The organism is Streptomyces sp. A18 (assembly GCF_059026065.1).
Genome location: NZ_JBWLKL010000013.1, coordinates 168,399 through 211,370 on the forward strand (window position 1 = coordinate 168,399; position 42,972 = coordinate 211,370).

General features: G+C 70.3%; 41 protein-coding genes and 2 pseudogenes (1 of these 43 cut by a window edge). 15 read left to right on the forward strand and 28 right to left on the reverse strand.

Annotation, left to right across the window (positions count from 1 at the left end; all coding sequences use genetic code 11):
* From AC5P1C_RS22180 to AC5P1C_RS22190, 3 genes are all read left to right on the forward strand, one after another.
* Positions 1-333: the 3' portion of an FdhF/YdeP family oxidoreductase gene (locus AC5P1C_RS22180; RefSeq protein ID WP_493867635.1), read on the forward strand. Its footprint begins 1,965 nt before the window's first position; the window shows 333 of its 2,298 coding nt (coding positions 1,966-2,298); its start codon lies off the left edge, out of view; its stop codon occupies positions 331-333.
* A gap of 199 nt (positions 334-532) precedes the next feature.
* A complete protein-coding gene (fdhD, locus tag AC5P1C_RS22185) occupies positions 533-1,369 on the forward strand; it encodes a formate dehydrogenase accessory sulfurtransferase FdhD (protein ID WP_493867636.1) in 837 nt (278 codons plus the stop codon).
* Positions 1,370-1,371: 2 nt separating this feature from the next.
* Positions 1,372-2,286, forward strand: a complete 915-nt coding sequence (locus AC5P1C_RS22190) for a LysR family transcriptional regulator (RefSeq protein ID WP_493867637.1) — start codon at positions 1,372-1,374, stop codon at positions 2,284-2,286.
* 12 nt (positions 2,287-2,298) lie between these two features.
* On the opposite strand, the gene AC5P1C_RS22195 is transcribed toward AC5P1C_RS22190, so the two are convergent.
* The 6 genes from AC5P1C_RS22195 to AC5P1C_RS22220 all read right to left on the reverse strand — a co-directional run bounded on the left by AC5P1C_RS22195 (position 2,299) and on the right by AC5P1C_RS22220 (position 8,530).
* Complete coding sequence (locus AC5P1C_RS22195) at positions 2,299-4,593, reverse strand: FdhF/YdeP family oxidoreductase (RefSeq protein ID WP_493867680.1); 2,295 nt, start codon at positions 4,591-4,593, stop codon at positions 2,299-2,301.
* 172 nt (positions 4,594-4,765) lie between these two features.
* On the reverse strand, positions 4,766-5,188 hold the full coding sequence (locus tag AC5P1C_RS22200) for an ATP-binding protein (RefSeq protein WP_493867638.1): 423 nt from the start codon (positions 5,186-5,188) through the stop codon (positions 4,766-4,768).
* On the reverse strand, positions 5,188-6,066 hold the full coding sequence (locus tag AC5P1C_RS22205; protein WP_493867639.1) for an MEDS domain-containing protein: 879 nt from the start codon (positions 6,064-6,066) through the stop codon (positions 5,188-5,190). Before AC5P1C_RS22205 ends, AC5P1C_RS22200 begins: the two co-directional genes overlap by 1 nt.
* Before the next feature lie 197 nt (positions 6,067-6,263).
* Entirely contained in the window at positions 6,264-6,824 is a 561-nt protein-coding gene (locus AC5P1C_RS22210; protein ID WP_493867640.1) for a TetR/AcrR family transcriptional regulator, read from the reverse strand.
* An 82-nt stretch (positions 6,825-6,906) separates the two neighbouring features.
* Positions 6,907-8,334: an amidase gene (locus tag AC5P1C_RS22215; protein ID WP_493867641.1), complete on the reverse strand. Its 1,428-nt coding sequence runs from the start codon at positions 8,332-8,334 to the stop codon at positions 6,907-6,909.
* Positions 8,321-8,530: a hypothetical protein gene (locus AC5P1C_RS22220; protein ID WP_493867642.1), complete on the reverse strand. Its 210-nt coding sequence runs from the start codon at positions 8,528-8,530 to the stop codon at positions 8,321-8,323. Before AC5P1C_RS22220 ends, AC5P1C_RS22215 begins: the two co-directional genes overlap by 14 nt.
* A gap of 189 nt (positions 8,531-8,719) precedes the next feature.
* Between AC5P1C_RS22220 and AC5P1C_RS22225 the strand changes: the two genes are divergently transcribed.
* Positions 8,720-9,625, forward strand: coding sequence for an MBL fold metallo-hydrolase (locus tag AC5P1C_RS22225; RefSeq protein ID WP_493867643.1), 906 nt, complete (start codon positions 8,720-8,722; stop codon positions 9,623-9,625).
* Here the strand turns inward: AC5P1C_RS22225 and AC5P1C_RS22230 are convergent.
* Positions 9,604-10,038, reverse strand: coding sequence for a VOC family protein (locus AC5P1C_RS22230; protein ID WP_493867644.1), 435 nt, complete (start codon positions 10,036-10,038; stop codon positions 9,604-9,606). The two genes, AC5P1C_RS22225 and AC5P1C_RS22230, sit on opposite strands and share 22 nt — an antisense overlap.
* A gap of 116 nt (positions 10,039-10,154) precedes the next feature.
* Here AC5P1C_RS22230 and AC5P1C_RS22235 point away from each other — a divergent pair, with 116 nt between their 5' ends.
* Positions 10,155-11,123, forward strand: a complete 969-nt coding sequence (locus AC5P1C_RS22235; RefSeq protein WP_493867645.1) for a helix-turn-helix transcriptional regulator — start codon at positions 10,155-10,157, stop codon at positions 11,121-11,123.
* A 50-nt stretch (positions 11,124-11,173) separates the two neighbouring features.
* Here AC5P1C_RS22235 and pulA read toward each other — a convergent pair whose 3' ends face one another.
* From pulA to AC5P1C_RS22270, 7 genes and pseudogenes are all read right to left on the reverse strand, one after another.
* Complete coding sequence (gene pulA, locus AC5P1C_RS22240; RefSeq protein WP_493867646.1) at positions 11,174-13,879, reverse strand: pullulanase-type alpha-1,6-glucosidase; 2,706 nt, start codon at positions 13,877-13,879, stop codon at positions 11,174-11,176.
* A gap of 142 nt (positions 13,880-14,021) precedes the next feature.
* Positions 14,022-15,431 (reverse strand): annotated as a pseudogene (locus tag AC5P1C_RS22245) (alpha-amylase); the annotation flags it as partial.
* A gap of 368 nt (positions 15,432-15,799) precedes the next feature.
* On the reverse strand, positions 15,800-16,888 hold the full coding sequence (locus AC5P1C_RS22250; protein ID WP_493867681.1) for a LacI family DNA-binding transcriptional regulator: 1,089 nt from the start codon (positions 16,886-16,888) through the stop codon (positions 15,800-15,802).
* The gene (locus AC5P1C_RS22255; protein ID WP_493867647.1) at positions 16,873-18,522 is read right to left on the reverse strand and encodes a glycoside hydrolase family 13 protein; all 1,650 of its coding nucleotides are present in this window, start codon (positions 18,520-18,522) and stop codon (positions 16,873-16,875) included. The genes AC5P1C_RS22250 and AC5P1C_RS22255 overlap by 16 nt, the downstream gene beginning before the upstream one ends.
* Positions 18,523-18,596: 74 nt before the next feature.
* Positions 18,597-19,403, reverse strand: a complete 807-nt coding sequence (locus tag AC5P1C_RS22260) for a sugar ABC transporter permease (protein WP_493867682.1) — start codon at positions 19,401-19,403, stop codon at positions 18,597-18,599.
* 98 nt (positions 19,404-19,501) lie between these two features.
* The gene (locus AC5P1C_RS22265; RefSeq protein WP_493867648.1) at positions 19,502-20,512 is read right to left on the reverse strand and encodes a carbohydrate ABC transporter permease; all 1,011 of its coding nucleotides are present in this window, start codon (positions 20,510-20,512) and stop codon (positions 19,502-19,504) included.
* Positions 20,513-21,784, reverse strand: coding sequence for an extracellular solute-binding protein (locus tag AC5P1C_RS22270; protein WP_493867649.1), 1,272 nt, complete (start codon positions 21,782-21,784; stop codon positions 20,513-20,515). It abuts the gene before it with no gap.
* Positions 21,785-22,118: 334 nt separating this feature from the next.
* On the opposite strand from AC5P1C_RS22270, the gene AC5P1C_RS22275 reads away from it, so the two are divergent.
* The 4 genes from AC5P1C_RS22275 to AC5P1C_RS22290 all read left to right on the forward strand — a co-directional run bounded on the left by AC5P1C_RS22275 (position 22,119) and on the right by AC5P1C_RS22290 (position 25,612).
* Entirely contained in the window at positions 22,119-23,153 is a 1,035-nt protein-coding gene (locus AC5P1C_RS22275; RefSeq protein WP_493867650.1) for a LacI family DNA-binding transcriptional regulator, read from the forward strand.
* Between the two features lie 169 nt (positions 23,154-23,322).
* Positions 23,323-24,267 carry an aldo/keto reductase gene (locus tag AC5P1C_RS22280; protein WP_493867651.1) on the forward strand — a complete coding sequence of 315 codons (945 nt, stop codon included), beginning with the start codon at positions 23,323-23,325 and terminating at the stop codon, positions 24,265-24,267.
* Between the two features lie 8 nt (positions 24,268-24,275).
* Entirely contained in the window at positions 24,276-25,223 is a 948-nt protein-coding gene (locus AC5P1C_RS22285; RefSeq protein WP_493867652.1) for an aminoglycoside phosphotransferase family protein, read from the forward strand.
* A 134-nt stretch (positions 25,224-25,357) separates the two neighbouring features.
* Positions 25,358-25,612, forward strand: a complete 255-nt coding sequence (locus AC5P1C_RS22290) for a hypothetical protein (RefSeq protein ID WP_493867653.1) — start codon at positions 25,358-25,360, stop codon at positions 25,610-25,612.
* A 7-nt stretch (positions 25,613-25,619) separates the two neighbouring features.
* Here the strand turns inward: AC5P1C_RS22290 and AC5P1C_RS22295 are convergent, their stop codons facing one another.
* On the reverse strand, positions 25,620-26,912 hold the full coding sequence (locus AC5P1C_RS22295; protein ID WP_493867654.1) for an MFS transporter: 1,293 nt from the start codon (positions 26,910-26,912) through the stop codon (positions 25,620-25,622).
* 114 nt (positions 26,913-27,026) lie between these two features.
* On the opposite strand from AC5P1C_RS22295, the gene AC5P1C_RS22300 reads away from it, so the two are divergent.
* A complete protein-coding gene (locus AC5P1C_RS22300) occupies positions 27,027-28,346 on the forward strand; it encodes an aminotransferase class I/II-fold pyridoxal phosphate-dependent enzyme (protein WP_493867655.1) in 1,320 nt (439 codons plus the stop codon).
* Between the two features lie 136 nt (positions 28,347-28,482).
* Here the strand turns inward: AC5P1C_RS22300 and AC5P1C_RS22305 are convergent, their stop codons facing one another.
* The gene (locus tag AC5P1C_RS22305; protein ID WP_493867656.1) at positions 28,483-28,854 is read right to left on the reverse strand and encodes a hypothetical protein; all 372 of its coding nucleotides are present in this window, start codon (positions 28,852-28,854) and stop codon (positions 28,483-28,485) included.
* A 251-nt stretch (positions 28,855-29,105) separates the two neighbouring features.
* On the opposite strand from AC5P1C_RS22305, the gene AC5P1C_RS22310 reads away from it, so the two are divergent.
* The gene (locus AC5P1C_RS22310; RefSeq protein WP_493867657.1) at positions 29,106-29,645 is read left to right on the forward strand and encodes a GNAT family N-acetyltransferase; all 540 of its coding nucleotides are present in this window, start codon (positions 29,106-29,108) and stop codon (positions 29,643-29,645) included.
* Positions 29,646-29,662: 17 nt separating this feature from the next.
* On the opposite strand, the gene AC5P1C_RS22315 is transcribed toward AC5P1C_RS22310, so the two are convergent.
* Both AC5P1C_RS22315 and AC5P1C_RS22320 read right to left on the reverse strand, forming a co-directional pair.
* Positions 29,663-30,508 (reverse strand): aldo/keto reductase, encoded by an 846-nt coding sequence (locus tag AC5P1C_RS22315; protein ID WP_493867658.1) that lies wholly within the window; start codon positions 30,506-30,508, stop codon positions 29,663-29,665.
* A 34-nt stretch (positions 30,509-30,542) separates the two neighbouring features.
* Positions 30,543-30,902 carry a winged helix-turn-helix transcriptional regulator gene (locus AC5P1C_RS22320; protein WP_493867659.1) on the reverse strand — a complete coding sequence of 120 codons (360 nt, stop codon included), beginning with the start codon at positions 30,900-30,902 and terminating at the stop codon, positions 30,543-30,545.
* 198 nt (positions 30,903-31,100) lie between these two features.
* On the opposite strand from AC5P1C_RS22320, the gene AC5P1C_RS22325 reads away from it, so the two are divergent.
* Positions 31,101-32,228: an NHL repeat-containing protein gene (locus tag AC5P1C_RS22325; protein ID WP_493867660.1), complete on the forward strand. Its 1,128-nt coding sequence runs from the start codon at positions 31,101-31,103 to the stop codon at positions 32,226-32,228.
* Positions 32,229-32,252: 24 nt separating this feature from the next.
* Here the strand turns inward: AC5P1C_RS22325 and AC5P1C_RS22330 are convergent.
* A pseudogene (locus tag AC5P1C_RS22330) lies at positions 32,253-32,723 on the reverse strand (SDR family oxidoreductase); the annotation flags it as partial.
* A gap of 76 nt (positions 32,724-32,799) precedes the next feature.
* Positions 32,800-34,287 carry an esterase gene (locus AC5P1C_RS22335; protein ID WP_493867661.1) on the reverse strand — a complete coding sequence of 496 codons (1,488 nt, stop codon included), beginning with the start codon at positions 34,285-34,287 and terminating at the stop codon, positions 32,800-32,802.
* Positions 34,288-34,550: 263 nt separating this feature from the next.
* Between AC5P1C_RS22335 and AC5P1C_RS22340 the strand changes: the two genes are divergently transcribed.
* A complete protein-coding gene (locus tag AC5P1C_RS22340; RefSeq protein ID WP_493867662.1) occupies positions 34,551-34,844 on the forward strand; it encodes a hypothetical protein in 294 nt (97 codons plus the stop codon).
* A gap of 29 nt (positions 34,845-34,873) precedes the next feature.
* On the opposite strand, the gene AC5P1C_RS22345 is transcribed toward AC5P1C_RS22340, so the two are convergent.
* The 6 genes from AC5P1C_RS22345 to AC5P1C_RS22370 form a co-directional block, all read right to left on the reverse strand.
* Positions 34,874-35,080, reverse strand: a complete 207-nt coding sequence (locus tag AC5P1C_RS22345; RefSeq protein WP_493867663.1) for a hypothetical protein — start codon at positions 35,078-35,080, stop codon at positions 34,874-34,876.
* A gap of 95 nt (positions 35,081-35,175) precedes the next feature.
* Positions 35,176-37,572 (reverse strand): ATP-binding cassette domain-containing protein, encoded by a 2,397-nt coding sequence (locus AC5P1C_RS22350; RefSeq protein WP_493867664.1) that lies wholly within the window; start codon positions 37,570-37,572, stop codon positions 35,176-35,178.
* 132 nt (positions 37,573-37,704) lie between these two features.
* On the reverse strand, positions 37,705-38,115 hold the full coding sequence (locus AC5P1C_RS22355) for a VOC family protein (RefSeq protein ID WP_493867665.1): 411 nt from the start codon (positions 38,113-38,115) through the stop codon (positions 37,705-37,707).
* A gap of 147 nt (positions 38,116-38,262) precedes the next feature.
* Positions 38,263-38,340, reverse strand: coding sequence for a 50S ribosomal protein bL37 (locus AC5P1C_RS22360; protein ID WP_370443954.1), 78 nt, complete (start codon positions 38,338-38,340; stop codon positions 38,263-38,265).
* A gap of 144 nt (positions 38,341-38,484) precedes the next feature.
* On the reverse strand, positions 38,485-39,114 hold the full coding sequence (locus AC5P1C_RS22365; protein ID WP_493867666.1) for an isochorismatase family protein: 630 nt from the start codon (positions 39,112-39,114) through the stop codon (positions 38,485-38,487).
* A gap of 109 nt (positions 39,115-39,223) precedes the next feature.
* Positions 39,224-40,228, reverse strand: a complete 1,005-nt coding sequence (locus AC5P1C_RS22370; RefSeq protein WP_493867667.1) for a GlxA family transcriptional regulator — start codon at positions 40,226-40,228, stop codon at positions 39,224-39,226.
* 178 nt (positions 40,229-40,406) lie between these two features.
* Here AC5P1C_RS22370 and AC5P1C_RS22375 point away from each other — a divergent pair, with 178 nt between their 5' ends.
* Positions 40,407-41,486, forward strand: coding sequence for a methyltransferase (locus AC5P1C_RS22375; protein WP_493867668.1), 1,080 nt, complete (start codon positions 40,407-40,409; stop codon positions 41,484-41,486).
* A 203-nt stretch (positions 41,487-41,689) separates the two neighbouring features.
* The gene (locus AC5P1C_RS22380; RefSeq protein WP_493867669.1) at positions 41,690-41,932 is read left to right on the forward strand and encodes a DUF6411 family protein; all 243 of its coding nucleotides are present in this window, start codon (positions 41,690-41,692) and stop codon (positions 41,930-41,932) included.
* Positions 41,933-41,973: 41 nt separating this feature from the next.
* Here the strand turns inward: AC5P1C_RS22380 and AC5P1C_RS22385 are convergent, their stop codons facing one another.
* Entirely contained in the window at positions 41,974-42,591 is a 618-nt protein-coding gene (locus AC5P1C_RS22385) for a TOPRIM nucleotidyl transferase/hydrolase domain-containing protein (RefSeq protein ID WP_493867670.1), read from the reverse strand.
* 190 nt (positions 42,592-42,781) lie between these two features.
* Positions 42,782-42,972 (reverse strand): dihydrofolate reductase family protein (locus tag AC5P1C_RS22390; RefSeq protein WP_493867671.1); only part of this gene is annotated, 191 nt, incomplete at its 5' end.

The window sequence follows — 42,972 nt, forward strand, 5'->3', positions numbered from 1 at the left end:
TGGAACACCGTTCCGTACGCGATGAACGACCGCTACCGCGGCATCCACAACGCCCGTCGCGTCGTCCTGGTCAACCCCGACGACCTGACCGCCACCGGCTTCGCCGACCGTGACGAGGTGGACCTCGTGAGCGTGTGGCGCGACGGCGTGGAGCGTCGTGCGGAGCGGTTCGTGGCGGTCGCCTACCCCACCACACGCGGCTCGGCCGCCGCCTATTACCCGGAGACCAACGTCCTGGTGCCCCTCGACAGCGTGGCCGACATCAGCAACACCCCCACCTCCAAGGCCGTGTTGATCCGGCTTGAACGCGCGAGCTCCGCCTCCTGCTCCTGACACAGTCGCAGCCCTTCGCCCCTCCGTCACGAGCAGAGAGATACGTCCAGGCATGCCCACGTGCCGCACCACCCGAGCGCCATGTTCTCCACGTATACGCTCGGGCTGGTGCCCGGCCTCCCATCTCGGCCCCGCACAGCCGCCGCCATCTGCCCTCGCACGGAACGACCGCACTGAACACCGGGACAAGGAGCGCACCATGGGGCGAGTGACCGTACGGCGGCGAGTGCTGCGCTTTCGGGACGGAGCGTCGTCCGAACGCCCCGACACCCTGGCCGCCGAGGAACCGATGGAGATCCGGGTGGGCGGACGGGCCCTGACCGTGACCATGCGCACGCCCGGCAACGACTTCGACCTGGCCACCGGCTTCCTGGTCAGCGAGGGCGTGGTGCACGCCCGCGACGACGTGGCCGGGGTCCGCTACTGCGCCGGCGCCACCTCCGACGGCGGCAACACGTACAACGTGGTGGACGTCGCGCTCGCCCCTGGTGTGGCCGCCCCCGATGCCTCGCTGGAGCGCAACTTCTACACCACCTCCTCGTGCGGGCTGTGCGGCAAGGCAAGCCTGGACGCGGTGCGCACCACGGCGGCCTGGTCCGTCGCCGATGACCCGCTGAGCGTCTCGCCCCGGACGCTGACCGCCCTTCCCGACCGATTGCGGGCGGCCCAGCGGGTGTTCGATGCCACGGGAGGTCTGCACGCGGCCGGACTGTTCGACGCCCAGGGCGAGTTGCTGTGTCTGCGGGAGGACGTGGGCCGGCACAACGCGGTGGACAAGGTGGTCGGCCACGCCCTGCGCACGGGGCTTCTTCCGCTGCGCGAGACGATGCTGATGGTGAGCGGCCGGGCCTCGTTCGAGCTCGTCCAGAAGGCGGTGATGGCCGGGATCCCGCTCCTCGCGGCCGTCTCCGCCCCGTCCTCCCTCGCCGCGGATCTCGCCGAGGAGAGCGGCGTGACGCTGGTCGGGTTTCTGCGCGGCACGTCGATGAACGTCTACACCGGCCCCCACCGCCTGCACGCGACCCCCGAGGGATAGAGATGCTCTTCCGCCAGCTCGAGTACCTGGTGGCGCTCGCCCGCGAACGCCACTTCGCCCGCGCCGCCCAGTCCTGCTACGTCTCCCAGCCCGCGCTGTCCGAGGCCATCCGCAAGCTGGAGGAAGAGCTGGACGTGCCGCTGGTCAGGCGCGGGCGGGCCTACGAGGGGCTGACGCCCGAGGGCGAGCGCATCGTGCTGTGGGCCCAGCGGATCCTGGCGGACCGGGACGCCCTGAAGGACGAGGTCGGGGCGCTGCGCCGAGGGCTGAGCGGACGGATCCGGATCGGCTCGGTCCCCACCGCGTCCGGCGCCGTCTCGCTGTTCACGGGACCGTTCTGCGCGGCGCACCCGCTGGTCACCGTGGAGCTGATGACGGATCTGCGCTCGGAGGACGTCCTGCGGCAGCTGCAGAACTTCGAGCTGGACGCAGGCATCACCTATCTGAACAGGGACCTCGCGGAGAGCTTCCAGGCCTTTCCCCTGTACGAGGAGCGCTATGTGCTCCTGACCGGCATCGCCGACGACCCCGGCCGGCGGTCGACGGCTACCTGGGCCGACGCGTCCCGCTTGCCGCTGTGCCTGCTCAACCCTTCCATGCAAGGGCGGCGCGTCCTGGACGAGGTCTTCGCGGCGGCCGGGCTCCGGCCGGTGCCCAAGGTCGAGACCGACTCGGTGGCCTCGCTGTTCGCGCACGTCAGGACGGGCCAGTGGGCCAGCGTCGTGCCGTACGCCTGGTTGCACGTCTTCGGGATTCCGCACGGCATGCAGGCGGTCCCGCTGGTGGAGCCCGTCCATACGGTGCCCATCGGCCTGGTGACATCCGCCCGGGAGCCGCGCTCGGTCATGGCCAGGGCGCTGCTCGAGACGGTACGGCGCGCGGACGCCGCGGCGGTCCTCGAGCACCTCCCGAGATGACCCGCGCCGTGATCAACGGGTAGCGGTGATCGTGACCTTGACGTGTTTCATGATCGGCTGGTCGCTCTGTGTGCTGAAGTCGCCGAGCGCGCACAGCACGTTCATCTCGGGCATGTAGCCGGCCGCGCACCCCCGGGGGATGTCGTACGGGATGGCGAGGAAGCCGTCGAGGTGGCGTCGGCTGCCGTCCTTGGCGGTGCTGGTGATGTCGACGGGAGCGGATGCGGCGATGCCGCGCTCGCGCATGTCGTCCCGGTTCATGAAGACGAGCGTGCGCAGGTTCTTGATGCCTCGGTAGCGGTCGTTGTCCGAGTAGATGGTGGTGTTCCACTGGTCGTGCGACCGCATGGTGCCCAGGGCGAGCGTGCCGGGGGCGGGAACGACGTCCGGCAGGGCCGCGGCGGAGAACTCGGCGCGCCCGGAGGGGGTGAGGAAGACCAGTTCGCGGGCGGGCTGCTTGATGCGGAAGCCGAGGGGCAGCCGGACCCGGCGGTTGAAGTCCTCGAAGCCGTCGAGAGCCTGGGCCATGGTGTCGCGGATGCGGTCGTAGTCCTCGATGTACCACTCCCAGGGGGTGGCGCTGTCGGGCAGGGCCGCCCTGGCCATGCCGGCGACGATCGCGGGTTCGGACAGCAGGTGGGGTGAGGCGGGGCGCTTCATGCCGATGGACAGGTGCACCATGCTCATCGAGTCCTCGACGGACGTGCTCTGGACGCCCTTGCGCTGATGGTCCTTCTCGGTGCGGCCCAGGCACGGCAGGATCAGGGCCAGGCTGCCGTGGACGAGATGGCTGCGGTTCAGCTTGGTGCTCACCTGGACGGTCAGGTCGCAGGTGCGCAACGCCTCGTGGGTGTACGGGGTGTCGGGCGCCGCGAGCGCGAAGTTGCCGCCCATGCCGACGAACACCTTCACCTCGCCCCGGTGCATCGCCTTGATGGTGGCAACGGTGTCGAGGCCGTGCTCGCGGGGCGGGGCGATGTCGCAGACCTCGGCCAGGCGGCTCAGGAACTCCTCGGTGGGGCGGTGGTCGATGCCACAGGTGCGGTTGCCCTGGACGTTGCTGTGCCCGCGTACCGGGGAGGGCCCGGCGCCTTCCCGCCCCAGGTTTCCGCGCAGAAGCAGCAGGTTGACGATCTCGCGGACCGTATCGACGCCGTGCTCGTGCTGGGTGACGCCCAGGCACCAGCTGACGATGCTGCGGTCGGCGTCGCGGTACACGCGGGCCGCTTGGAGGACCTCGGTGCGGCCGACCCCGGACTGGCTCTCGATCTCGTCCCATGGCGAGGCCTCGCACAGGGCGCGGTACTCGTCGAAGCCGGTGGTGTGCCGGTCGATGAACTCCCGGTCCAGCGCCTTCGGGTCGGTCGGGGCCTGCTCCAGGATCGCCTTCGCGATGCCGCGCAGGAGCGCCATGTCGCCGCCGATGCGCGGCTGCAGGTTCAGGGTGCTGGTCCGCGTGGCCTTGTTGAGCGCCATGTCCGTGAAGTCGTGCGGGACGATGGTGCGGGTGGCGGCGGCCTCGACCAGCGGGTTGATGTGGACGATCCGAGCGCCGCGGTCGTGGGCCTCGGCGAGGGCCGTGAGCATTCGGGGCGCGTTGGAGGCCGCGTTGACGCCCAGGATGAACAGGGCGTCGGTGGCTTCCCAGTCCTTGAGGTCGACGGTTCCCTTGCCGGTGCCCAGTGACGCCGTGAGCGCACGGCCGCTGGCCTCGTGGCACATGTTGGAGCAGTCCGGCAGGTTGTTCGTGCCCAGTTCGCGGGCCATCAGCTGATAGAGGAACGTGGCTTCGTTGCCGAGGCGGCCCGAGGTGTAGAACGCTGCCTGGTCCGGGCCGTCGAGACCGCGCAGCGCGTCGCCGACCACGTCGAAGGCTTCCTTCCAGCTGATCGGTACGTAGTGGTCCGACCCGGGGTCGTAGACCATCGGTTCCGTCAACCGGCCCTGGTTCTCCAGGTCGTAGTCGCTCCAGCCGGACAGCTCGGTCACCGAGTGCGCGGCGAAGAACTCCCGCCCGACGCGCTTGCGGGTCAATTCCCAGGTGACGTGCTTGATCCCGTTCTCGCAGATGTCGAGGTGCAGTCCCTTGGTGTCGTCAGGCCAGGCGCATCCCGGGCAGTCGAAGCCCCGCTTCTCGTGGTTCATACGCATGATCGCCCGGGGCCCGTCGACCAATGCTCCCTCACGTACGAGGAATTGGGTCACGCTCTTGGCGGCGCCCCAGCCTGCGGCCGGATGGTGGTACGGACGGAACTCCGGATCGCCGATGGGGACGGGCCCCACGCTGGGCTCCTCGCCGCGCCCCACAGCAGGCCCGGCTCCGGGCTTCAGCCGCTCCTGCTCCTCGTTGGACGCGCTCAAGACTGTCAACCTTCCGGCGCACGGAAATGGGCCCATAACGGGACCTTCCGTCCAGGCTAGGTCGACCGTGCCGCCCCCGCCACGGCTGGTGAGCCGGGTGACCCGCCGGGGCGCCCCGCTACTGGGGCAGCCGTACGGTGAGGGTCACCTTCGTTCCGTCGGGGCCCGGGGAGATCGTGAGCTCGTCGGTGAGCAGGCCGGCGAGCCACAGTCCCCGCCCGCCGTCGTGGCCGTCGAGACCGGGGGCGAACTCGGGGATGACGTCGGCGCTGAAGCCGGGCCCCAAGTCGTGGATGTGGCAGGCCAGATGGCCGTTGCTGCGCTGCAGGACCAGCGTGCCACCACCGCCCGCGTGCTCTACCGCGTTGACCGCCACGGCGTCCATGGCCACGATGAACTCGCTGCGCCGTGGCTCGGTCAGGCCTTGGTGGCCCGCGTACTGTTCGACGAGCATCCGCAGCCGGGGCAGGTCGTCCTGGGTGAAGCGGGATTCCAGCAGGGTGACGGGAGGGACCTCGCGGGGCCCTGGCGTGGTCGACATCAGCGACCCACCTCACTGATCACGAGGTGGGGCACCTGGCCGGCGCCTACCCGGCGCAGTACGCGGGCCGGTGTCGGTGGGCAGTGGACCCGGACCGGGCCGTGCGGATGCTCCAGAACAAGCCGTAGCAGGTCCACCGCACAGGCGACGCCGAGAAAGACGAGGCCGGACAGGTCCACGGTCAGCGTCCGGGAACTCCCCCTGCGCCGAAGTGCCTCGCGCACGGCGCCGATGAATTGCTCCCGAGTGGCGATGTCGGCCTCACCGGTCAACTGCACGACGTCATCCGCCTGTTCCACGTGCAGGTCTCCCAGCCGGGGCAGCAGTCGGCAGGGATGCGCCTCGTGCATGGCCGACAGGACGCCAGGGTTGAACCAGCGGCCGTCATAGGCACAGATCTCGGTGTAGGGGCGGTCGCTGAACAGATGCTGGGCGTGGGACTCGCGGTGCATCATCACCTCGACATCGGCGCCCAGATCCCCCACCCAGTGCATGTCGATGTACGTACGCAACCCGCTGTAGCCCTCGGCCAGGGCCTTGTCGGTCTCCTCCGTGATGCGCTCCCACTGCCGGTCAGGGGTGAACGCGCGCTGGGGGTGGATGAGGGCACGCATACTGCCGAGCACCAGCTGTCCCCGCTCCCGAGCGGCTCCCAGCAGGGCGCCCGGCGCGTCAAGACGGCCCCACACCATGTCTTCGTCCATCTGCGGAGCGGCGAAGACCATCACCTTCTCGCGCTTCACGAGCCCCGCCCACGCAAAAGCGGATACCACGTCGCGGCCCGCGTCGTCGTCGGCGTAACTGACGAAAGCGTGGTCCCCCGCCCTGAGGTGCTGGACCGGGATCGTACCGACCGACGCCGAGCCGGCATCTGCCATCTCTCACCTCCGGGGCCGAGGGCCCGACGGGAACGACTTCGGGCCACACGCTAGCGGTCCGTACCACACGACCAGGCTTCGCAGCAGAAAGCGACAGTTAACTGACACAGTCGTCTCTCGTGGCGATCGAGAGTGCGCGAAGACGATCCGTTCCGGACTGTTCCTGTCGCCGGATCTGCGTTTCCGGTGCCGTCGGATCAGGACTTCGTCAGGGCGTGCCGCACGAGTGCGCGCGCGTAGGCGGCGTCCAGCCGGCCGGGGCGGAAGAGGATGCGGTACATCATCGGGGCCACGACCTCGTCGATGATCCGCTCGGTGTCCGGGGCGGCCTCGCCCCGCTCCGACGCACGGGCCAGGACGATGTCGATCTGGTCCGCGGCATAGGCGGAGCACTGGCCGGCGTTGCTGCCCTCCGGGTCTCCGAGGAGGGCGTCCCTGATGTACGCGCGACCGGGCGGGGATGCCATCTCGTCGAGGAACTGCTTGGCCCACGCGCCGAGGTCCGCACGCAGGGTGCCGAGGTCGGCCGGCGGCGTTTCGGGGCGCAGGTGTTCGACCGCGACGTCGGACAAGAGCTCCTGCAGGTCCCCCCACCGCCGGTAGACGGTCGACGGCGTCACTCCCGCGCGAGCGGCGATGAGCGGGACGGTCAGCGCCTCGCGTCCCAGCTCGGCCTGCAGCTCACGGACTGCCGCGTGGACTGACTCCTGGACGCGGGCGCTGCGCCCTCCGGGCCGAACCATGGGCTTGGGACTCATGGCTCCACCCTAACGCCTTAACGCAAAGTCGTTGCTTCTAGGAGGTTCCACGGCCACGGCCGGCCGCGCCCGCCGCACCCGCTCAGGCCGTGACCGGAGCGAGCCGCCCCGCTCCGGGACCGACACCGGCTCCGGCTCCGGCTCCGGCTCCGGCAACCTCGTAGGCACGCCCGACCCCCAGCACGGTCGCTTCGTCGCGAGGGCGCCCCATCAGTTGCATGCCGATCGGCAGGCCCGCGCGGTCCCGGCCGACGGGCATCGTCAGCGCCGGCACCCCCGTGATGTTGGCCGGTGCGGAGAGCCGGACATAACTGTCGGACACGGCCTCCACCGTGCCGTCCGCCCACCGCACGCTGTCCTGACCGGACTCGGCTGCCGTCATAGGAACCGCCGGGGCCGCGATCACATCGACCTGGCCTAGCATCTGCCGCCAGGCCTCGCGCATCAGCGCCCTCGCGCGCTGGGCCCGGAGGTAGTCACCGGCGGACACCAACTCACCCGCCTCCAACAGGATGCGGACGTCCGGCGAGTACAGGTCGGGCGCCGAGCGGAGCGTCCGCTCGTGGTACGAGGACGCCTCGGGGACCATCAGCCCCCACTGGACGGCCTGGATGTAGCGGGCCAGCGGGATCTCGACCTCGACGAGTTCGGCGCCCAGCTCCTGGAGCCGGGCGATGGCCCGCCGCACACTCTCTTCGACATCGGGGCTGATCCGCTCGAAGTAGTAGTTGCGCGGCACGCCCACCCGCAGCCCGGACAGGTCACCGGCCTCCAGGGAGACCCGGTCGACCGGATCGGCGGCGCCGGCAGCCGAGTCGCGCCGGTCCGGCGCCGCCAGCGCGGCGAGGACCAGCTCGGCGTCCTGGACCGTGCGGGTCAGGGGGCCCACGTGGTCCAGGGACCAGGACAGGGACGTCACACCGCTGCGAGGTATCAGGCCGTACGTCGGCTTGAGGCCGACCACGCCGTTGAGCGCCGCAGGCACGCGGATCGATCCGCCGGTGTCCGTGCCCAACGCGAAGGTGGCCTCTCCCGCCGCGACGGCGACGGCCGAGCCTCCGCTCGACCCACCGGCCACGCGGCCCTGGTCCCACGCGTTGCGTGTCTGCGGGGTGGTCAGTCCGTAGGCGAACTCGTGGGTGTGGGTCTTTCCGAGCAGCACCGCACCGGCCGCGGCCAGGCGGGCCGCGACGGCGCTGTCGCCTTCGGCGACATGGTCCGCCCGTACGCGGGAGCTCGCCGTGGTGGGCATGCCCTTGACGTCGATCAGGTCCTTCAGGCCCATGGGGATTCCGTGCAGCGGTCCGCGCGACCGGCCCCCGGCGATCTCGCGCTCGGCCGTGGCCGCGGCCCTCCGGGCGGAGTCCGCGGCCACGGTGACGTAGGCCTGAAGACGTGCTTCGACTGCTCCGATGCGGTCAAGGACCGAATCGGTCAGCTCGACCGGTGACAGTTCCCGCGCGGCCACGGCGCGGGCGGCGTCGGCCAGGGACAGCTCAAACGGCTGCATCGACGTCCTCCGGTCCGGCCGTGTACGAGATCGCGGGCGGCGTGTCCCCGAAGTCCAGTTCGCGCAGCGTGGCGATGACGGAGTGGATGTGGTCGGCGGTCGACGCCACCCGCTGGTGGCGGTCGCTCGCCAGCGGAAGGCCCGCACGGAGCGCCCCTCGGGCGGCCTCCTGCGGGGTGAGTTCGGCGGTGTCCATGCGGGGCCCTCTCGGCTCGGCTCGTCGCGCTGCGCCGGGCGGTGGATCGCCACGGCCGCACTCAAAAGCAAACGGTTTGCGTTAGTGGGACGATAGGCCCTACGGTGGCTTAACGCAAACAGATTGCTTTTAGCCGCTAGCCGCGCGAAGCACCCACCGCAAGCCGCGTCGAACAAGGGAGCCTCACCCATGCCCACCACCGCGCACGGCGCCGCCCACTACCCCGACACCCCGGCCTGGACCGTGGGAGACTTCACCGTCCGCCGGATCGACGAGGTGCACCTACCGCCAGAGACAGGGCCGTGGCTGCTACCCGGGGCCACCCCGGCGGTGGTGACCCAAGTCCCTTGGCTGCGACCGGACTTCGTGGACGAAAACCGCGTCCTACGACTGGCGAGCCACAGTTTCGCGATCGACGTCAACGGGCTGCGCGTGCTCGTCGACACCGGCATCGGCAATGGGAAACAGCGGGCCAACCCGGCATGGGACAACCTGAACACCGACTACCTGAGGCGGCTGACTGAGGCCGACTTCGCGCCCGAGACGGTGGACCTGGTCGTCCTCACCCACCTGCACACCGACCACGTCGGCTGGAACACCCGCGCGGACGGGGACAGTTGGGTGCCCACCTTCCCCAACGCCCGCTACCTCACGAGCCGCGCGGAATGGGACTACTGGGCCGACGCCGACATGGACGAGGCCCGCCGCCAGATGTTCCGGGACTCCGTGCACCCCATCAACGACGCCGGGCTCCTCGACCTCGTCGACGTACCTCTGCAGGGCGCCGACATTGCGCCGGGTGTCCGCCTGCGCCCCACCCCGGGCCACACGCCGGGCCAGGTGGCGGTGGAACTGAGCGGCCACGGCGAGAGCGCGCTCATCACCGGTGACTGCATCCACCACCCCGTCCAGCTGGTCCACCCCGACCTGGGCAGCTGCGTGGACATCGACCCGGCAGCCGCGGCCAGGACCCGCCGGGAGCTTCTCGGTTCGCTCTCCGGCACCCGGACGCTGCTGATGGGCAGCCACTTCCCGCCGCCCACCGCCGGCCACGTGATCGCCGATGGCGGCTCCTACCGCCTCGTCCCCGCATGAAGACCGACCCCGCCTACGCCGCGAACTTCTCCCCTGGCGGCCGGAGTGACCGGGGTGAAGAAGTTGACGAGGTTGCCGTCGGGGTCCCGGAAGAGCAGGGACCGATTGCCCCAGGGCATGGTGGTGGGTTCGTTGACGAAGTCGGTGATGAAGCCGGTCAGGTTCTGGTGCACGCGGTCCACGTCGTCCACCAGGAACTCGAGGATCACGGAGTGGTTGTCGGCCGGACGGGATGATCCCGGCGCGAACAGCGGGACGGTGCGGGTGCTGCCGATGGCGAGCGTGGAGCCGCCCGTCCGCAGCTCGGCGAAGTCCTCCGTGTACCGGGTCGCCCGGGTCCCGGTGACCTTCTCGTAGAACGAGGCGAGGCGCTCGACGTCGCCGGTGATGATGCGGATCGAGACGAAGTCCATGGTGTGCTCCCTGGAGGTGCGGTTGCGGTGCTGCTTGCCGATGCGCTCCTCAGCGTAGAGACAATAGTGGACAGAAACCGTCCACTATCAACCCTCATCAGCCGTAGACTCCTGACGTGTCCCGACCCACCAGCCGCGTGCTGACTCTCCTGGAGCTGCTGCAGTCCGGCGGCATCCGCACCCTCGCCGAACTCGCCGACCGGCTCGGCGTCGACCGACGCACCGTGCGGCGGTACGTGGAGCACCTGAACGACCTCGATGTGCCCGTGGAAGCAGTGCGCGGCCGATACGGCGGCTACCGCCTCGCTCCCAGCTACCGCCTGCCTCCCCTCATGCTCAGCGACGACGAGGCACTCGCCGTGCTCCTCGGCCTGATCGCAGGCCGCCGGGCGGGTCTTGCGACCGCGGCGGACACGGCGAGCGAGACGGCAGCAGCCAAGGTCCGCCGCGCGCTTCCCCCGCACGTCGCCCGCAGGCTCGACGCGGTCACGGAGTCACTCGCCTTCACCCAGGCGTCCACAGAGTTCGCCGCTCCCGGCGGGGAGGTCCTGCTCGCGGTCGCCGACGCCATCCGACACCACCGTCCGGTGTCGATCAGCTACACCGACCGCGACGGGCGAAGCAGCAGGCGCACGGTGCACCCGCACGGGATCGTCACGCACTCCGGCCGCTGGTATCTCATCGGCTCGGATCCCGGGATCGGCGAGGACCGGACCTTCCGGCTGGATCGTGTGACGGACGTGAGGACCGAGCCCGGCACGTTCGAACCCCCCGAAGACCCAGACCCGGCCCAACGCCTCCTGTCAGGACTGGCCGCGGCGCCGTACCGACATGAGGTGACGCTACGGATCAACGGAACAGCCGAGCAGATCCGCACCCGCCTCCCGGCCGGCGTCGCAAGCATTGCGGAACCGAGGGCTCCGGAGACCTGGCTACGGGTCGAACTCCGGGCGGAACACCTCGACTGGCTCCCCCCGGTCCTCGCCTCACTCGACCTGCCGTTCAGAATCGAGCGCCCGGACGAACTACGCGACATGGTCGTGGCGTTCGCCGAGCGCCTGGCTTCCAACGCCCGCCGAGACTGAACAACTGGGTGTTGCGTCGTCCGGGTCCGGTGGCCGGTCAGGCCCCTCGTTCAGCCTCGCTCGAAGACGGCGACGCTCCGTGCGGGGACGTTGAAGGTGCCAGAACTCCTCTCGTAGGAGGACGACTTGACGACCTGGTCGGCACCCTTCGCCTGAATCGGGTGCAGCCTGTACGCGGTGTCCTCCAGGGCCGTCACGCGCTGCTTCTGTGCCTCGGGGGTCGCGTTGAAGACGACCACGAGATTTCCGAGTTCCATGGTGATGACGCCCGGGGTCTCGGCGGAGGTGCCCGAGAGGGGGAAGGAGAGTCGGGACTGGACCTGGCCTGCCGTGGTCAGGGAGAACGCCGGTTCGGTCGCGCGGAGTTCCACCAGGTCCTGGTAGGCCGTCGAGGCTCCGTTGATCTCCGCGCAGCCCGGGGTCAGGGAAGCGGACGTCAACAGGGGCTTTCCGTAGGACCACTTGTCCTTGTTGTCCGCGGCCGGGGGCAGGCCGCGCCCGAAGCCGTTGCCGTCCCGGCAGTTCCAGTGCAGGGCGTTGAACCAGTCGCCGCTGTCGTAGGAGTTGCGGTCCAGGGACTTCGAGCGCAGCAGGTCGCTGCCGGCCTGGGACAGGGACGGGCCCTGGGACAGGGTCGCGGTCGCCATCGCGAGGACCTGCATGCGGGCGCGGTCGGCGGCCGTGGTGTCGGCGGGCAGCTTGAAGGCGAGGGCGTCGTAGAGGGATTCGTTGTCGTGGGCGTCGGCGTAGGAGAGGGCGTCGCCGGGGGCCGCCGCGTATCCGGCCGGGGCGCCGTTGTAGTCGACCTGCGAGCCCTTGACCCTGCGGCCCGCGGAGTCGGTGAACGTGTACGCGGCGAGGTTGCCGGTGAGGGCCACCTTCAGGAGGTCCTGGTAGTGCAGGAGCCTGGCCTTCTGCTCGGCCGGGGAGCCGTTCGCCTTCGAGGCGTTGGGGTCGGTGAACAGGCCGCTGGCGAAGCCCTGGACGCCGGGGTCCTCGTCGAAGGGGCCGCCGCCGCGCACCGCGTCACGGCCGCGGTCGGAGAACGTGGCGATGCCCGTGCCCGCCATGTTCTTCTGGGTGGCCTGGACGAAGCGGGCGTCGTCGGCGATCTCTCCGAAGTTCCAGCCCTCTCCGTAGAGGACGATCTTCTTCCCGTCGACGCCGTCCTTCTTGAGGGTCAGCGCGTCAAGGGCCTTGCGGACAGCCAGGATGTTGGCCTTGGGGTGGTGTCCCATCAGGTCGAAACGGAAGCCGTCGACCTTGTACTCCTTGGCCCAGGTGACCAGTGAGTCGACCACGAGTCTGCCCATCATGGCGTTCTCGGGCGCGGTGTTGGCGCAGCAGGTGGAGGTGGCCACCGTGCCGTCCTCCAGCAGCCGCTGGTAGTAGCCGGGCACGATCTTGTCGAGGACGGACTTGTCGGCCTGTCCGGCCGCGACCGTGTGGTTGTAGACGACATCCATCACGGTGCGCAGTCCGGAGCCGTTGAGCCCCTGGACCATCTGCCGGAACTCGACCGTGCGGCGGGTCCCGGACGGGTCACTCGCGTAGCTGCCCTCCGGCACCGTGTAGTGCAGCGGGTCATAGCCCCAGTTGTACGCGTCCTTGGCGGCGGTCTTGGTGACGCAGGCCTGCTGCTCCTCGGAGTCCGGGGCGGGTGCCTTCAGGTCGCAGTCGGGCTCGGCCTGGTCGGCGGCGCGCTCGGGGATCGTGCCGATGTCGAACGCGGGCAGCAGATGGACGTACGACGTTCCTGCCTCGGCCAGCTTGCGCAGGTGCTTCATGCCGTCGGACTTCGTGTCGGTGAAGGCGAGGTACTTGCCGGGGTGGCGTGCCGTGCGGTCCTCGACGGAGAAGTCGCGGATGTGCAGTTCCTGGATCTGGGCGTCGCGCAGCGGCGTAGCCTTCGGCTTCCTCAGCTGTTCCCAGCCTTTGGGAGCGAGCTTCGGGTCGGCCAGGTCGACGGCGATGCTGCGCTTCGAGTCGGCGGTGAGCGCCGTGGAGTAGGGGTCGGTGACCTTGTTGGTGACGACCTTCTGGACGCTGGGCGCCCACACCTTCACGACGTACCGGTACTGCTTGCCCGACCAGCTCCTCGCTCCGGCGACGGACCACACGCCGCTGGCGTCGTCGCGCCGCATCGCCACCCGCTTGCCGTCGAGTTCGAGGCTGACGGACTGTGCGGTGGGAGCCCACAGGGCGAGCGTGGGGCGGCCGTCGCGGAACCGTGGGCCGAGGGCGGCCTTCGTGGCGGTGGCGCCGTAGAGGTCGTCGAGGATGCCCTGGGTCTGGACGCCGGTGGCGGTGAGCAGGGTGCCGTCGGCGCTGCTGCGGGTGGCGACGAGCTGGCCGGTGAGCGCGTGGCGGACCCGGTCGCGATCACGCGGGTCGACGGTGAACGCGGCGTAGTTCTTCAGGTGCGGGTACTTCTTGCGCTGGGCTTCGGTGAGGCCGCCATCGGACGGGGCGAGGCGGATCCGCTGCCCCTCGCCGACGAGTTCGCCGTCCTGGACGGTCAGCTGCCCGTCGCGGGCGTACACCAACTCCTGTGAGGCGGCAGCGCCTTGGACGTCCCAGGCGAGGGTGTTCTTGGCGATCCACTGCGCGCGGGACTTGGAGAGGTCGAGCGCGGCGGGCGCGTCGGCGGCGGCCGGCGCTTGGGGCGCGGCGGTCGCCGAGGGCGTCAGGGGCGCGACCGCGGCGAGCAGGGCGAGGGCCGTGGTCACCAGGGTGCGGCGGGGGGAGCCGGTCAAGGGTGCTTCTCCTTGCGGGTGGTGGGGTGTGGACGAGCCGATACGGGTGTGCGGGTACGGGAGCGCGGCCGCCCGGCGGCGGGGAAGCGGAGGCCGGGCGGCCGGGTCATGTGGGGCGATCAGCGGTGGCCGGCGGCCATCAACAGCTCCTGGCCCCGGTATGCAGGGCAAGGGCGGTGTTCGGCGCCACGGTGGCCGTGAACTGGCCCGAGCCGTTGACGGTGACGCTCCTGCCGCCCTGGATGTCGCAGTAGCTGCCGCCGGCGAGGGACGTCTGGAAAGTCCGGTCGACCGATGAGCCCTCGTGGTTGATGACGACGTACGCCTTGTCGCCGCGGCCGAACGCGATGGCGTCGTTGCCGTTGTCCCACCAGTTGGTCATGCCGGTCCCGCGGGCTGTGTTGCGGAACTTGACCATGCTCCTGATCTCGGGCCAGGCGTGCTGGCACTTCCAGCCGTCGCTGTAACAGGCGTTCATCTGGCCGCCGTTGGGTGACCCGGCGTCATTGCTGCTGAACTCGTAGCCGGAGTGCACGTCCGGGGAGCCGTAGGGCAGAGCCAGCATGAAGACGTGCGCCAGGGTGTAGTTCGCGCCGTCCTTGTAGTTGAGGGTCTGGCCGTGCCGCTCGGTGTCGTGGTTGGCGACGAAGACGGCGGACGAGTTGCTCGGCATGTAGCCCCAGCCCTCGCCGAAGTTCTTCAGGTAGGCGAGCTTCTCGTTGTTGAAGACGCGCTTGAGGTCCCAGCCGTAGCGGAACTCCTGGGCGTCGCCGGTGGCGGTGTACTCGCTCGGAGAGACCGCCTCGCCCGCCCCGTAGATCGTCTCCTGCTTCAAGTAGACGCCGGGGTTGCTGAGCCGGGACTTGATGTTCTTCAGGTCGTCCAGGGGGATGTGCTTGGCCGCGTCGACGCGGAAGCCGTCGACGCCCAGGGACAGCAGATCGTTCAGGTAGGCGGCGACTCGCCCCCGCACGTACTCCTCACCGGTGTCGAGGTCGGCGAGTCCGCCCAGTTCACAGTTCTGGACGTGCCAGCGGTCCTGGTAGTTGCTGATGTCGGAGCGGCAGTTGTCCATGTCGGCGCCCGAGTACGTGCCCGGGTAGTCGTACTTGGTGAAGGCGGAGCCTGCCGAGCCGGTGCCGGAGGCGTTCGTCATGTGGTTGATCACCGCGTCGGCGACGACCTTCACCCCGGCGGCGTGGCAGGTGTCGACCATGTTCTTGAACGCGTTCCGGTCGCCGAGCCGGGAGCCGATCTTGTAGCTCACGGGCTGGTAGGCGGCCCACCACGCCTCGCCCTGGATGCGCTCCTGGGGCGGGGAGACCTGTACGGCGCCGTAGCCGTCGGGGCCCAGTTGCCGCGTGCACGCCTTGGCCACCGAGTCGAATTTCCACTCGAAGAGCACGGCGGTGACGTCCTTGCCGCCGGGCGGTGCGGCCTGCGCCTGCGGGGCTCCGGCGACGATGCTGCCCGCGGCGCCCGCCACCAGGGCGAGGGAGGCGGCGACGGTCCTGCGGACGGGTCTGCGGACTCTGGACTTTCGGCCGGCCATGAGGGCCTCCTGCATGAGTGAGGTGTGACTGCATGAGTGAGGTGTGACCTTGTCCGGCAACGCGCCGTGCCCGTAAGGCCGTTGAAGGATGTTGCAGAAACATTTCAACGCCGTTTTCGGTCGAGACCGTACGACCCTCAAGAACCCCGGTCAACCCTCCGCGCACACTCTCGCGTCAGATGCGGAATCCCGGGAGTTCACGCGCCGCAAAAGCTTTCGCAAGACATTGCGGCGATGCTACGTTCAACCACAACTCCGGTCCGGACGGCCGGGGGTCCCGCACAACGGGCCCCACGCGCCCGGCCGTTCGGGCCGAAGCCTCCCCCTCCGGGCCAGAGTCTCCCCCCCTCAGGGCCGGAGTCTCCCCCTCAGCGCCGCGCCTGCGCCGTGGAGCCGCGCACCACCAGCTCCGGCTGGAAGACGAACTCCGTGTGCTGCACCGGGTTTCCGTGCAGCTCCTCCACCAGGGCGCCCACCGCGGCGCTCGCCATCGCCTGCACCGGCTGGCGCACCGTGGTGAGCGGCGGGTCCGTGAAGGCGATCAGGGGCGAGTCGTCGAAGCCGACCACGGAGACGTCGCCGGGCACCGAGAGGCCGCGCTCGCGCACCGCCCGGACGGCGCCGAGGGCCATCATGTCGCTGCCGCAGACCATCGCCGTGCACCCCTGGTCGAGCAGGGTGCTGGCCGCCGCGTGTCCGCCCTCGACCGTGAACAGCGTGCGCTGCACGAGCTGTTCGGCCTCCCCCTGTTCCAGGCCGAGCAGTGCGTGCAGCGCCGCCGTGAACCCCTCCGCCTTGCGCAGCGAGGGGACGTAGCGGGTCGGGCCGATGGCCAGGCCGATCCGCTGGTGGCCGAGGTCGACGAGGTGACGTACCGCCATCCGCGCTGCCGCACGGTCGTCGGGCGAGACGAAGGACACCGGGATGTGTTCGTTGTAGCCGTTGATCAGGACGAACGGCACGCCACGGGCCGCCAGTTCGAGATAGCGGGTGGGATCGGCGGTGGTGTCGGCGTGCAGTCCGGAGAGGAAGACGATGCCGCTGACCCGCCGCTCCTCCAACTGCTCGACCAGCTCGTCCTCGCTCGCCCCGTCCGGCATCTGGGTGCACAGCATCGGCGTGTAGCCGTGCCCGGACAGGACCTGTTCGACGACCTGTGCGAAGGCGGGGAAGATCGGGTTGCTGAGCTCGGGGATGACCAGGCCGACCAGGCCGGCGCTGCGCGGCTTGAGCCGCGTCGGCCGCTCGTAGCCAAGGACGTCCAGGGCGGCGAGCACCCGGCGCCGGGTGCCCGCGGCCACCCCCGGCTTGCCGTTGAGCACCCGGCTCGCGGTGGCCTCGCTGACCCCGGACTGGGCCGCGATGTCCGCGAGCCGCGGGGTGCCCCGGTCTCCCCGGTCTCCCCCGTCTCCCCGGTCGGCGGACCGCGGCGGGGAGAGGGTCACACCGCCCACCAGACTGTGGTGTCGGCGGGCAGTTCGACCTTGCCGTCCACCGTCTCCACCTCGGCGTTGGCGAGCAGGATCCGGCCGGGGGCCGGGATCCGCACCGCCGAGCCCGTGGTGTTCGCCGTGCATACGAAGCCCTCGCGGCGGAAGGCGAGCACTCCCTCGGGAGCGTCGAGCCACTCCAGCGAGTCGCCCGCGCCGAGCCCCGGCTGCTCCCGGCGCACGGCGAGCGCGCGGCGGTACAGCTCCAGGGTGGAGGTGGGATCGCCGGTCTGCGCCTCGACACTGAGCTCGCCCCAGCCGGAGGGCTGCGGGAGCCAGCTGCCGCCCGCGCCGAATCCGTGACTGGAGCCTTCGGTGGTCCACGGGATCGGCACCCGGCAGCCGTCACGGAACCCGTCCTGGCCGCTCGCGCGGACGAACGACGGATCCTGGCGCACCTCGTCGGGCAGCTCGGTGACGTCCGGCAGGCCCAGCTCCTCGCCCTGGTAGACGTACGCGGAGCCGGGCAGTGCCAGCATCAGGAGCGACGCCGCGCGGGCGCGCCGCAGGCCGAGCTCGCGGTCGCCGGCGGTGCGCAACTGGGTGCCGAGCCCCGGCGGGTTGGCGAACCGCGTGGCGTGCCGGGTGACGTCGTGGTTGGAGAGCACCCAGGTGGCCGGGGCGCCGACGGGCCGCATCGCGGCCAGCGACACGTCGATGACCTCGCGCAGCTCCACGGAATCCCAATGGGTGCCCAGGTACTGGAAGTTGAAGGCCTGATGCATCTCGTCCGGACGAACGTAGGCCGCTGCCCGCTCGACGGTGGGGGTCCACGCCTCGGCGACCAGGATCCGCTCACCCGCGTACTCGGTGAGGACCTTCCGCCAGCTGCGGTAGATCTCGTGCACGCCGTCCTGGTCGAAGAAGGGCATGGCGTCGTTGCCGAGCAGCTTGAGCTGGTCGCTGCGGCCGATGTCGGGCAGTCCCTCTGCCTTCACCAGGCCATGGGCGACGTCGACGCGGAAGCCGTCGACGCCCATGTCGAGCCAGAAGCGCAGGATCGAGCGGAACTCGTCGTGGACGGCCGGGTGTTCCCAGTTGAAGTCGGGCTGCTCGGGGGCGAAGAGGTGGAGGTACCACTCGCCGTCCGGCGTCCGGGTCCAGGCCGGGCCGCCGAAGACGGACTCCCAGTCGTTGGGCGGGAGTTCGCCGTTCTCGCCTTTGCCGGGCCGGAAGTGGTAGCGCTCGCGCAGGGGCGATCCGGCGCCCTCGCGCAGCGCGCGCCGGAACCAGTCGTGCCGGTCGGACGAGTGGTTGGGCACCAGGTCGACGATGATGCGCAGGCCCAGGTCGTGGGCGTCCCGCAGCAGGGCGTCGGCGTCGAGGAGGCTGCCGAACATCGGGTCGATGGCGCGGTAGTCGGCCACGTCGTATCCGGCGTCGGCCTGCGGCGACGAGTAGAAGGGGCTGAGCCAGACGGCGTCGACGCCCAGGTCCCTGAGGTAGGGCAGGCGGGCACGGATGCCGTCCAGGTCACCCATTCCGTCACCGTTGCCGTCGGCGAAGCTGCGCGGATAGACCTGGTAGATCACCGCGCCGCGCCACCAGTCCGTGTGGGTGCCGGAGGCGGGGGCTGCAGGGGCAGCGAGATGCTGGGTCATGTCTTCCCTGAGATCGAGAGGTCGAGTGCGAGGGGGGTGTGCCGTTTCAGGGCTTCGTTGTCCAGGACTCCGAGTCAGGACTTCGTCGCCCCGGCCGTGAGGCCGGATACGAGGTGGCGCTGCACGAAGCCGAAGATCACCGCCGCGGGCACCGCGACGATCACCGCGGCGGCCGTCAGCGAGCCCCAGTCGCTGGTGTACTGATTGACGAAGGTCTGCAGGCCGCCCGCCAGGGTGAGGTTCTCCTCGCCGGTCATGAAGGCGGAGGCGTAGGCGACTTCGGCCCAGCCGGTGATGAAGCTGTAGAAGCCGGTGACGGCGAGACCGGGCTTGGCCAGCGGCACGATGAGCCGCCAGAAGGTGCCGAACGGATTGAGTCCGTCCACGCGCCCGGCTTCGTCGATCTCCACCGGGATGGTGTCGAAGTACCCCTTCATCATCCAGGCGCAGAACGGCACGGCGATCGTCAGGTACGTGACGACCAGGCCGATGGGCTGGTTGAGCAGGCCCAGGCCGGCGAGGAGGTTGTAGAGCGGCACGATGAGCACCGCGACGGGGAACATCTGGGTGATCAGCAGGAGCCACATCAGCGGCCGCATGCCGGGGAACTTGAAGCGGCTCACCGCGTAGCCGGTGGTCGCGGAGATGAAGACGCCGATCACCGTGGTCAGGCCGACGACGAGCAGGGAGTTGCCGAGCCAGCTCAGGAACTCGGTGTCGTTGACGACGTGGTCGTAATTGCGGAACGTGAAGTCCTTGACCAGGTCGGTGGAGAACGCCTCGCTCGTCGGCTTGAACGAGGTGATGAGCAGCCACAGCGGTGGAAGGACCGCGGTGGCGGAGGCGATGAGCAGGCCCACGTGGAGCGCGACCGAGGCCAGCGGCCCGCGCTCGCCGCGCTCCCTGACCTTCTTGGACCGGCTCGCGGACGGGGTCTTGGACCGGGTCTTGGACTGGGTGCCGGGGTTGGTCACGGTGGTCACCACACTTCTCCCTGCTTGCGGAGCGCGCGGCGGTAGACGACCGCGAAGAGCGAAAGGAGCAGCAGAATGATGACGCCCCAGGCCGCGGATCCCGCGAAGTCGCGCGGGCTCACGACGAACGAGAGCCGGTAGGCGTACGTCACCAGGATCTCGGTGGCGTCTCCCGGACCGCCCCGGGTGAGCAGGAAGATCACCGGGAACATGTTGAAGGTCCAGATGCCGCTGATGAGGATCACGGTGCTGCTGACGGTCCGCAGACCCGGCAGGGTGATGTGCCTGAAGCGCTGCCAGGCGTTCGCGCCGTCCATCTCCGCTGCTTCGTAGAGCTCACCGGGGATGGACTGGAGTCCGCCGAGCATGGCGACCAGCATGAACGGGACGCCGAGCCAGATGTTGACCGTGATCACCGAGAGCTTGGCCCAGGTGGGGTCGTTGAGCCACGGGATGGCGTCGATGCCGCCGCCGGCGAGGATCTTGTTGAGGATGCCGTTCTTCTCGTTGAAGAGCAGGCGCCAGGTGAACACGGAGACGAAGGCGGGCACCGCCCACGGCAGGATCAGCGCCATGCGGTAGAAGGAGCGGCCCGCCAGCTTGCGGTTGAGCATGTTCGCCAGGACGAGGCCGAGCGTGAAGGAGATCGCGACGCAGGAGACGGTCCAGATGATCGTCCAGGTCAGCCGGTCCCAGAAGACACCGTCCTGGAGTACCGCGGTGTAGTTGTCCAGGCCCACGGACGTATAGGTCGCCGGGATGTGGTTGACGCCGATGGTGCGCTCGACGTTCGCCTCGTTGGCGTCGGTCGTCGACAGGTACAGGCCCCGCACCAGCGGGTATCCGATGATCACGCCGATCACGGCCACCACGGGGGCGACCATGCTCCAGGCGTACCAGTGGGTGGACAGCGACCTGCGCAGCCGTCCTGGGGTCTTGCCGGTCCGCGGGCCGCGGCCGCGGACGCCGTGGGCGTCCGCGGCCTTGGCCAGTGACTGGCTGCTGTCAACAGCCATTTACTTGTAGTCCTTCAGCAGCTTGCGGTAGGCGTCGCCGACACTCTTCGCCCCGTTCTCGGGGGAGGTCTTGCCGCTGAGCACCTTCTCCATCTGCAGCCGGATCGGCTCGAACAGGGCGTTGGCCTGCGGGATCCACGGCCGCTCCACGGACTTGTCCACGGCCGGCTTGAAGAACTGCACCATCTGGTTGTCCTTGACGGACTTCACGTCGTACACCGAGGTGCGGGTGGGCAGCAGGCTCAGCTTCTCGGTGGTCTGCTGCTGCACCTTGGCCGAGCTCATGTACTTGATGAACTCGTAGCTCGCGTCGAGGTTCTTGGAACCCGCGTAGGCCGCGAGGTTCCAGCCGCCCTGCGGGGAGGCCTGGCGGTGGCTGCCGCCGGGGACCGGGGCGATGCCGAGGTTGTCCTTGTCGCCCTTGAACTCCTTGCCCTGCAGGGCGCCCTCGATGGACCAGGGGCCGTCGAGCGCCATCGCGACGTCGCCGTCCTTGAAGGCGTTCAGCTGGTTGTTGTAGCCGTCGCTCGCGTCGGTGGTGGCCGCCTTGGAGTCGACCAGGTCCTTCATGACCTCGAAGGCCGCGGCGCCCTGGGGGTCGTCGACGGTGACCTTCTTGTTCTTGGTGTCGAGGAGGTCGCCGCCCTCTCCGTAGAGGTACGGGAGGTAGTAGTACGGGTCGTCGCCGCGGAGGTAGAGGCCGGTCTTGCCGGACTTCGACTTGATCTTCTTCGCGGCGGACTTCACCTCGTCGAAGGTCTTGGGCGCCTCGACACCGGCGTCCTTGAGCATCTTCTTGTTGTAGAAGAGCGCCAGGGTGTCGATGGTCTGCGGGGCGGCGTAGGTCTTGCCCTTGAACTTGGTGCTCGCCGCGGCCTGCGGGAGGTAGTCGTCCGCCTTGTCGAGGGCGGGGGTGCCCTCGAGCGGGGCCAGGTAGCCCAGGTTGGCGAAGTCCGCGACCCAGGCGACCTCGGTGCGCATCACGTCGGGGGCGCCGGAGTTGCCGCCCGCGGCGTTCTTGAACTTGGCGTTGGCCTCGCCGAACGCGACGCTCACGTAGTTGACCTTGACGTCGGGGTGGAGCTTCTCGAAGCCCTTGGCGAGCTTCTCGTAGGTCCCCTTCTCCGCGTCGTTCGAGGTGTCCCAGAAAGTGACGGTTCCGGCGAACTTGCCCGAACTCTTCTTGCCGCTGTCACCGTCATCGTCACCGCACGCCGCCGCTGTCAAAGCCAGGGTCGCGACCAGTGCGGTGGCCGCTATGCCACGCCGCATGTGAACTCCTTCAACTGATCCCGGAACAAGGGGGAGGCGAACCCCGAGGGGGCTGCCTCCTGCGAGCCGCACTCGACGCGGCGCCGGGTTGCCAGGGAACGTAACAGGATTGAAAAGCGCTCGAAAGACCTTGCGGGAAATTTCTGCAAGGTCTGCTGATCGTTACCCCTGTGTGTCCTTACGGTTGCGCTTGCTGCGCTTGACGATCCCCTGAAGTGGCAGGTGTACCCGCTCTCCGCCCTGGGGATGCCCGCAAGTACCTTGCAGAACCGGCACTTTCTGCAAGCTTGCGCAACTGGTGGGCAATCCGACCGATCACCGGTACAGTCCCTGCATGACCGCACGGCTCGTCGACATCGCAGCGCAGGCGGGGGTGAGCGAAGCCACCGTCAGCCGTGTGCTCAACGGCAAGCCCGGAGTGGCGGCAGGCACCCGCGAATCCGTCCTCGCCGCCCTGGACATGCTCGGCTTCGAGCGTCCCACCCGGCTGCGGCAGCGCAGCAGCGCCGGCCTGGTCGGCCTGATCACGCCCGAGCTGGACAACCCGATCTTCCCCGCGCTCGCCCAGGTCATCGCCCAGGCCCTGACCCGCCAGGGCTACACGCCGGTCCTCGCCACCCAGACGCCCGGCGGCTCCACCGAGGACGAACTCACCGACATGCTGGTGGACCGCGGTGTCTCCGGGATCATCTTCGTCTCCGGCCTGCACGCCGACACCACCGCCGACATGGAGCGTTACGAAGTCCTGCGCGGCAAGGGAGTGCCCTTCGTCCTCGTCAACGGATTCTCCCCCAAGGTGCAGGCCCCCTTCGTCTCCACGGACGACCGGGCAGCGGCCCGGCTCGCCGTCACGCACCTCACGTCGCTGGGCCACACGCGCATCGGTCTCGCGGTGGGCCCCAAGCGCTTCGTGCCCGTCCTGCGCAAGATCGAGGGCTTCCAGACCGGCATGCGTGAGCGCCTCGGAATGTCGCCCAAGGACTCCGAGCAGCTCATCGAGCACTCCCTCTACACCCTGGAGGGCGGCCAGGCCGCAGCGGGCACACTGATCGGCCGAGGCTGCACCGCGATCGTGTGCGCCAGCGACATGATGGCGCTCGGTGCCGTCCGGGCCGCCCGGGAACGGGACTTGGAGGTGCCGCGTGACATCTCGGTGGTCGGCTACGACGACTCCCCGCTCATCGCGTTCACCGATCCCCCGCTGACCACCATCCGCCAGCCGGTCCAGGCGATGGGCCAGGCCTCGGTCCGCACCCTCCTGGAGGAGATCGGCGGGACCCCCGCCCCGCACAGCGAGTTCGTCTTCATGCCGGAACTGGTGGTCCGCGACTCGACCGCATCCGGCCGGTCCGAGCACCGCGACGCCTAGGTCCTGTCCGCCCAGACCGGCGACTTCGTGGCGATGGGGGTGCAGGCCCTGGGTCTGCGTCGGCAGGAACGAACTCCTCACCCTGGCCGCGGAGTCCCAGCGCGGGCCGTGAGCGAGGATGGTCGGAACCATCGCGGAGCGACACACGCAGCGACACGGAGGAGAAGACATGGCATCGCGGACCGACGTGCCCACCAGCCGTGTGCTGTACGGATGCATGGGGCTCGGCGGCACTTGGGACACCAGGCCGTACACCGCCGAGGACATCGCCGGTGCCGAGGCCGCCGTGGAGGCCGCGTTGGAGGCCGGCATCACGGTGTTCGACCAGGCAGACATCTACCGGCACGGGAAGTCCGAGGCGGTCTTCGGCGAGGTGCTCGCCAGGGCGCCGGGACTGCGCGAACGCATCGTCCTGCAGACCAAGGTCGGCATCCGCCTCTCCGACGGCGACCGCCCCGGCCTGTACGACCTGCGCGGGCCGAGCATCGTCCAACGCGTCGAGGAGAGCCTCACGCGCCTGTGCACCGACGTGATCGACGTCCTGCTCCTGCACCGCCCCGATCCGCTGACGGGACCCGAGGAGATGGCCAAGGCGCTGGCGTCGCTGCACGGGCAGGGCCTGGTGCGCCGCTTCGGCGTGTCGAACATGAGCGCCGCGCAGATCGCACACCTGAGGGCGCACCTCGACCTACCGCTGGTCGCCAACCAGCTGGAGATGAGCCTGGAGAGCCGCGACTGGGTCGAGTCCGGCGTGCTCGTGAACACACGGGCCGCGACCCACAGCGGCTTTCCCCACGGAACACTCGAGTACTGCACGGCCAACGGGATCCAACTGCAGGCCTGGGGAGCCCTGGCCAAGGGCCGCTTCACCGGCACCGCCGAGTCACCGACGACACGGCTCGTCGCCGCCCTCGCCACCCGCAAGCGGACGACACCGGAGACGATCCTGCTGTGGTGGCTCCAACGCCATCCGGCACAGATCGCCCCCGTCATCGGCACCAGCCGCCCCGAACGCATCCTCGCCTGCCGGGACGCGGTACACCGCGAACCGGAACTCACCCACGAGGAGTGGTACGACCTATGGATCACCGCCCGCGGCGGCCCGCTGCCCTAAGGCTCCCCGTGACCCAGCCGTCCTCCGAAGTCCAGCCCCTCGTACGCCAGAAGGCCCACAGCCTGGGAGCCGTCGGGGAGCAGTGGCTGACCGAGCTGCCCGGTCTCATCCGGGATCTGGAGCGGCGCTGGTCCATTGATGTCGGGGCGTCGCTGCCCGGCGGTACCGCCTCCTATGTGGCGCGGGCCCGGACGGGTGACGGGCTCGACGCGGTACTCAAACTCTCCCTGCCCGCACCGGACTTCGCGTCTCAGGTGCAGATCCTTCGCCTCGCGGCGGGACAGGGGTACGCGCGACTGCTCGCGTACGACGTCGAGCGCCACGCCATGCTCCAAGAAGCCCTCGGGCCGTCGATGGACCGGCTCGGCCTTCCACCGCGGCAGCAGATCGAGACCCTGTGTGCCATGCTCCGCCGCGCCTGGCGAGTCTCGCGCGCCCCGGGACCGACCGTGCATCCGGCCGAGGAGAAGGCCCATTCCCTGGGCGAGTTGGTCGGGCGGTTGTGGGAGAGCCTGGGGCGACCCTGCTCGGAGCGGGTCGTGGATCAGGCGTTGGCGTTCGCCGGGCGTCGGGCCGCCGCGTTCGATCCCGGGCGTTGTGTCGTCGTGCACGGCGACCCGCACCCCGGCAACGCGCTGCGCGTCGTCGCGCCGCGGGCCGGGGCAGAGGCGGGGTTCGTCTTCGTGGATCCCGACGGGTTCCTCGCCGACCCCGCGTACGACCTGGGGGTCGTACTCCGCGACTGGTGCGCGGAGTTGAATGGCCGGGACGAGGGCGCGGCCAGGGGGCTGATGCGCTCGTACTGCGCGTTGCTCGCGGACCGGACCGGGGTGGATCAGCGGGCGATCTGGGAGTGGGGCTTCCTCGAGCGGGTTTCCACCGGGCTCTACGTGCTCGACTTCGGCGCGGAGGAACTCGGCCGGCCGTTCCTGGACACCGCGGAGTTGCTGACCTGAGGCGGGTGCGGCTCAGGGGCGTCGGCGCCGTGTCCGGCGGGGAACAGCCTCTGCCGCAGTACTCCATCCTCTCAACTGCCGTATATGGCTGGGGGTTTGTCCTAGCCGTCCCCCTAGGTGACGGAGGGGCGCATGTGGTGGGCGCGACCGGCGCGGGTGCCCTGTCCGTCGCCACCGACCGGCGTACGGGCAGCGTCCTGGTCGCCAACCGGACCCCCGGCACCGTCACGATCGTCGACCCCACCAAGGGCGCCGTCGTCGAGACCCTGGCCACCGGCGCCAACCCCAACCACGTCCAGGTGACGGGTGGTACGGCCTTCGTCCTCGACAAGTCCGGCACCGGCCCCGAGGGGCAGGACCAGGCGCACCGCATCCGCATCGGCCGCTGAGTCTCGGCTACCCCGAGCCTCCCCGGGTCCGGCCCGCCACGCGATCGTGGCGGGCCGGACGCCGTCGTGCGTGCAGCCCCTTGCCTACGAGACGACTCTGCGCCGTGACCGTCGCGATCACGCCCGCTCCGAGCAGCGGCCAGGCGAAGGGGCCCGCGGCGATCACGGCGGTGACCAGCAGTGGTCCCCCACTGCGCTGGGCGGACGAGGAAAGACCGTGCACACCGAGGTAGGCGCCCTGAGCGTCGTCGGGGGCGAGCGCGATGGACAGTTCCCAGGACGCGATGGCGTGCAGGATCTCCGCGAAGGTGAACGCGACCGCCGCGACCACCAGAGCGGTGACGGCGAGCCAGGTGCCACCGGCCACCGACGCCGTCATGGCCCCGCAGCCCACGACGAAGCAGGCGGCCAGGGGCACGAGAAGTCTGCGGGCCTTGTCCGGCGTACTCCCGAAGCGGGACAGCGGGACCTGACAGCAGACGACCAGTACGCAGTTGAGGACCATGAGCAACGGCGCGAGGCCGTGCGGGGCGTCCGTGGCATGGACGATCCACAGGGGCATGCCGACCTGGAGCACCGCGTCGTCGAGGAAGAGCGCCGCCTCGGTGGCGGTGAACAGGAGGTAGGGGCGGTCGCGCCACGGGCTGGAGGCACGGGCGTGGAGCGCCAGGGCCCTGGAGTCGGTCACCACGCGGGACGGAGAAGGCGGTTCGGCACAGCGCAGGGTCAGGACCGCGGCGACGAGGAAGCTGAGCACGTTGCCGACGAGCAGGGCCTGGTAGGCGTGGGTGGTGCCGACGGCGAGGGCGAGCGCGCCGGCCAGTCCGCCGATGGCCCAGCCCGCGTTGGAGACGGAGCGCTGCACGGCCTGGTACTTGGTGCGGTCCGGGCCCGCGATACGGGCGGCATACAGCTTCGTGAGGACATTGGCGCCGCGGTCGGCGAGGCTGCTGACGGCCGAGTACAGCAGGAGCAGGGAGAAGTTGTCCGTCGTCAGGAGCGCCAACAGGGCGACGGCCTGCTGGAGTTGGGCGCCGATGATGACGCGGGTGAGCGGGCAGCGGTCCGCGAGATGACCCGCGAGCGGGGCGCCCGCGATACCGACGGCCCCCGAGACCCCCATGAGCATGCCGACCTCGGCGACGGAGAGCCCGGTGACGAGGGTGAAGTAGAGGGCGGCCGCCCCCATCCAGAGGCCGGTGCCCGCCTTGTTGATCAGGGCGATCCAGAGCATGCGGCGGCCGTCGAGACCCCCTGGTATGCGTGCGTACAGCGCGGCCCGCCTGCGGCTGAGGCTCACCAATCCCCCTTGACTTGCTATGTGACTGCGGCTTGCGGTGTGACTGCGGCTTGCGATGAGGCTTCGTAACGTCCGACTTGACTCCGACGTTTGTACTGATACATACTCACTTACGTGGCAGCACAATATGCGATCAGTGGCACGACCGCCAAGGGCATTACCGCCTCGGTCGAACAGGCCGTGGCCGACGGCCACTTGGGGCCGGACGACGCACTGCCGCCGGTGCGCAGGCTCGCGGACGAGCTCGGCGTCAGCGCGGGGACGGTCGCGACGGCGTACAAGGAACTCCGGCAGCGCGGGATCGTGGTGACGCGCGGGCGCGGCGGGACGGTGGTGGCGCAGGCCCCTGCGGTCGGCGCACGTCGACCGCCGATGGTGCCGCAGGGAGTGCGCGATCTGGCGGGCGGGCACCCGGACCCGGCGCTCCTTCCGGTGCTGATGCCGCCGGGGCGGGTGGACCCCGTCAGCGGTTCGCACCGAGCTTCGCCGCGCCGTGCGGAACTTGAGGAGCTGGCCCGGGAGTGGTTCGCGCGGGACGGTGTGCCGGACGACAAGGTGACCTTCGCGCACGGCGCCCTCGACTGCATGGCGCGGCTGCTGTCCACGGAGCTGAAGCCGGGCGACGCGGTGGCGGTGGAGGACCCGGGGTTCCACCATCTCCTCGACCTCGTACCGGCGTTGGGCCTGCGGATGGTGCCGGTGGCGGTGGACGACGAGGGGATCAGGCCGGAGGCGCTGCGCAGTGCGCTGCGGGCGGGAGCCAGGGCCCTGGTGTGCAGCCCGCGGGGGCAGAACCCGATGGGCGGCTGTTTCTCACGGGCGCGGCGGGACGCGCTGCTCGAAGTCCTCGGCGGCTTCCCGGAGGTGCTGGTCGTCGAGGACGATCACAACGCGGAGATCGCGGGGGCGCCCGGGTACTCACTGGCGGCCGGCGGACTCGAACGCTGGGCCCAGGTACGGACCGTGTCCAAGCATCTGGGCATCGACCTGCGGTGGGCCGCCCTGGCGTGCGACGCCACCACGCTGGCCCGGCACGAGGGGCGGATGCTGCTCACCTCGGGGTGGGTCAGTCACGTACTGCAGGAGACGGTCGAGCGCACGATGATCGACCCCGCCGCGCGAGCGCTGGTCGGGCGGGCCGAGCAGTCCTACACCGAGCGGCGCCAGGCGCTGATCGGCGAGCTCACGCGGCGCGGGATCGCCGCGCACGGGGCGAGCGGAATGAACGTGTGGGTGCCGGTGCGCGACGAGTCCGCGGTCGTCAACGGACTGCGCTCGCGCGGATGGTGGGTCGCCGCCGGTTCACGCTTCCGCATCGCCACACCCACCGCCGTACGGATCACCACGGCCATGCTGGAGGTGGCGGACGCGCCGCGGCTGGCCACGGACTTCGCCGCGGCGCTCGGCGAGTCCGAGACCACGTACGGAGGTTGAGTGCGCGCCGAGCCGCCCGACCGGTCTTGTACCGGGAAAGGCCGCTCGGATAGCTGAGCTGACCGGCGGATTACCTCCACCGCAGCTATCGGCGTCCCGAAGCCGGTCTCGACGGGGGCGCGACCGCAGGCAGGCCTCAGGCAGGGACGAAGACGTCCTCCTGGGCCCCGTCGAGGATGAACCCATTGTCGAAGCGGACCCGCACGCTCACGCGAGGCGCCCGTTCCTGGAAGGCGGTCCACGCGGGTTCCAGAGAACTGACCTTCTCCTCGAGCTGTCTCTTGCTCTCCGTGGGCATCTCGCGCCCGAAGGTGTCGAGCAGCGACTTGAGCCGTTCGTACTCGCGCACGTCGTCGCTCTCGTCCTGGTGGCCGGCCACCTGCTCGACGGTCCCTACGACGCCCGCCGCCAGGGACAGGAACCCGACGACGATCCCCGACACCTCGGCGGAATCAGTCAGCCGGGTGTCCGCTGCCAGCGCCACCCGCTGGCCTGCCTTCAGAGTCATCTGCTCCCCATCTCCCTGCGTCGGCTACGTCCGCTGCATCCGCCAAGTCCGCGCGATGCAGGTCCGCCTCGACGTCGAGTCCGGCATCCTCGGACACTCCGCCAGGCCATGCCGCAAAGCTACTCAACCCGAAGAGAAGATCGGAAACAGCCCTCACCCTGCGCGGCAGCCAGAACAAGCGGGACAATGGACGCGGCTGCCGCCGGGCCGCCGCTGCCCCGCCCCGAGTTCCGCTCCCCCGAGGTGCCCCGATGATCAGCTGGCGTCGACTCGACGAGGCCGACTTCCCCCTGCTGCGGCAGTGGCTCGAGCAGCCGCACGTCGCGCGCTGGTGGAACCACGAGACCTCACCCGAGGCAGTTGCGCGCGACTTCGGCCCGGCGGCCCGCGGAGAGGAGCCGTCGGAGGACCTGCTCATGCTGCTGGACGACGAGCCCTTCGGCCTCGTCCAGCGCTGCCGCTTCGCCGACTTCCCCGAGTACATCGACGAGTTGGCAGGGCAGGTCGAGGTTCCCCACGGCGCCATGTCCATCGACTACCTCATCGGGGATCCCCTACTGGTCGGCCGGGGGCTCGGCACGCGCATGATCCAAGCGGTCGTGCGGGCCACCTGGACGGACCATCCCGAGGCCACCATGGTGCTGGTCCCCGTGCACGCGGGCAATCACGCGTCCTGGCGCGTCCTGGAGAAGGCAGGCATGCGGCGGGTCGCCGATGTGTCGCTGGCACCCGACAACCCCATCGACGACCGCGCCCACTACCTCTACCGCATCGACCGTCCGTCGGCCTGAGTCTCCGGCGCGCCTGGTCAGCCGGCAGGGGGCGGCGAGATCCCGTCCAGGCGCTCGCGCTGCTCGTCGCTCAGCCGCAGGCTCGCCGCGGCGACGTTCTCGGCCAGGTGGTCGAGCGACGCGGTGCCGGGGATCGGCAGCACGACCGGTGAACGGTCGAGCAGCCAGGCCAGCGCGATCTGCGCCGCGGTGGCATCGAGTTCGGCCGCCACGGCCGCGATCTCGGCTGTCGCGGTCGAGGCCGCCGGATGGACCGGCCGCCAGGGCAGGAAGGCGATCCCCGCCGCGTCACACGCGTCGAGCACGGCTTCGTGCTCGCGGTCGAGCAGGCTGTAGCGGTTCTGCACGCTCGCCACGTCGACGATCTTCCGCGCCTCGTCGAGTTCGTCGACCGTGACCTCGGACAGGCCGATATGGCCGATCCTGCCGTCGAGTTGGAACTCCCGCAGCGTGCCGAGCTGGTCGGCGAGCGGCACGTCCGGGTCGAGGCGGTGCATCTGGAGCAGCCCGATCCGCTCGACGCGGAGCCTACGGAGGGCCTGCTCGACCTGCTCGCGCAGGAACTCCGGCCGCCCGTTGACCCGGGCCTCTTCGCCGGGGCGCAGTTGCTCGATGGCGACCTTGGTCGCGATGAGCAGGTCGTCGGGATAGGGGTGCAGCGCTTCGACGAGCAGTTCCTCGTTGGCTCCCCAGCCGTACATGTACGCCGTGTCGATCAGCGTGACGCCCAACTCGACGGCCCGCCGGACCACCGCGACGGAAGCCTCCCTGGCCGCCCCGGCCTCGGTCGGCAGGCGCATCGCCCCGAACCCGATCCGGCGCACGTCGAATTCTCCGCCGATGCGGAAGCCGCTCGATGCCATGTGTCCTTGTCCACCCCTCGGTCGAAGCGCCACGCTACCCGTCGAAGTCCGTCCGGGCCCGCTCCACCTTCTCCAGGTTGTCCGTGGACCACTCCGCGAGCGTGGCGAACAACGGCCCGAGGCTGCGCCCGAGTTCACTGATCTCGTACTCCACGCGCGGCGGCACCTCGGGGTAGTACGTGCGCACCACGAGCCCGTCACGTTCCAGCTGACGCAGCCGCTGCGTCAGGACCTTGGGCGTGATGCCGGCGATGCCGCGCTGCAGCTCCACGAAGCGGCGGCGGCCGTGCTCATGGAGCGTCCAGAGGATCGGCGTGGTCCAGCGGCTGAACACGATGTCGACGACCGGACCGACCGGACAGACCTGCGCGCTCACCGGTGCACTCGCGCTCATGCGTCCCCCTTCAGGTAAGTGGCTCTTGAGGGAAGTAGCTCTCTTGAGGGAAGTAACTCGTCTCACTTCTCGTATCCTCGCGGCGCTTCGCGGAATCCGTCACACATTACGCATCCCCGTGCATTGACGGCTCACCGCGCCCGGTTCAGGGTGTTGCCCCCATAAGACCTCACGAAGACCTCAAGAAGGGCCCCCTTCATGCGAAGACGCCTCTTTGTCCGTGGACTGGCCGTCACCGGCGCCGGGTTGAGCCTGCCCGTCCCCTTAGCCGGCGCCGCGCGAGCCCGGCCCACCACCCCCGCCTCCGCAGCGGCGGCGGCCTGGCAGCACGTCGCCGCACCGGCCGCGCAGGAGGCCGCCCACCTGCTCGCGGTCGCCGCCGCGGGGCCCGGCCGCGCCTGGGCCGTGGGTGAACAGGCACGCAACGGAAGCACCATCGGCACTCCGCTCGCCCTGAGTTGGAACGGCTCGGAGTGGTCACTGAACGACCTCTCCCATCTGACGTACCGCGGTGGCCTGCGCTCGGTGGCCGCCACACCGTCCGGCGAGGCAGCCTGGGCCATCGGCACGAACACCGCGGGGCACGACCAGCTCCTCGCGTGGGAGGGCACCACCTGGCGCGAGGCGGACTTCCCCGGCCGGGGCGAGCCGGGGACGCGGCTCACCGATGTCACGTCCGCTCCCGGCGGCCGCTTCTGGGTGTCGGGGCGGCACGGTGACCGCGCCGGGCTGATGCGCGGCGGCAACGGCACGGCGTGGCGGTGGTGCCGGCCGCTGCCGGACGAGGCGGCGCCCACGCCGTCCGGCGTCCATGTGACACCCGACGGTGAGGTGTGGGTCTACGGCGACATCATCGCCCGCTGGGACGGAGCCTGGACGGTGCTGCCCCGCACGCTCGGCATCCGTGCCTCGGTGACAGGGCTGCTCCCGGTGGCGCACGACGACATCTGGCTCACCGGGTTCGCGTACGGCGTCGGCGGACCGCCCGGCAAACCGCCCGGCGTCACGCTGGAGCACTGGGACGGCAACCAGTGGACCAGCGTCAAGGCCCCTTTCACCGTTGGCCTGTTGAGCGGCATCGCGGGAGACGCGGCAGGGCGGCCCGACCGGATCTCCGGCTGGGACTTCTGGGACCAGAAGCGCGCCCACTACCTGCGCTGGGACGGCGCCGCCTGGATCAGTGAACGCGGCCCGGAGACGCCGTCCACCTACATGCCCCAGGGCATCGCCCCGATCCCCGGCACGGACGGCGGCTACTGGTCGGTGGGCACGACCTCGTCCGCGCCGTTCCCACCCGCCCAACTCCGCGTGGAGCGCTTCGGCTGACCCGTCGGTTCTGTCTGCCGGTTCCTAGGCGCGCGGTGCGATGCTGAAGTCGAACGCGGAGGTTCCGGGATCCACCGCCGTCACCCCGCCGTCGACGGTCAGCACCGCACCGTTGACGAAGGAAGCGGCGGGTGAAAGCAGCCAAGTGATCGCCTCGGCTACCTCCTCCGGCTCTCCCGGCCTGCCCGCCGGGACGAGCCGCGTCGCCTCCTCGTACGCCGCGTCGGCACCGCCGTCCCCCAGGCGGGCCTCCTCGGTGAACCGGGACATCCGCCGGTCGGCCATCTCGGTCCGCACCCAGCTGGGGCACACGGTGTTGGCCCGCAGCCCCGCCTTGCCGTAGTCGACGGCCAGGGAGCGGCACAGCTGGAGGAGCGCCGCCTTGGACGTCGCGTACGCCGCGTTCGCCACTCCCTTGCGCAGAGCCGCGACCGAGGCGACCGCGACCACCGAGCCGCGCACATCGAGGAGATGGGGCAGCGCGGCCCGCAGAAGGCCGCGCACGACCGCGTTCGGGCAGCCCGCCGGAAGGCCCGTTTCAGGCCGTCCGGCAGACCGCCCCGTCCGGCTCCTACTCGTCGATCGCCGCACCGAACGCCGCGCCCTTGGCCGGCGCGCCGAGCGACCCCGCCCCGTACGTCCAGGAGCCCGACGCGGTGACGCCGCCCGACCCGGCGGACAGGACCCACACCACTCCGTCGCCGAGGTTCTCGCCGGGCGCCGCGGCCAGCAGACCGAAGCGGCCGTCGCGGTTCGGGTCCGTCAGGCGCACCTGGGCGCCCCACTTGTCGCCCTTCTCGGCCATGCCGGGGATGTCCGCGGAGTTCTGGTCCCAGGACTTGGCGCCGATCCCGGTCATGCCCTCGTGCGAGCCGCGCAGCACCCAGGCCGCTCCGGCGTCGGCGACCGTGCCGATGTCCTCGCCCGGCGCGCCGATCGCGACGTCCGCGAAGCCGTCGCCGTTCGTGTCCGCCACGGACAGATCGGCGCCCCAGCCGTCACCGCGCTCGGCGACTCCGGGCACGTCCGAGCTGTCCTGCGTCCACCACTTGGCCTCGTCCTTGAGGCCGTCCGCGTCGCCGTAGCGGACACCCACCAGACCGCCGGTCATCGTTTCGCCCCCGTCGTCCGGGGAGTTGGGCTCTCCGGTCACCAGGTCGTCGTAGCCGTCGTGGTTGATGTCGCCGGACGCGGCCACGGGCCCGCCGCGCAGGTCGTGTTCGTACGCGAGGCCGTCGGCGTTGCCCGAGAAGTACGAGGACCAGCCGTGCCCCGGCTCGTCGCCCACGGTCACGCCGGACACGACGAGATCCGCGTATCCGTTGTCGTCGTAGTCGCCGGTGGTCAGCGACTTCGGCAGGATGTCGCGCTCCGCGGCCGCCGCGGCGGACAGCTTCTCGGTCGCCTGACGCCGCAGCGGGGCCTTCTCCTCGGCGCCGGCCTGCGGTGCGGCGTCGTACGCGAAGAGCTCCAGGTCGTCGCGGTCAAGGACCGCGAGCACGTCGCCCGGCGTCTCGCCGGTGAGGTGCGCGGCGGCGAGACTCAGGCCGAACTGCTCGCCCTTGGTGGGCTCCTGGGTCTCCAGCCAGTCGCTGGACGCGCCGCTGAGGCCCTCCTTCGAGCCCCACAGGATCGCGACGCCACCGGCGTCCGCCGTGTCGCCGATGTCCTCGCCGGGGATGCCGACGATCGCATCGTCGTAGCCGTCCCCGTCCAGGTCGCCGGTGGCGACGGCCTTGCCGAAGCCGTCGCCTGCCTCCGCGGCGCCGGCGACGCCCGCCGTCGACTGGCTGAACCGGGCGACGGATGTGGTGCCGATGCCTCTGGACGAGCCGTACTGGGCGGTGACGAGACCGGCGCCCTGCTGGCCGCTGACCGTCGCTCCCGGGGCTCCGACCAGCACGTCCTCGTATCCGTCGCCGTTGAAGTCACTGTTGCGGTCGCTGGCGTGCGTACCCCCGGGGGTGCCGGCGACAGCGGAGGGGGCGGCGGCGATGCATGCCCCGGTGAGAAGGAGGAATGAGGCCGCGGCGAGGGCGGCCGAACGGTTCTTGCGCACGAGCGGCTCCTGTGAAGGAAGGTTGCCGGGCAGGCGCGAGGGTGTCCGGAAAGGGCCCGTTCCTTGTCCGGCGCCCTGTTCGACACCGGATGGGGCACAAGGGTTGTACGCGGCCTTGGATTCCTTGGCTGACGCCCCGCCCTGCGGCGCGGCGCACGGGGATTAGCGCAATCGGGTGTCTTGGTGGGCCCGCTGCAACCAGACGCCGCCCGTCCGCTTCCTGTCAGACACAGGCATTGCCCACCCGTCGTGAGGAAGCCGCCATGACTTCACCCGCCACCGTCGTGCTGCCGACCGTCAACTGGGACGCGGAGGCCGATTTCCTGCTGCCCCCGCCCGACCCGACGCAGCGTCTGGACATGGCCGCTCCGACCGTTCTGACGCCCCATGACCGGCACCGCCTGAGCCTGCACGCCACGCTCACCACGGCCGGCATCCCTCCCCACCCCGACGACACCAGGGCCATCGACGCGCTGAGCACGCTCGACGACACCGTCGCCCGCGCGATCTGCCGCTGGCTCAGCACCCACGCCCATCCCTCGACCCCGTTCACGTGACACGAGGCGGCGAGCGCGGGGCCGTCCGGTCAGCCCCGGTGGAACAGGTCCTGCGGATCGACGCGCTCCCAGCGCGAGCGCGGGGCGGGCGCCCGCGGCACTTCCCGTTCCTTGGCACGCCACTCGCGCACCAGGGCGTCGTAGATCGGGGAGGGCGAAGCAGCGTCCCCGCCACCGGCCCTTGTCCCGGCGCGGGGCGGCCGCGGCGAAGGAATCCCGCTCCCCGCATCACTCATGCCAGGACCAACGATCCTTCCCGCTCCCGGCAACGGCGCCCTCGCGCCGGGCGCCGCCGAGATCCATCAGAAGGGCCCTGGGCCGGGGCCTCCGCTCAGGCGCCCACGTACGCCGAGAGGTGCTCCCCGGTGAGCGTCGAGCCGTCGGCGACGAGGGCGGCGGGCGTGCCCTCGAAGACGACCTTGCCACCGTCGTGGCCTGCGCCGGGACCGAGGTCGATGATCCAGTCGGCGTGCGCCATGACCGCCTGGTGGTGCTCGATGACGATGACCGACTTGCCCGAATCGACGAGCCGATCAAGGAGCCCGAGCAGCTGTTCGACGTCGGCGAGGTGCAGGCCCGTGGTCGGCTCGTCGAGGATGTAGACGCCACCCTTGTCCGCCATATGGGTGGCCAGCTTGAGGCGCTGCCGCTCACCGCCGGACAGCGTGGTGAGGGGCTGGCCGAGGCTGATGTAGCCGAGCCCGACGTCGGCGAGCCGGTCGAGGATCTTGTGCGCGGCCGGCGTGTGCGCATCGCCGGAACCGAAGAACTCCTCGGCTTCGGCGACCGACATCGCGAGCACCTCGCTGATGTCGCGCCCGCCGAACATGTACTCGAGGACCGACGGCTGGAACCGCTTCCCCTCGCAGTCCTCACAGGTGGTCTCGACGCCGGCCATCATCCCGAGGTCGGTGTAGATGACGCCGGCGCCGTTGCAATTGGGGCAGGCGCCCTCGGAGTTGGCGCTGAACAGCGCGGGCTTCACGTCGTTGGCCTTGGCGAACGCCTTGCGGATCGGGTCGAGCAGTCCGGTGTACGTCGCCGGGTTGCTGCGCCGCGAACCCTTGATCGGCGCCTGGTCGACCGAGATCACGCCCGCGGAGGCGGGGACGGAGCCGTGGATCAGTGAGCTCTTGCCGGATCCTGCGACGCCGGTCACGACGCACAGCACGCCCAGCGGGATGTCGACGTCGACGCCCCGCAGGTTGTGGCGGGTGGCGCCGCGGATCTCCAGGGCGCCGGTGGGCTCGCGCACCGTCTCCTTGAGCACGGACCGGTCATCGAGGTGGCGGCCGGTGACGGTGTCGCTGGCCCGCAGCCCGTCGACGGTGCCCTCGAAGCAGACGGAGCCGCCCCCCGTGCCGGCTCCGGGTCCGAGGTCGACGACGTGGTCGGCGATCGCGATGGCCTCGGGCTTGTGCTCGACGACCAGCACCGTGTTGCCCTTGTCGCGCAGCCGCAACAGCAGGTTGTTCATCCGCTCGATGTCGTGGGGGTGCAGACCGATGGTGGGCTCGTCGAAGACGTACGTCACGTCGGTGAGCGAGGAGCCGAGGTGGCGGATCATCTTCACGCGCTGGGCCTCACCGCCCGACAGCGTGCCCGCCGGACGGTCGAGCGAGAGATAGCCGAGGCCGATCTCCACGAACGAGTCGAGCGTCTGCTGGAGCGCGGTGAGCAGCGGCGCGACGGACGGCTCCTCAAGGCCGCGGACCCATTCGGCGAGGTCACGGATCTCCATCACGCAGGCGTCGGCGATGCTCTTCCGCTTGATCTTCGAGGACCGGGCACCCTCGCTGAGTCGGGTGCCTTCGCACTCGGGACAGGTGGTGAAGGTGACCGCCCGCTCCACGAACGCCCGGATGTGCGGCTGCATCGCCTCCTTGTCCTTGGACAGGAACGACTTCTGGATCTTGGGGATCAGCCCTTCATAGGTGAGGTTGACCCCGTTGACCTTGACCTTGACCGGCTCCCCGTAGAGGAAGCTCTGCAGCTCCTTCTTCGTGTACTTGCGGATCGGCTTGTCCGGGTCGACGAGGCCGGACTGCGCGTAGACCTGCACGGTCCACTGACTGTCCGACTTCCAGCCGGGGATGGTGAACGCCCCCTCGGAGAGCGACTTGGAGTCGTCGTAGAGCTGGGTGAGATCGATGTCCGAGACCGAGCCTCGGCCCTCGCAGCGCGTGCACATGCCGCCGGTGCGGTTGAAGGTGGCCTTCACCGTCTTGGTCTTGGCCGCGCCGCGTTCGACGGTGATGCCGCCGCTGGCCCGGACCGACGCGGTGTTGAAGGAGTAGGCGCTCGGCGGGCCGATGTGCGGCTTGCCGAGCCTGCTGAAGAGGATGCGCAGCATCGCGTGGGCGTCGGTGGCGGTGCCGACCGTGGAGCGCGGGTCGGCGCCCATCCGCTGCTGGTCGACGATGATCGCGGTCGTCAGACCGTCCAGTACGTCGACTTCGGGCCGCGCCAGCGTCGGCATGAAGCCCTGCACGAACGCGCTGTAGGTTTCGTTGATCATCCGCTGCGACTCGGCGGCGATCGTACTGAACACCAGCGAGCTCTTGCCCGAGCCGGAGACTCCGGTGAACACCGTCAGGCGGCGCTTGGGGATCTCGATGCTGACGTCCTTGAGATTGTTCACGCGTGCCCCGTGCACGCGGATCAAGTCATGACTGTCGGCGGCGTGGAGCGCAGGCGACTGCGCGGTCCGTCTCTTGGCGGGGCTCATGTTGATGTCTCCATCCGTCGGGCGGGACCGCCTGTGCGGGTCTCCGCCGGTGTCGCCTGGCTCGTTCTGATCATCGCCGAGCAGTACGTCTGGTTCTACTTCTTTGGTGGGATCGCGGCAATGGTTCGCCGTCTATCGCCGTTCCTGGATGCGCAGCAGATTGCCCGCGGGGTCGCGGACCGCGCAGTCACGGACGCCGTAGGGCTGCTCGGTCGGCTTCTGGACGATCTCGGCGTCCTTGGCCTGCAGCCGCGCGAAGGTGCCGTCGAGGTCACCGGTGGCCAGGAGGATGCCCGCGTAGGTGCCCTTGGCCATCATCTCGGTGATGGTGCGGCGCTCGGCGTCGGTGATGCCGGGGTCGGCGACGGGCGGCTGCAGGACGATGGAGGTGTCCGGCTGGTCGGCGGGGCCGACGGTGATCCAGCGCATCCCGTCGTATCCGACGTCGTCGCGGACCTCGAAGCCGAGGGTGTCGCGGTAGAAGGCCAGGGAGGCGTCGGGATCGTCGTGCGGGAGGAAGCTCGCGTGCAGGGTTACGTCCATGGCCGTCACGCTAGGCGCGGCCTCGGGGGCGGCGCTTCTCGATTCCTGATCGGTTCGGACAGCGGGCATGACCCCTCTACGGCGCCCCCGGGACATGCCTCGGGGGCGGCACCACGTGGGTACCGCCCCCGATCGCCGCGCCCGCCGTCAGGACTGGGGGCGGCTGCCGTGGTTCGCGCCGTTCTTGCGGCGGGCCTTCTTCTTCCGACGTCGCTTCGAGGACATGGATACCTCCGTGGTTCCGTGTTGCTTCCCGGGCTCGAGCCCAGGCGATCACGCCGTCCCTACCCAGGGCGACGCCTCGTCATGACATGGCCTACGTCACCATTTCTTGCTCAGGACCATTTCTTGCTCAGGACCATTTCTTGCTCAGGCGGGGATCGCGTCGACAGTGGGGACGACCGTGCCGAACAGGTCGGTGATGGTGGTCAGGGCCGCGGTCTGCAGCGCGGCGGCGGGCAGGACGGTGCCGTCCGGGGCGGTGAGGGAGCGGGTGGCGGTGGCTTCGGCGACCACCGTGGGGCGGTAGCCGAGGTTGAAGGCGCCCTGGGCGGTGTAGTTGACGCACATGTGGGTCATGAAGCCGGCGAGCACCAGGTCCTTGCCGGTGCCCGGGGCGATGCCCAGGTCGCTCAGCGTCTTCTCCAGCTCGGTGGCGTGGAAGGAGTTGGGGAACTGCTTGACCACGACGGCCTCGCCGTCCACCGGGGCGACCTCGTCGCTGATGGCCCCGATGTGGGCGCGGATGTCGTAGGGGGTGTTCTCGCCGCCGTCGTTGAGGATGTGGACGACCGGGGTGCCCGCGGCGCGGGCACGCTCCAGGAGGCGGGCGCCCGCCGCGAGGGCGGCCTCGGCGCCCTCCAGGGCCATGACGCCGGTGCGGTAGGTGTTCTGGAAGTCGATCAGGATCAGGGCGGTCTCGCTCAGCCGGGGCGGCTGGTTGTCCAGGCCGATCACGTCGCGCAGGGTCGTGGCGGGCTGGTTCACGTGCGTGCTCATGGAGGTGCCTCTCGTATCGCGTGGTGAAGGGATGACGGCATGAGGCATGGCGAAGCCGCGGGGCTCACCTTCATGCCCAAGGGGTAGGGGTGTCGACGGGTGCGGAGGGTCAGGTGGTCCTGACGCCGTCCTGGATGCGGAAACGGCGGCGGTAGGCCGCCGGGGTGGTGGCGAGCTGCCGGTTGAAGGCCCGGTGCAGTGTCTCCACCGAACCGATCCCGGCCGCGTTCGCGACCCGGTCGAGCGGGCTGTCGGTGGTCTCCAGGAGGCGGCGCGCCACCTCTACGCGGGCGGCTTCCACGTAGTCGGCCGGGCTCGTGCCCGTCTCCTGTTTGAACACCCGGGCGAAGTGCCGCTCGCTCAGGCACATCCGGGCCGCCAGGGCCGCCGCCGAGAGGTCCTCGTCGAGGTGCTCGGCGATCCACAGGCGCAGGTCGTCGATGTCGCGGCGGGCGGAGGCGGGGCGGCTGAGCGGCACCGAGAACTGGCTCTGGCCGCCCTGCCGTTTGAGGTACATCACCAGTTGCCGCGCCACCGCGAGCGCCACGTCCTCGCCCTGATCCTCGGCCACGAGCGCCAGGGCGAGATCCAGGCACGCGCTGATCCCGGCACCGGTCCACAACCGGCCTCGGTCGGTGCGTACGAAGATGGGGTCCGGGTCGACCGTGACGGCCGGATGCTCGGCGGCCAGCTGAGCGGCGGTCGACCAGTGGGTGGTCGCCGTCTTCCCGTCGAGGAGTCCGGCCGCGGCCAGTACGTGCGCGCCCACGCACACCGAGGCCACCCGGCGGGCGTGCGGGGCGGTCGCCTTCACCCACTCCACGACGTCCGCGTCGATACGGGCTCGGGGCCCGTCGTCGGTCATGTCGACCGCGCCGGGCACCAGCAGGGTGTCCACCTGCCCGCGGACCTCGTCGAAACCCAGGTCGGCGACCAGGCGCACCCCGGCCGACGTACGGACCTCACCGGCGACGGGCCCGGCGATACGGACCTGGTATCCGGCGCGGCCCGCGGTCTCCCGGCCGGCCAGCGCGAAGACCTCGGCAGGGCCGGTGACGTCGAGGAGATCGACGTCGGGGAAGACCGCGATGACGACACGGTGCGGAGTGGGCATGGCCCCATCCTCACTTCCGCCGCCGATGGCCGCAATGACGATTGTCTGTCACATCCGGACATGCGCCCGGTGCCCTCGGCCGGGGGAACATTCGTCCAATACAGCCCCTCTCCCGCATCGGGATAGTCGAGGCACGGGCGTACACGACCGCCGCCCGGCGAACCGGAGGGACACCACCATGACGCACGACGACACCGCGCCGCACGCCACCGCGACGACCGACTCCGCGACGCACGACACTGAAGGGGCCCGCGAACTGGTCGCACAACTGGTGTTCGGGAGCCTGGCCGCACAGACCGTGCGCGCGGCCGTCCGGCTGCGGGTGATGGAACTGATCGGCGACAAGGAAAGGCCGGCGGCCGAGGTGGCCGCCGACGCCGGGGCGCGCCCGCAGCCCATGACCAGGCTGCTGCGCGCCCTGGCGAGCCTGGGTCTGCTGCGCGAACACGGCGCGGGATCCTTCTCGGTGACCCCCGCGGGCGCCACCCTGGACCCCGGGCGTCCCGACTCGATCACCTCGCTGGTGCGGATGTTCACCGAGCCGACGATGCTGCGTGCCTGGGAGCACCTCGACGACAGTGTGCGTACCGGTGACGTCGCGTTCGACACGGTCTTCGGGAAGGACTTCTTCAGCCACCTCAAGGAACTCCCCGACCTGTCCGCGGAGTTCAACGCGGCCATGAGCCAGGCCGTCCGGGCGACGGCCGCCGTCCTGCCGCACGCCTACGATTTCGGCCGCTTCACCACGGTGACCGACGTGGGTGGCGGTGACGGCACCTTGCTCAGCGCGGTACTCCGCGAACATCCGGCCCTGACGGGCGTCGTCCACGACACCGAGGAGGGCCTGGCCCAGGCTCCCATGACGCTGGAGGCACACGGGCTCACGGCCCGGTGCTCCCTGGTGGCCGGAGACTTCTTCCGCTCGGTCCCGCGGGGCGCCGACGTCTACCTGCTGAAGAGTGTCCTGCACGACTGGTCGGACGAACAGGCGGCGACGATCCTGACCCACTGCCGCGAGGTGCTGCCGCCCGCGGGACGCGTACTGATCGTGGAGCCCGTCCTGCCCGAGGTCGTCGATCCCGCGACCGCGGGACTGACCTACCTCACCGACCTCAACATGATGGTGAACGTGAGCGGCAGGGAACGGACGCGCGCCGACTTCGAGGACCTGTGCCGCGAGGCGGGCCTGTCCCTCGCCTCGGTGACTCCGCTGACGCAGGCGGAGCCGTACTGCCTCATCGAGGCGCACAAAGCGTGAGGGTGGCCCGCCGCCGGCCCGCCGCGCGGCCTTCACCCCGCACGCGGTGAGGTCCTCGTAATAGTGCTGGCGACTGCACCGGTCGGCGCGTCGGTCGGGCGGTCGGGCGGTCGGGCGGTCGGGCGGTCGGGCGGTCGGGCCCAGCGCATACACCTTTTCCGGCAGGGCACACGGCAGGAACGCCTCGACGCAAGGAGCCTTTCGTGATTATCGTCGGCATTATTGGTGTCTGTATCGTTCTGGCCGTCCTCGCCTTCTTCGTGCCCCGTCTTTCGCGGCACCCCGAACGCGGGACCCAGCGCACTCTGGGCGCCGGAACACGCGCCGGCGGCAAGGCCCCCGGCATCCTGGGCCGGATCTTCAGCAAGCCCTTCCGCAGCAGCCAGAAGGCCGTGGGCCGCAGCGGCTCAGCCGGTCGCCGCACCCGGGGCCGCATGCCCTTCTGACAGTGGCCCGTACGCGGTGACTCGCGCTCAGAGGTTCGACCTCAGAGTCTCGCCAGGAGGTCATCGAGCGGTGCCGGTGTCAGTTCAAGGTCGAGGGCCTCGACGAGGAGGCGGCCGTAGCGGATCTTGCGACCCTTCTTCGTGCCGAGGAACCGCCGCAACTGCTGTTGCCGGGGCCGCCCGTGCTGGGCGGGCTGACGCACGAAGGTCTGCCAGGCCCGCAGGTCACCGTCCGCCCGGACGATCTCCTCGACCCGCGCCGTGCCCAGCGCGCGGATGAGCTCGTCCTCCAGGTCCGCCACGCACACGAAGAAGTCCCGACGCGGCGCCCCCGCCCGCTCGAGACCGCGATCGTAGAAGCCCTGCTCCCCCACGTCGCACAGTCCCGCGAGACGCAGGTCGAGGCCGGGCGGCCCGAGGAGTTCGGCGTAGCGGGCGATGCTCATCGCCCCGCCCATCGACACGACGCACACACCCTCGGCGGCCAGGTCCCTGCCACGCCGTGCGGCCAGTGCCTCGACCGCCTCCCGGTCGCTCGGCCCTTCCAGGAGCACCGCCGCCCGCACGCCCACTTGTTCGGCCAGTTCACTCGCGGGTCCGCCTGGCCCGCCCGCCGCCCAGCCATTGACGGCGTCCCGGAACGCCCGCATGTCTGCCATGGAGGGAGTCTGCACCTTCACCGGCGGCGCGGCACGGAATATTCGGCGGGCCCCTCATGCATATCGGTGCCTTCGGGGCAGACGAACCAGCGGCGGTCGACCAGGTCGCGGAGGACCAGACTGTCGCGACCGGCCAGTCCTTGCCCCCGCACCCCCGAACCAGCACCCGCACCCCCGAAGGGTCCTCGTGTCACTTGCGCCAGAACAGGTGGTGGGTCACGCCGCTCGGGCTGGGGACGACGTCGAGGTGGAATCGGTCGAGCAACTCGTCGGGCGACTGCCAGAGTCGTACGCCGGACCCCAACTTCACCGGCGAGACCGCCACATGCAGGGTGTCGACGAGATCGGCGTCCAGGAACTCCCGGATGACGGTGGCCCCGC

Excerpts from the sequence above, each read along its gene's own strand:
- fdhD (WP_493867636.1), top strand. The coding sequence starts at position 533 with ATGGGGCGAGTGACCGTACGGCGGCGAGTGCTGCGCTTTCGGGACGGA.
- AC5P1C_RS22190 (WP_493867637.1), top strand. The coding sequence starts at position 1,372 with ATGCTCTTCCGCCAGCTCGAGTACCTGGTGGCGCTCGCCCGCGAACGC.
- AC5P1C_RS22200 (WP_493867638.1), bottom strand. The coding sequence starts at position 5,188 with ATGTCGACCACGCCAGGGCCCCGCGAGGTCCCTCCCGTCACCCTGCTG.
- AC5P1C_RS22205 (WP_493867639.1), bottom strand. The coding sequence starts at position 6,066 with ATGGCAGATGCCGGCTCGGCGTCGGTCGGTACGATCCCGGTCCAGCAC.
- AC5P1C_RS22210 (WP_493867640.1), bottom strand. The coding sequence starts at position 6,824 with ATGAGTCCCAAGCCCATGGTTCGGCCCGGAGGGCGCAGCGCCCGCGTC.
- AC5P1C_RS22215 (WP_493867641.1), bottom strand. The coding sequence starts at position 8,334 with ATGCAGCCGTTTGAGCTGTCCCTGGCCGACGCCGCCCGCGCCGTGGCC.
- AC5P1C_RS22220 (WP_493867642.1), bottom strand. The coding sequence starts at position 8,530 with ATGGACACCGCCGAACTCACCCCGCAGGAGGCCGCCCGAGGGGCGCTC.
- AC5P1C_RS22225 (WP_493867643.1), top strand. The coding sequence starts at position 8,720 with ATGCCCACCACCGCGCACGGCGCCGCCCACTACCCCGACACCCCGGCC.
- AC5P1C_RS22230 (WP_493867644.1), bottom strand. The coding sequence starts at position 10,038 with ATGGACTTCGTCTCGATCCGCATCATCACCGGCGACGTCGAGCGCCTC.
- AC5P1C_RS22255 (WP_493867647.1), bottom strand. The coding sequence starts at position 18,522 with ATGACCCAGCATCTCGCTGCCCCTGCAGCCCCCGCCTCCGGCACCCAC.
- AC5P1C_RS22265 (WP_493867648.1), bottom strand. The coding sequence starts at position 20,512 with ATGGCTGTTGACAGCAGCCAGTCACTGGCCAAGGCCGCGGACGCCCAC.
- AC5P1C_RS22270 (WP_493867649.1), bottom strand. The coding sequence starts at position 21,784 with ATGCGGCGTGGCATAGCGGCCACCGCACTGGTCGCGACCCTGGCTTTG.
- AC5P1C_RS22275 (WP_493867650.1), top strand. The coding sequence starts at position 22,119 with ATGACCGCACGGCTCGTCGACATCGCAGCGCAGGCGGGGGTGAGCGAA.
- AC5P1C_RS22280 (WP_493867651.1), top strand. The coding sequence starts at position 23,323 with ATGGCATCGCGGACCGACGTGCCCACCAGCCGTGTGCTGTACGGATGC.
- AC5P1C_RS22305 (WP_493867656.1), bottom strand. The coding sequence starts at position 28,854 with ATGACTCTGAAGGCAGGCCAGCGGGTGGCGCTGGCAGCGGACACCCGG.
- AC5P1C_RS22310 (WP_493867657.1), top strand. The coding sequence starts at position 29,106 with ATGATCAGCTGGCGTCGACTCGACGAGGCCGACTTCCCCCTGCTGCGG.
- AC5P1C_RS22315 (WP_493867658.1), bottom strand. The coding sequence starts at position 30,508 with ATGGCATCGAGCGGCTTCCGCATCGGCGGAGAATTCGACGTGCGCCGG.
- AC5P1C_RS22320 (WP_493867659.1), bottom strand. The coding sequence starts at position 30,902 with ATGAGCGCGAGTGCACCGGTGAGCGCGCAGGTCTGTCCGGTCGGTCCG.
- AC5P1C_RS22325 (WP_493867660.1), top strand. The coding sequence starts at position 31,101 with ATGCGAAGACGCCTCTTTGTCCGTGGACTGGCCGTCACCGGCGCCGGG.
- AC5P1C_RS22340 (WP_493867662.1), top strand. The coding sequence starts at position 34,551 with ATGACTTCACCCGCCACCGTCGTGCTGCCGACCGTCAACTGGGACGCG.
- AC5P1C_RS22345 (WP_493867663.1), bottom strand. The coding sequence starts at position 35,080 with ATGAGTGATGCGGGGAGCGGGATTCCTTCGCCGCGGCCGCCCCGCGCC.
- AC5P1C_RS22350 (WP_493867664.1), bottom strand. The coding sequence starts at position 37,572 with ATGAGCCCCGCCAAGAGACGGACCGCGCAGTCGCCTGCGCTCCACGCC.
- AC5P1C_RS22355 (WP_493867665.1), bottom strand. The coding sequence starts at position 38,115 with ATGGACGTAACCCTGCACGCGAGCTTCCTCCCGCACGACGATCCCGAC.
- AC5P1C_RS22360 (WP_370443954.1), bottom strand. The coding sequence starts at position 38,340 with ATGTCCTCGAAGCGACGTCGGAAGAAGAAGGCCCGCCGCAAGAACGGC.
- AC5P1C_RS22365 (WP_493867666.1), bottom strand. The coding sequence starts at position 39,114 with ATGAGCACGCACGTGAACCAGCCCGCCACGACCCTGCGCGACGTGATC.
- AC5P1C_RS22370 (WP_493867667.1), bottom strand. The coding sequence starts at position 40,228 with ATGCCCACTCCGCACCGTGTCGTCATCGCGGTCTTCCCCGACGTCGAT.
- AC5P1C_RS22375 (WP_493867668.1), top strand. The coding sequence starts at position 40,407 with ATGACGCACGACGACACCGCGCCGCACGCCACCGCGACGACCGACTCC.
- AC5P1C_RS22385 (WP_493867670.1), bottom strand. The coding sequence starts at position 42,591 with ATGGCAGACATGCGGGCGTTCCGGGACGCCGTCAATGGCTGGGCGGCG.